Origin of the sequence: Clostridium neuense (genome assembly GCF_045310695.1) — a bacterium.
GTDB lineage: Bacteria > Bacillota > Clostridia > Clostridiales > Clostridiaceae > Clostridium_S > Clostridium_S neuense.
The window spans coordinates 57,672-115,342 of sequence record NZ_JBJIAA010000017.1; the positions used below are offsets into that span (position 1 = coordinate 57,672).

The window sequence follows — 57,671 nt, forward strand, 5'->3', positions numbered from 1 at the left end:
ACTTCATCTTTAGTTACATCAACTATTTCATTAACATCACTTACAATTTGATTTACTGAAGAAATTATGTTTACAAAAGATTTATCTGTATCTGATGCCACAGCAACACCATTCTCAACTGCTTTTTTATTAGAAGACATAGAATCAACAGCTTTTTTAGTTAAAGTAGTCATTTCAGTTATTAATTTAGATATTTCATTAGCACCGCTGCTTGTTTGTTCTGAAAGATTTCTTACTTCATCTGCAACTACAGAGAAACCTTTGCCATGTTCACCAGCTCTTGCGGCTTCTATTGCAGCATTTAAAGCAAGTAGATTTGTTTGCTCAGATATATCATTTATTGTTGTTATTATTCCACTTACTTTATTTGAAAGTTCATCTAAAGTATGCATTATAGTTTCGGCTTCATTAGAAGTTTTACTTATATTGTCTATTGCATCTAAAGTTTTTTCAATTTGAGCTCTTCCATTATTGGCAGCATCCATAGTAATATCTGAATTGCCCTTAGCAGTTGAAGCTTTGCTTTGAGCTATTTGAACTAAACTAGAAAGTTCCACAAGAACTTGAGAAGTTTGTACAATTAAATCATTTTGTTTTTCACAGCTTTGAGCAACATTTTCAATATGTGCAGCTACTTCTTCTGTGGCAGAACTAATTTCTTCGCTAGATGCTGATATTTCCTCAGATTCGGCAGTTAAGGTTTCAGAAAAATTTCTTATTTTTTTTATCATATTATCTTGATCGTCTAACATAGTGTTGAAGTATTCACTTAATGTTTGAAGTTCATCGCCAGTTTTTATGTTAGTTTTTGCAGTAAAATCTCCATTACCTGCTTTTGTCATTGAAGTTTCAAGCTGTTTTAAGGGATTAATAATTTTGTTTTTAACAAGCATATAGGAAAAAGTAAGAAATAATATTGCTATTATAATTATTATAATTAATATTCCGATATTATAACCTTTGTGTGAACTTGAAGTAAACATGAAAATGTAAATTTCCAAAAGTATTATAGGAAGTAAAAACGCAATAAAAATCAGTGGAATTAATTTTGATTCTAAACTTTTTTTCATATAGAGACCTCCTCAGTTGTATCATTTAAAATATTCTTTTGTATAAGCAATGAATTATCTTTAAATTCTACTTTATCAGATAAAGAATTTATTAGAAAAAGTCCTCTGCCATGATCTTTTAGTAGATCTTCATTGCTTACAGACTCAGGTATATTAATCTTTGGTAAGTTCTTTTCAGAGCTAGTTATTTTAAAATTTAAATATTTACCATCAAAATTATAAAACAAATTTATAGGTTTACTTTTATCGCTTTTGTTACCATGTTCAAAGGCATTTAATAGAGCTTCAGTTAAAATCAATTTTATATCAAAATAGTAATCATAGGCATTTAGTTTTTGTATTATATTTTCAATTACATTATTGTAACCATCTATGCCATATAAAGTTTGAGTATTTTTTATTAAATTCAACATAAATTATCACCCTAAGTTTATTTTATTTCTATAGCGAGCATTGAGGAATCATCAGTTAATTTTCCTTTTTCAATTAACATATCATTTAAATAATCGTCTATGTATTTTTTAAATTGATGTATATTTGAAGATTTTATATAGTTTTGTACAACTTTATTTTCATCAAATACAAAATCTAATCCGTCAGTGAAAAAATAAAAAGTATCACCACTATCAAATTTAATTAGTTGCTTATCAAAAACACTGTTTTCAAACATACCTAGAAAAGAGCCTTTTACGGTTCGTTCCTCTACTAGTCCGCTTTTTCTTTTTACAATAAATTCGTTTATTCCAGCTCCAATCACAAGAGCCTCTTTTTTGGCAAAATTAAAGCTAAAACAACAGGCAGCAATAAAGCCCTTTTCATATCGATTATATTTTATGTTTAGACTATCTAAAATTGTTAAAGGATCTTGAGTTTTTAAAATTTCTTCAAGAAATAAAACATCGAAAGCTGAAACATTAAGGGCAGCAGTAACACCATTACCACTAACATCCATTAACATACCTATAACAAGATCCTCATTTATTTTAAACATTTTGAAATAATCTCCACTAACAGTATGAGCAGGATAATAAATATATTCAAAATCTGCCTTTTTATCTAAAGGGAAGTTTTTTTGAAGGCTATTGCTTTGAATTTTTGTGGCCATATCTAAGCTTTTTTTAAATTCAGTTGTATCCCTAATTATTGCAAGAATTGCATCATTATCTTTGTAGGATATATAGCTTAATAAAATTTGTAAGCTAACTTTATTTTTTTTTGAATTTGTATAAGTATAATGTCTAATAGTTTTTGAATCTTTGTTTTTTAAAATATTTCTTATAAGTTTAGTTACATTTTTTCTATCTTTTTGAGGAATATAATATAGTATACTTTTTTTACTTGACTCAGACCAACCAAGGGAATTGTTAATTTCGTTATTTGCTAAGACTATTTTATAGTCCTGAAGAATAATTATACCATCTGGATAGAAATCTACTATTTGGCGGTACATTTTTTCATCTCTTTTAATAAGATTTGAAAGTGTTTTTTTTTCGGTTACATCTGTTAGTCTTTCTACAATAAAAAGTATTTTGCCTGAGTTGTCCAAAATTGGTGTACAGCATAAGTCCATATATTTATTCGCCTTTGGATAGTATTTTTCAATTGATACCATATTTTTCGTTTGTAAAACTTTATCAAAAGGACAGTTATCACACTGCATTCCATTATCAAGTATTTCTTGACATTTTTTATTATAAACTTCTTCTGGTGACCTACCGTAAAAGTGACTAGCTGCTTCATTAAAGAATATTATACTTTTATCTTTTTTATATACCTTTATAACATCAGGAAGAGCATTGAGCACTTTAAATAAAACATCAGGGTTGTTGAATAAATTATTGGTAATATAAGCTGCATCGTTTGAATTGAATGAGTTTGAAGTTAATATTTGTTCCAAAAAAAGTCACTCCCACATATATTTAAGTTAGATCATGCGTATTCGTGACTATTATAGTACAATGCGCATAAAAAAACAATAAATAGATTTATTACCAGGTGCATGGATTAATTGAAAGTATAAGTTTTGCAAGATATATTTACAACATTATAATTATGTAGTAATATATATTTATAGATAGTTTTTACTAACTAATAATAAATATTATAAAGCGAGGTGAAATGTTTACTTTATTAAATATAGATTTATAGAGTAAACTGAATAGAATGAAAGTTAAATTTCAAGGAAAAGAAGTAACATTAATAGGAAATGAACTTAAAGTAGGAGGTAAATTTCCAGATTTTACAGCTACAAATAATTCTCTTGAACAAGTTTCATTAAAAGATACAAAAGGAATTAGAATATTTCTTTCAGTACCATCAATTGATACACCTGTTTGTGATCTTGAGGTGAAGACATTTAATAAGAGAGCATCGGAATTAGAAGGAGTTACAGTTTATACAATATCAATGGATTTGCCATTTGCGCAAGGTAGATGGTGCGGAGCAGAAGGTATTGAAAACGTGGTTACACTCTCTGATTATAAGGATAGAGATTTTGGAAACAGCACTGGTACTTATGTAAAAGAGCTTGGACTTCTTACAAGAGCAGCATTTGTAGTAGATAGTGATAATAAAATTACCTACGCAAAGTATCTTGAGGAAATAGCAGATTATCCTAACTATGATGAAATATTAGAAGCGGCCAAAAAAGCAAAGTAAAATATGCTTAAAAAGTGCACAGAATTTTTAGAGATATCTTTTTATATTGACTATAAATGGAAAATATACTAATATATAACTTATAATGCATATAGATAAACTGCTTCAAATTTTGGAATTCATTTGTACCTAAATGCTGTGTTCTAAGCATTTTGGTACAAATAAATTTCAAGTTTTAAGGTGGTTAATCTTTAGTCAAATAAAGGGATAGGGTGATTTGAATATGTGTAACATAAGAGTTGCAAACTTACAAGATGAGAGCCAATTAATAAATTTAGTTAAGGTAGGATTAAATTCTGAAAAAATTAAAAAGACGGCAAAAGAAGTTGTAGAAGATTTTTTTAATGATACAAAGTATGAGATTTTTGTTATTGAAGATTCAAATTCTCTTAAGGGTTTTGGAAGTCTTGAATTTAAAAGAGCACCTGGGGAAGATGAAATTGCAGAATTAGTAATGATGAATGTTAATGATGATTTAAAAGAAAAAGGATATCAAAATAAGCTGATTAATTATATTGAAAAGTATGCCAGGGAAACTGGTGTTAAGGAAATATACTTAAGACCTTGGAAATTTAGATAGCAAATTAAAAGTTAAAGAATAGGATTTTTATAGGAAATCTTGTTCTTTAATTTTTTTATATTTAAAATTATTTATATGAATTAGAATTTAAATTTAATATCTAAAGATTAAGTAAAATAGGAATTGAAGAATAAAAACACGAACAAAAAAATAAAAAAAATAAAAAATGTATGTTGTTTTTGAAATTTATCTGCTATAATATAAACTGACATTGAAAGTTGTGTAAATATTTAAAGAAACAATTGCATATTTTTAATAGAAATGGTAAAATATAAAACATATATTTTTGAAATTGTGAACATTGTGTGAATAATTAATTCTATTTTTGAGGAGGAAAATTAGTGGAGGAACCAATTTTCGTAGATTATAATATTGGGTTCGATAATACTATTTTTATATTAAGTTCTATCCTTGCTAAAAATATCACTTTAGATATGATTAATATAAATATATCTAGTGATGTGAAATTAAAGGATGTTAATAATATTATTAAGTTCTTAAAATCATCTAAGAAAAATACTAAGATTATATTTGGAAAAAGTAATCCTATAATGGACTTAAATAACAATGAAAAAAATTTTGATAAAAAAGCATTAGATTTAATAAAAGAATTTAATTATGAAATTGAAAATTCACCTAAAATTATGCTTGATGAGCTAAAAAAGGTTAATAGAAAGGTAAGTTTTATTTCGACTGGAAGTTTAAGTAATATAGCTAGAATGTTATTAGCATGTCCGGAAATTAAAAAGAATATAAGCAAAATAATAGTTGTAGGAGGTGCAATTTATGGTGGAAATTGTACTCCTTGTGCTGAAAAGAATATTTTCTCAGATGCTTATGCAGCAGATATTGTTTTTAATTCAGGTGTTCCTATAGTTATGTGCGGATTAGATGTAACTGAAAAAGCACTTTTAAATAATAAAGAAATTGACGAAATATTACAAGGTATAAGAGCATCTAAAAATGAATATTTTACAGATTATGTTAAGGATGAATTGACTTCGTTATTTGAAAGTTTAAAATTATCTAGTAAACCTCTTACAAATTTATGCGGCATAATGTATGCTTGCAGTCCGGACATTTTTAAATCTGACAAATGCGTGGTTTCGGTTGAAACTGGTGGAGAGTTTACATATGGATGTACCGTAGTTGATATCAATCATGTATTGCAAGAAACTAGAAATGTAGATGTTTTATATTCTTTGGATATAAAAAAATTTAGTTATATATTAAAAAACTTTTTAATCAATATGTAATTTGAATTTATGGAGAGATGAATAGTGAGAATACCTATTGTTATAGATACAGATCCAGGAATTGATGATGCAGTAGCAATACTTATGGCGTTTGCGGCAGAAAATCTTGATATTAAAGCGATAACCACTGTGGTTGGAAATGTAGAACTTGAAAAAACTACTGTTAATGCTTTAAAGCTTGTTGAGTTTTCAGGACTTAATATAAAAGTTGCTAGTGGTGCTGAAAAACATATAAGAAGAGAACATTTTTCTGCAGAATGGTATCATGGGGCTTCGGGACTTGGAAATTTGAAATTTCCAGATCCACATATAAAGGTTTGTGATAAGAATGCTTACGACACTATATATGAAGAAGCATGTAAGTATTCCGGAGAGTTGAGGCTTGTATGCCTTGGACCACTTACTAATATTGCTTCAACTATATTAATTTACCCTGATATAGTTGATAAAATACATAGTATTACCATTATGGGAGGGGCAATAAACGGTGGAAATGATACACCAGCGGCAGAATTTAATATGTATGCTGATCCAGAGGCTGCAAGAATTGTTTTTGAATCCAAGGTGCCAGTTACTATGATTGGCTTAGATGTTACTAATAGAGCTTTATTATATAAAGATGATATTGATGAAATAGGTAGAGGAAACAATAAAATGGCAAAATTAGTAGCAAAATTAGCTACTAAAATATATGAAAATTGCAAAGCACTGAAGGTGGAAGGTGCTGCAATGCATGATCCATTTGCTATGGGGTATGTAATTGACAACAGCATTATGAAATATAAAAGTTTTCATGTAGATGTTGAAACAAGTAGCGACCTAACTAGAGGAAAGACTATCGTAGACGTAAATAACCTACTTAATAAGCCCGCAAATGTTAATGTAGGCATAGACCTAGATAGAGATAAATTTGTTTCAATGTTAAAAAAACTTTTTATATAAATTAAATTTAATTTTATCGGAGGTAATAAAATGTTTAAAAAAGCAGCAGCTATAGTTTTGTCATTAGCTTTAGTGTCAAGTTTAATGGTTGGATGTGGAGCTAGCAGTGCTTCTAAAGATGGTGCTACTACTTCAAAGAAGGTTAAAGTTGGATTAACTACTAGTGAAGGTGGATTAAATGATAAATCCTTTAACCAATCAGCTAACACAGGAATAGAAAGAGCTAAAAACGAATTAGGCTTAGACTATAAGGCAGTAGAATCAATGAAAAAAGATGATTTTCAGCCAAATCTTCAGGCATTAATTAGTAATAATTCAGATCTTATTTTTGGTATTGGATTCCAAATGGGAGATGATTTAGATGCTATAGCTAAAAAGAATCCTAACAAGAAATTTGCAATAGTTGATACAGTTGTAAACGAAAAAAATGTAGTTTCACTTGTATTTAAAGAGCAAGAAGGTTCATTTTTAATGGGAGTTATTGCTGGAAAAATGACAAAATCAAATAAGATAGGTTTTGTTGGTGGAATGAATATTGATTCAATAAATAAATTTGCTGCTGGATATATCGCAGGAGCAAGAACTGTAAATCCTAAAATACAAGTAGAAGAGAAGTATGTAAATAGTTATACAGATACTAATATGGCTGAAGAAATAGCTAAGACTTTGTACAATGATGGTTGTGATATTGTTTATCATGCAGCTGGAGGTAGTGGTGTTGGAGTTTTCAAGGCAGCAAAGGAAATGACTTCACAAAGTAAACAACTATGGGCAATTGGAGTTGACATGGATCAGGCCGAAACAGTTCCTCAGTATGCAGATGTAATACTTACAAGCATGGTAAAGAGAGTTGATAATGCTACATACCAAGTTGTAAAAGATCTTACTAAAGGAAAATTCCAAGGTGGAAAAGCAGAATATTTTGGTCTTAAAGAAAATGGAGTTGATATAGCACCTTCTTCAAAGAAACATGTACCTAGTGATATATTAACTTTAGTTGACAAATACAAAGATGCAATAAAAAATGGAAAGATAAAAGTTCCAGATACAATCAAAGATGCTAATGCATTTAAGGGCGAAGAATTAAAATAAATTGAATTTACTTTGTTTATTATAAATATCATTGATTCTTTTAAATTTTAAAAGAATCAATGATTTTATAATATATTAAAAAGTTCTTTTAGGAGGACAAGTAATGAAAAAAATTATAGAAATGAAAGAAATAACAAAAATATTTCCTGGAATCATTGCCAATAATAAAGTTAATTTTGATTTACTTCAAGGAGAAACCCATGTACTTTTGGGAGAAAATGGTGCTGGAAAAACTACACTTATGAATGTACTATACGGTTTATATCAGCCAGAAAGTGGAGAAATATGCATAAGTGGTGTAAGTACGAAAATTAATACTCCTCATGCTGCAATTAAACTTGGAATAGGAATGGTTCATCAGCATTTTATGCTAATAAATAATTTTACTGTCGCTGAAAATATTATTTTAGGTATGGAGCCTAAAAAAGGATTAAAAATAGACATGAAATCAGCTATTCTTGAAGTTGAAAAACTATCCAAAACATATGGGTTTAATGTAAGTGCGAATGACAAAATAGAAGATTTATCTGTGGGACAACAGCAGAAAGTTGAAATTTTAAAGGCGCTTTATAGAAAAGCGAAAGTACTGATATTAGATGAGCCTACAGCTGTTTTGACACCTCAAGAAATAGAAGAACTTGCAAATATAATTAGTATGCTTAAAAAAGAGGGCAAATCTTTCATTCTTATAACCCATAAGCTTAAAGAAGTTATGAGTATGAGTGATAGAATAACAATAATTAGGCGTGGAGAGGTTGTTAAAACTTTAAATACTAAAGATACTAATATAGATGAACTTGCAGAAATGATGGTCGGTAGAAAAGTTAATCTTAAAGTAAATAAAAGCAGTAAAGAGCCTGGACAGGCTATACTTGAAATAAATAAGCTTAATGCCGAAGATGAAAGAGGAGTAAAGGTTGTTAAAGATGTGGATTTAACGGTTAAAAGTGGTGAAATATTTGGCATAGCTGGTGTAGATGGCAACGGGCAAAGTGAACTGATTGATATTTTAACTGGACTTAGAAAGGCGCAAAGCGGAAGCATAAAGCTAAATGGTAAGGAAATGGTTGGAAGAAGCACAAAAGAAATAATGAATGAAGGTGTAGGCCATATTCCGGAAGACAGACATAAGAGAGGTTTAGTTTTAAAGTTTTCTCTATTTGAAAATAGTATCTTAGGACTACAAAACAAAAAAGTTTTTAAAAATAAATTCTTTCTAAACTATAAAAAAATAAAAGAACATTGCAGAAGTTTAATAAAACAATTTGATGTAAGAACTCCTAGTGAGGAGGTAACAGCAGCATCTCTATCTGGTGGAAATCAGCAAAAATTAATTATTGCCAGGGAAATTTTTAAACAGCCATCCCTTTTAATAGCAGCTCAACCTACGCGCGGACTGGATGTTGGAGCTATAGAATATATCCATAAACAGTTAGTTTCTGAGAGAGAAAATGGAAAAGCAGTACTACTTGTTTCACTTGAACTGGATGAAATTTTGAGTTTATCTGATAGAATAGGTGTTATGTATGATGGTAAAATTGTAGCAGTACTAGAAAACAAGGGCGTAGATGAAAAGACATTGGGAATTTTAATGGCTGGCGGAAGTATTAATAATTAAATAGGAGTTGAATACATTTGAGTGAGATTGATGTTAAAAGTAAAATAAAAAATTCAAAAATAAAAGATAGTTTAAATGCATTATTATTTCCACTTATTTCAGTATTTCTTTCATTATTTATAGCTGTTTTTTTTGTAATGTGGGCAAAAAAGTATTCAATAACAGATTATTTTACTGCACTATCTGATTTAATGTCTATTATTGTATCATCAAGTTTTGGAAGTATGCAGCAGATACTTGATACCTCTGTTTATGTTGTACCACTAATTTTCACAGGACTTGCTAATGCTATAGCAAATAGATGTGGATTATTTAATATTGGAGCAGAAGGTCAGTTTACAATGGGGTTTCTTGCTGCTTCTCTCATTGGACTAATACCTGGCTTAAGTGTATGGGTGCATATACCACTTATTATAATAGGCGGACTACTAATTGGAGGATTATGGGCTTCTCTTCCAGGATACTTAAAGGCTAAGTTTGGAATAAACGAAGTTATCAATACTATAATGATGAATTACATAGCAATGTATGTTGTAAATATGGTTATAATGGAAACACATTTTGGAGTAAAAAATAAAGCATGTACTCCTATAATACAGGAAAGTGCTCAACTATTTAGATTTATTTCTGACAGTAGAGCTAATATTGGAATTATATTTGCTTTAATAGCTGTAGTGTTAGTATATCTTTTGATGTCTAAAACTACTTTAGGTTATGAAATACGAGCAGTTGGAATTAATCCTTTTGCAGCAGAGTATGGTGGAATAAATATAAAAAGCAAGATGATTTTAGCTATGTTTATTTCAGGTGCAGTTTCTGGAATTGGTGGAGCACTGCATTTAGCAGGAACAATGTATCAAAGTAATACTATGACAAGTTTTATAGGATATGGATTTGATGGTATTGCGGTTGCTCTTCTTGCAAAGAATAATCCTATAGGATGTATACCAGCAGCTATTTTGTTTGGGGTACTTGAAAATAGTTCAAGAATACTTCAACTTAATAATATACCTAAAGAAGTTGTATCTTTAATTGAAGCTATAATAATAATATTTGTTTCAACTGACTATATTTTAAAGTACATAAAAAGGAAAAAGGAAATAAAAGGGGTGTAGAAGGTGAAGGATATAAATTTTATAATTTCAATAATAGATTCTACTTTAAGAATGGCAGCTCCTTTGATATTTGCTGCAATAGGCGGTGTTTTTTCTGAGAGATCTGGTGTGGCAAATATAGGAATTGAAGGTATGATGATTATGGGAGCTTTCTTTTCTGTATTAGGCACGTATTATACAGGAAGTACTATAGCTGGAATATTATTTGCAATTTTAGCAGGAGCAGCTACATCTGCATTGCTTGCATTTTTAAGTATACATTTAAAATCGGATCAAATAATTGTTGGTACTGCAATTAATATATTTGCAGCAGCATTTACAAGTTTTATGATTTTTAAAGTGTTTAAGATTGGTGGACAAACTGAAATAGTTAAAGGTATTTCATTTAATGTACCAAAAGTTATAGCTAATATTCCTATACTTGGTAAGTTTGTAGGTGGACTTAATTGGTTTATTATAGCAGCTTTTATACTTGTAGTAGTTGCAAACTTTATAATTTTTAAAACTCCGCTTGGACTTAGAATAAGAGCAGTTGGCGAAAAGCCTATAGCAGCCGATACTATGGGAATAAGCGTTTATAAAATAAGATATCTGTGTGTAATAATATCTGGGGCGCTTGCAGGAATAGGAGGGTCTTGTTTAACCTTAGGAATGACTCCTATATTTAAAGAAGGTATGGTATCTGGGCGTGGTTTTATAGCTCTTGCAGCACTTATATTTGGAAACTGGAAGCCATATCCTACAATGATTGCGTGTATTATATTTGCACTAGGAAATGCACTTCAGATAAATGCACAGGGACTTGCATGGCACATTCCAAATGAGTTATATGCTATGTTCCCTTATATATTAACAATGCTTGCACTTGCAGGATTTGTTGGCAAAACTGTGGCACCAGCGGCTGACGGTGTGCCTTATGAAAAAGGACAGAGATAAAATTTATTCATGTATATTCCCTTTTATATCTAAATATAATGTATGGAAGTTATTTAGAGAGGAGAATATACATGATTTTTTTTAGAAATCCATATAAAAATAATAGAATGAGAGCTTTAGAAAGTGTAACGATTATAAAACAAAAACTTACTCCGGAAAAATTCGATATAGAATATCCATTTATTCAGAACGATAATAGTGACAAAGTTATATCAAAAATAAATAATAATATTATAGATGAAGTGAGTAAACTCTTCAGAAGTCAAGTTTTACTTCCAGAAGAAGTGGACTTTAATGAAATATTTGGTACCTATGAAATTATGCTAAATAATGATGATATTTTAAGTATTTTATTTAGCATGTACACTTATGTTAATAAAGCAGCTCATGGAGTTACAGCCTATTCATCTTTAACAGTAAACACAAAAACTGGACAGCTATATTCCTTTAATGATTTGTTTAATCCTAAAATGAATTATATACCTATAATCAATGAGATATCTAAGCAGTATATTAAGGATAATAATATTCCGCTTATAAATGAATATAATGGAATTACAAAAGATCAGCAGTTTTATTTAACTGAAGATAAGCTTGTGATTTACTATCAGCCTTATGAATATACTCCGGGCTATTATGGTATTTTTAAAATAGAAATTCCTTATGATAAAATTAAAAATCTTATAACTCCATTAAGTCCCATTAGTAAACTTATGGTATAATTAATAAATATTGCGGAGTAATAATGCTTCGTCGCGTTAAAAAAATCCTATAAATCTAAGGTTCCAAAACTGTAAAATCCTAAGATATTTCAATAACTCGCTGAAAAAATGCTCAAACAGATTGAAATATCTAAGCATTTTACAGTTTTGGAACCAAGATTTATTAGAATTTTTTTAAATCGTTCCTTCAGCATTGTTACTTCGCTCCTACGGTAGTGCAAGGAAAAAATTCCTCCGTACCTACGGAATTTTAGATGTAAACTGTGCATTGATTTATTTCACAATATTTAAAAATTACGGCTTAATATCTTTAGTGTGACAAATTTGTTTACTACGATTTAAGCAAAAGAGGGGTTCCTGTGGACAAAAACATAAAAATACTTATAGCAGAAGATGATGTTTATATAAATGACATGCTTAAAAAACTTCTTTCTAAAGATGGATATAATGTGGTACAAGCCTATTCTGGAACTGAAGCTATAATGCAAATTGATGCAAGTGAATTTCACCTTGTAATCCTTGATCTTATGCTTCCTGGTATCACAGGAGAAGAAGTGCTTAAAAAAATAAGAGAATCAAAGCAAATGCCCATAATTGTAATTTCGGCTAAAATAGAAAATAAAAATAAAATTGAGCTTCTTAGGATGGGGGCAGATGATTATATAACAAAACCATTTGATATAGAAGAGGTATCTGCAAGAATTTATTCTAATCTTAGAAGGTATGTAAAATTTCAAAATAACAGTGTTGGAAATGAAAAGATTATGTATAAAGATATTATTTTAAATACGGAAACTAAAGAGGTTTATGTAAATAATAAAGAAGTAACTCTTACAGCAAGAGAATTTAAAATACTAGAACTTTTTTTAACTCATCCTAAAAAAGTGTTTAGCAAAGCAAACTTGTTTGAAAGTATATGGGAAGATGAGTATATGGGTGATGATAATACGGTTAATGTTCATATGAGTAATATTAGAAATAAACTTCATAAAGCTAATCCTTATGAAGAGTACATAGAAACTATATGGGGAATGGGATATAAGCTTAAAGGAACAACTTAAGATTTTCTTAAGGATTTCTTTAAGTTTTTTTATTTGTTACTTTTTAAGATGGATATATAAAATATTTACTGAGGGGAGAAGAATATGGAAGAGGTTATTTTAAGAACAGTTAATTTAACTAAAAAATATAAAAATATAAGTGCCTTTGAGAATATAAATATGACAATAAAAAAGGGACAAATTTATGGTTTTATTGGTCAAAATGGAGCTGGAAAGAGTTCCTTTATGCGTACAATAGTTGGACTTGCACTAAAAACTAGTGGAGATATTGAACTCTTTGGTGAAAGTGATGAGGACAAAATTCAAGAAGCAAAAAAGAGAATAGGCTGCCTTATAGAGTCACCTGCATTTTATGAAGATGAAAGTGTGTATATAAACTTAAATATAAACAGAATTCAAAAGGGCATACCTGGGAAAGGCTGTATAGATGAAGTGTTAACTATGGTTGGACTTTTAAATCAAAAATACAAAAAAGCTGGAAAGTTGTCTACAGGAATGAAGCAAAAGCTTGGTATAGCTATGGCTATGCTTGGAAAACCAGAATTTCTAATTTTGGATGAGCCCATAAATGGAATCGATCCAATGGGGATAGTAGAAATTCGTGAGTTATTAAAAAAGCTTAATTTAGAACAGGGTGTTACAATTTTAATATCAAGCCATATATTAGGAGAATTATATCAACTAGCTAATTGCTATGGGATAATTAATAAAGGAAAATTAATAGAAGAATTAACTTTAGAAGAGTTAAATGAAAAGTGTAAAAGATTCCTTTATATTGAGGTGGATGATGTTTCTAAATCATCATGTGTAATTGAAAAGGAGCTTCATACTAAAAACTTTGAAGTGCTTCCTCAAAATAATATAAAGCTTTATGATTTCTTAGATAGTCCTGGCGAAGTATCGAATGCTCTTTTTAGAGCAGGAATTATGGTTAAAGAAATTAGAGTTGCTGGAGAAGATTTAGAAACGTATTTTACTAAGGCTATAAGAGGTGAAAAAAATGCTTAATTTACTGAAATGTGAATTTTATAAGCTTAAAAGATCTAAAAGCTTTTATGTTTTAATTGTACTAGGAATAATCGATGGAATAGTAGGAATTATTTTAGCACCATCTTTAAGGAATGACTGTGGTAAAAAAGGAATGATTGGCATGTTCGGTGGTGAGGAATTTCTTGGACAGATAATCTTTTTAGGTATATTTACAATTTATATTACAAATGAATTTAAATCAGGTTATACAAAGAATATTATTTCTTATGGACATAAGAGAAGGGATGTTGTATTATCAAAAAGTATAGTGTTTAGTACTGCAGCAATAATAATTAGTTTAATACTTCCTATAACAGTTACGGTAATAGAAACTGTTATGAATGGATATGGAGAAATCTTTAATTTTAAAGCTTTTGCTTTTATACTTAGGGTTACATTAATTATGATGATTTCATATGTTGTAATGGCAAGTATTGCAGTATTAATTTCTTTTATATTTAGAAACATTATTGCTCCAATGGCTATATTTTATTTGCTAGATATGGCTAATAGATTTGCATCTGCATTTTCACTAAGAAGTAATGATGTGAAATACTTATATGAAAAAACAATATTTTATATTCCTAATATTGCAATTTCTAATGTGATTAGTATATCACAAATGGTACAAGTGGTATTTCATGGGTTAGTAGTGATAGCATTTTCAATATTACTTAGCATTTATATATTCAATAAGGCAGATATAAAGTGATTAATATAAGAAGGGGTGGGCAGGTTTATGATAATTGTAGTTATAGTTTTAATTATTGTGGTAATAGTGTTATTTGCTCACTTATTTTTTATAAAAAATGAGCTTAAAAAATTAACAAGGAATCTTAAGAGTATAAATAATGGGAAGTCTATAAATAATTTAACAATTTCTTTTTTCAATAAAGAAATAGAAAGTTTAACTGAAGAAATAAATAAGAACCTAGAGGAAAAAAAGCAATTTGAAGTTGATAAGATAAGATTTCAAAATAATTTTAGAAAGGCAACTTCTGATATATCCCATGACTTAAGAACTCCACTTACCTCAATTAAAGGATATATTCAATTTTTAAAGCTGGGTAACTTAAATGAAAGTGAAAAAAGCGAATATATAAACATAATTGAGGAAAGAGTAAAAACCCTTGAAATTTTATTGAATGATTTTTATGAACTATCTTTAATTGATTCGGTAGAATATGAACTTAAATTTGATAAAGTAAACCTATCTAGAGTTGTTCAAGAGGCTTTGCTTTCCAAATATGCTGAATTTAGCGTGAAGAAAGTTGAACCTAAAATTTGCATAGAGGATAAAAATATATTTATTATAGGAGACAATTGTGCTCTTGGAAGGATTGTAGATAATTTATTGTCCAATGCAATTAAATATTTTAAAAGTTATATAAAAATATCTTTAACTAGAGAAAATGACTGTGTAATATTTAAGGTTATAAATGATACAGAAAACCTTGAAACAGCAGATGAAGAGAGGATTTTTGATAGATTTTATATGGCAGATAAAACACGTAGTGGTAAGGGTACAGGTCTTGGATTATCTATAGCAAAAGAATTGGCACTTAAAATGAAGGGGAGTATAAATGCAGAATTAAAAGATAATGCTCTAATTATTTGTTGCAAGTTTAAGATATTTGACATTTGAAGCTTTTGTTGTTAATATATACCTGTAGATTAAAATATAAGAAAATTAAAATATTAATATAAATTTTGAGGTGTGAAATGAGTATAAGTGTTTTTTAACTATTAATTTAATAAAGATATAAGAAGTAAAATTGACTGCTGATGTATATTTTTCGTAATTAAATATACAATTTAGGCGGTTTATGTTTATGCGCTTGTATCTGTAAAAATGTTAAAAAGCACTATTCACATTTAAGTAAGATTTAATTTGATATATAGGAACTGTAAGGTTGTATAAATTTGTTACTTTCATATAGCTTTATGGATATATAGTTATTAAATTGTGAAGCAGCGGTTTAGCTGTTTTTTTTTATACCCAAAATTAAGGAGATGGTATTTTGAGAATATATTTTAAAGAATTAAGTAAAAGTTATTTGGAGCAAAAAGTATTTGAAAATTTGCAGGGAAGTATAAATGAAGAAGACAAAATAGGAATTGTAGGTATAAATGGTGTGGGGAAATCAACGCTTATGAAGATTATAGCTAATAAAGAAAAATGTGATTCGGGAGTAGTTAGAAGAGAACCTTCAAATATAAAGATAAAGTATGCCATGCAGGATATTTACGCATCGGAAAATAAATTAGTAAGTGAAATTTTATCAGATAATAAATTAGGATTAGAAACTAGGAAGCTGCTAAATGAACTTGGTTTAGAGGAGGAAGTTTTAAATGAGAAGTTTGAAAGCTTAAGTGGAGGGGAAAAGACAAAAATAAAGTTAATAAATGCACTATGCGGCGATTTTGATTTCTTATTTTTAGATGAACCAACAAATCATCTTGATATGAAAACTTGTGAGTGGCTTGAAGGTTATTTAAGAAAATTAAATAAAACAATTGTTGTTATATCACATGATAGATATTTTTTAGATGATGTAGTTAATAAAATATGGGAACTTACAGATAAAGGTCTGCAGGTGTATGAAGGAAATTATACGGATTATGTTAAGCAAAAGGATATAAAAATTAAAACACAAACTAGAAAATATGAAAATCAGCAAGATAAAATGGAAAGTTTAGAAAAGACTATTGAAGAAAGAACAGCCTGGTTTAATAGTGCACATAATGCTGCAGGGCAAAATGATTTTTATAGAGCAAAATCAAAAAAACAAATGAATACTGTAAAGTCAAAGAAAAGAGAACTAGAAAAGCTTAAAAAAAATGCAATAGATAAGCCTAAGGAGGATGTGTCAGCTGCTTTTAATATAATAAACAAAAATACAATTAATATGAAGACAGCAAAATATCTTATAAAGGTAAATAATCTTAGTAAGAAATTTGAAGAAAAATTAATATTAAAAAATGAAACCTTTGAAGTTGAAAGAGGAGATAAAATAGCTTTAATAGGAGAAAATGGAACTGGAAAAAGTACTCTTGTAAAAATGATAATGGGATTAGACAAGGTTTATGATGGTGAAATAAGCGTAAATCCATCTGTAAAAATAGGATATTTATCGCAGGAATTTGAAGATATGATACGTAATAATACAATTCTTGATGAAGTATTAAAAATAGGTGTAACTAAAAATGATGCAAGGCTCCTACTCGCGTGTTTAATGTTTAAGGGAGAAGAGGTTTTTAAAAAAATTAATGATTTGAGCCTTGGTGAGCGAAGCAGAGTTGCCTTTGCAAAATTAATTTTATCTGGAGCACAGCTTCTAATTCTTGATGAACCTACAAATTACATGGATATAGTGTCTTGTGAAAAAATCGAAGAGGTGATGATGGAATATCAAGGGACAATTTTAGTTGTATCACATGATAGATACTTTATAAAAAGGGTAGCAAATAAAATATTTGAGCTTAAGGAAAAAAGAATATTTAAATTTGACGGGGATTATGATTATTATTTATCAAAAGTAAAACAAAAAGATCTAAATAAAGATGATAGAGAAATAAAAGATAAAATAAGAATGCTTGAATATGAGGTGACTTCCATAAATTTAAAAATTGATAGGGTATTAGATCCAGATGAAAAACAAAGGTTAACTGGTGAATTTATTGAAAAATCTCGTGAATTAAATAAATTAAGAAATAGAAAGTAGTGAGTTTATGAAATTAAAATTTGAAATAGCCTCAATTGAATATACTTGTAAATCAATTTCAGAATTTTTTGGTGATGGTGCAATGGAAGAATTTCAAGAATATATTTGCGAAGTTTATCCATCTATTATTTTAGGTGAAATTAAAAATTTGAATAGTACTGAAAAAGAAAACTATATAAGAAATAAAATTAAAGAAATATATGATAAAGAAGAAGGTATATTGAGTGAAAAGGTTAGTGAATATCAGAATGGATGGGATGAATGTGGTAGTGAAATTATAAATTGTTTTAGTGAAATTTTTCTCTATAACACCAATAATATTATGGATGAAGTTAAAGTAAGAGTTGGAATTAATCCTATATGTCCAAGACATTTGGATGAAGGTGAATTTGATACTTACTATATATTAAATTCAAAACAAAATATTGCAAATTGTATACATGAGATTACGCATTTTATTTGGTTTGATTGTTGGAAAAAGGTTTTTCAGGATTATAAAAGTGAAACTTTTGAACATCCTAATGTAGTTTGGATTTTTAGTGAAATTGCAATAGATCCAATTTTAAGGGATGATAAAATTAAAAAGTTTTGCTCATTAGAAAAGCCAGCCTATGAATGTTTTTATGGCATAGTAATAGAAAATAAAAACATGATAGAAGAAATGAGAAAACTTTACAAGAATAATTCTATAGAAAATTTTATGAAAAAGGGAATTGAATATTGTAATTTACACCAAGATATTTTAAAAAGATATATTTAAAAAATTCATATTTACTTGGTGATTTTAATATAATTCAAGAGCAATGCAAAATTATATACAAATACAAACGCTAACGTGTCGATTATAGAAAATAATATATTAATAATGTCGAATAACTGGTATAATTAATATATATAGAGTAAATAAGGGGGCGTTACAATTGGTTAACAAAAAGATAAGAATGTATATATGCATGGTAGGAATAGCAGCAACAATATTTATTGGAAAAGCTGCATATGCAGTAGGAATTACAGATGGGCAAGTTGTTTCTGCTAATAAGGCATGGAAAATAACTTTTAGTCACAGCATTGCTTTGGACGATTTAACTAAGCAAGGAATTGTAGTGCAAGATAGCAAGGGGGACAATGTAAGTATAAGTATTGCCATAGGCAGTGATGACAAGAGTATATTAATAAATCCACCAGAAGGTGGCTATAAATCAGGTGAAAATTATACTTTGATCTTAAATAATAAAGTACATAATAATAAAGGAGAAAAATTAAAGGACACAAAATCAATGCATTTTAGTATACAAAAATCAGTAGAAGCGAGTACAGCATTACATCGTATATATTCTAGTAATTATAAAGCTGGACTTATAGATTCAAGTGGTAAGTTAGTGGTACAACCTAAATATAATTATATAAAACTAAGTAATAATAACGATTATTCAATTAATGCAGATGATAATAATCCTATAATTGTATCATTAGGTTCTAAGTATGGACTAATAGATAAAGCAGGAAATATTATTTTAGAGCCTAAATATGATTATATCTATGGCTTTAGTGATGGACTATCAAGGGCTAAAATAAACAATAAAATTGTATTTATAGATGTTAATGGAAAGGTTGTAATTGAGCCACAATTTAAGGAAGCAGGAGACTTTAATAATGGTCTTGCAGCAGTGAAGGGTGATAATGATAAGTATGGTTTTATTGATAAAACTGGAAAAGTAGTTATACAGCCACAATTTGATGCTTACACTGAAGGTGGCGGGGGTGAAGGCTTCCAGTTTCAATACAACTTTAACGGAGATTATGCTGCAGTTGTAAAAGATGGAAAGTTTGGAGTTATTGATAAATTAGGTAACTATAAAATTAAACTAGATAGTAATTTTAAGATGTTTGTAAGTGATAGCCTAATTTTAGTTGGCCAAGGTGAAAATGGCTACAAATATATAGACGTAGATGGAAATACTGTATTTAGTAATTCTGATATGCCTGTTAGCAGCGCTATGGAAGCTCAGGATTTGTTTTTTGAAAATGGCTTTGCCTCATATTTTAAGAAAAAATCAGGTGCCTCATATTCAATGGGTATTGTAGATGAAAAGGGGAAAGTAATATCAGATGCCAAATATGATTATTTTGCGCCAAGGATTTCAGAAGGAATGGCAATACTCAGAGCTAATAATGAGTATGTATGCTTAGATACTGCTACAGGAAATGAATTTAGTGTTGATGCAGAATATGTAGGAGAATTTAAGGAAGGATTGGCAAGAGTATATGTCAAGGGTGAAGGAAATAGTTATTATATAGATAAAACTGGTAAAAAGGTTCTTCAGCCAGATTCCTCCTTCGATAGTATTGGCGATTTTGAAAATGGTTTAGCAATGGTAACCTATAAAGGTAAAGATGCTTACATTGATAAAACAGGAAAGATAGTTTGGCAAGAGTGAGGTAACAGTATTTTGGAATATTAAATAAAATTAATAAATCTAAGAGTCTAAATTTTAAAATTCTAAGACCTTTTAATAACTTGCCTTTGGCTCAGACAGATTGAAAGGTCTGAAAATTTTATGATTTAGACTCTAATATTTATAAAATTTTATTTAAATCATTCCTTTAATACTGTTACTTCACTTGAACATGAAAGGAAATGAAAATTTTTCTCCGCTTCTCTACGAAAAATACGCTAGAAGTATAGTTAATCAATTAAATTAAAACTATTTTTATAATGAAAGATATCAAGAAAATATGCTATAAAAATTAATAGATGCATAAGTTTAAGTTCAAAATTCCGTAGGTACGGAGGAATTTTTTCCTTGCACTACCGTGGGAGCGAAGCATTGTTACTTTGCATTTGATGTATGTTATAATATCATTATATTATTGCTGGAGGAATTATAATTAAATGGATAATAATAAGCACTTTGTTATCATAAGATATATTACTATTTTCTTTATTATAGTTGGAATGGTAATGTCGCAGAAAAACTTGACTAGTTCGATGTTCATTTTCATACTTGTATTTATTATTAATAGTCAGCTTCGATTTTTCTCATTAGAAAAACATTTTTATAAAATTTTGTCTTTTATATTAGAAATTATTCTTACTATTGCTGCAAACTTTTGGATAGGAGGTTTTCTTTTCGCCTATCTTATTTTGCTTGCTATTGATAGTAATGTAATATTTAATAAAAAGGAAGCTATAATATTTGATACTATAATAATTATTGAAGGAATAGTATTTTCTTTAAATTACAGCATAGAGAATAGAGGAATTAATTTAGGAGTAACAATATTAGTTGTAGCTGTTCTTTATTTTGCTAAAGACGAAAAAGAAAGAAAGCTTAAAGCACAGGATCTTTATGATAGACTTAAAATATCAGAAGAAAAGCTAAAAAAAGCAAATAAGGAACTTGAACTATATGCAGCTTCAATTGAAGAAATAACAACGCTTAGAGAAAGAAATAGAATATCTAGAGAAATACATGACAGTGTTGGACATGCCCTTTCTACAATGGTAATACAGCTTGGTGCAGTGGAAAAAATGATAAGTAAGGATCCAGCTGCAGCAGAGAATATAACTAAAAATTTAAGAAAGTTCACTCAGAAGAGCCTGGATGAGGTTAGAATGGCAGTTAGAGAAATTAAACCTAAGGAATTTGAGGAATTTGAAGGTATTTTAAATATACAAGAACTTATAAATAATTTTAAAAAGATGACTGGAGTAGATGTTAGGTTATCCTTTACAAAGGAAAAATGGTCCCTTAATTCAGATCAATCCTTTGTTATATACAGAATAATTCAAGAATTCTTATCTAACAGCGTCAGACATGGAAAAGCTACTATTATACATATTATGATGGCATATACTAAAAAAAGTATTGTTGTAACTTTAAAGGATAATGGAATTGGATGTGACAAGCTTTTAGAAGGAGTTGGAATGAAAAGTATGAAGGAGAGAATAAAAGCTTTAGGAGGAAACTTTGAATATAACAGCAAAAGGGGACATGGCTTTTTAGTAAGAATTGAGTTGGAGAAACAAGAGAAGCTTAAGATATACAATGAGGGGGATTTAAATGAAGGCAATTAAGGTTTTATTGGTGGACGATGAAAAATTAGTTGTGGATGGTCTTAAAATTATACTTGAGACTTATGAAGACATAACGGTTGTTGGTACGGCACATAATGGTGAAGAAGCTCTTAAGGAGTGTAGAAAAAGTAGCCCTGATGTGGTTTTAATGGATATAAGAATGCCTAAAAGTGATGGTGTTATGGGAACTAAGCTTATAAAAAAAGAATTTAAAGATATAAAAATACTTATATTAACTACATTTAATGATGTTCAATATATTCATGAGGCATTAAAATATGGTGCATCAGGCTATATATTAAAGGATAGTGATTATGACCTTATTTATGAGGGAATAAAGGCATGTATGAAAGGAAATGTAGTTATTAATCCAGAGGTTGCTTCAAAAATTATAAGTGAAAATGTAGAGTATAGCCAAAAAAGCTCAATAGATAAAATAAAAAAATCCTATGATTTGAGTGAAAAGGAAATTAGTATAATAAAGGAAGTTGCAAATGGTTTTTCTAATAAAGAAATAGGAGAAAAGCTTTATTTAACGGAGGGAACTATAAAAAATAACATAAGTGCAATACTTTCGAAACTTGAGCTTAGAGATAGAACTCAACTTACAATTTTTGCATTTAAAAACAATATAGTTACTTAAGTAATTTTTTTAGTTACCATGTGCACTATAAAAATATGCTGATATTTTGTAAGATATATATGAGGTGGATACTATGAACAACGAGGTTAAGGTTGATAATATTACTAAACGTTTTAATGATAAGCTTATTTTAGATAATATTTCTTTTCATGTTAAATCAGGTGATATATTTGGTCTTATAGGACCTAATGGCGCAGGAAAATCAACCTTGATTAATATAATGTCTGGAATTATAAAACCTAATAGTGGAGATGTAAAACTTGGTGGATATTCGATTTTGAATGATATTGTAGAAGCAAAAAATATGATAGGCCTTGTTCCTCAAGAGCTTGCTATTATGGATGCGTTTTCAGCATATGATAATTTAATGTATTTTGGAGCATATTATGGACTTTCTGGAAAACTTTTAAAGGATAGAATCAATATGGCACTTTCTGTAACTGGACTTACAGAGAGAAAAAGGGATAAGGTAAAAAAGTTTTCTGGAGGAATGAAAAGAAGACTCAATCTTGCAGTAGCAATTATGCATAAGCCTAAAATTTTAATAATGGATGAGCCTACAGTAGGGGTAGATCCACAGTCAAGAAATTGTATATTTGAATTTATAAGAAGAATAAATAAAGAGGATGGAACCACGATAATTTATACTTCGCATTATATGGAGGAGGTTGAAACTCTATGTAATAATATATTTATCCTTGATTTAGGAAATGAAGTTGCTTATGGTTCAAAATCAGAAATTAAAGCTATGGCAAGTGTACATGGGACTATAAGACTAAAGGTAAGTGATTTTAATGACCAGTTATTGTTAAGATTAAAGGAGTTAAGTGGTATAAAAGATGTTTTTTTTGAAAACGAAGAAATTAAGATATTTATGGATGAAAGTAAATTTAAAATAGAGGAGCTGCTTTTGCTTTTTTCAAAAGAAAATAAAAAAATAAAAAGTTTTAATCTCGAAGAGGCTTCTTTGGAAGAGGTTTTTTTGGCCATTACAGGTAAAAATTTAAGAGATTAGATGTACGAGGATGAAATATATGTCAATTAAGAGTAATATTATTATAGCCCTTAAGGGAGTAGTTGCAAGTTGGAAACAGATACTATTAGCATATGCTGTTTTTCCTGTTCTGATTGTTAGTTGTCTTGGGTATTTTTATAAAGATATATATAGTCCTAAAACCCAAATTGATAAAATTAATATAACTATAATTGATGAAGATCATAGCAGAGGGTCTGCAGAGTTCAAAGAAATTTTTCAAAATTCGGATATAAATAAGATAGTTAAGATAGTTAAAAATGGAGAAATCACTATTAAAATACCAAAGGGGTATGAAGAAAAAATAACTAAGCTCGGCAGTGTTACGATAACAGTTAGTGGAAAATTTAATGTACTACAAGATGATAAAGATACCATTAACAGTATCATAAGTAGTTATGGAAAAATTATTACTGAAAATAAGATTATTTCAAATAACATGGACTTATTAAGCGCAGAAAATAAGAAGAAAATAAACGCTGCTTTAAATAATATATATTCTCAAAAAATACTTAAAAGCAAATTTGTAAAATCTAAAAAGACTTTAAATTCCTATGAAACCTTAAGTGCTACTCTAATTAGTTATATTATTGTAGCAATAGCTGTAAACATAGCCGCTTCTTATAAGAAAGAGAAAAAAGATGGTATATTTAAAAGGCTTATGGCTATGCCTATGAGGAAAGAAAAATTATTTAATACAACATTAATATGTTATTTTGAGTACAGCATAATTTTTGGAGCTGTATATATATTGACACTTATTGTAACTGGTTTTGCTTTTAGAGGGTGTAATTTTATAAATTTAGCAGTTGTACTTATTTGTCAAAGTTTACTAATAACAAGCTTTTCAGGATTTATTATAGCCTTTTTTAACGATGAATTTTCAATACCTATTCTTACAGCTTTGCTTTTTTTTCAAACATTTTTTGGAGAAACCTTTGTTCCAATTCAGGAGGTTTCTAATGGGCTTTATATAAAAGTATCTAAACTTGCTTTTTTAAATATAGTACCGGATACGTATAAAAAATGCATGCTTTTTAATTCTTTTAGCAGTATAGAAAAAAATTTAGCTTACATGATTATTTTTTCTATAGTTATTTATATTATAGCTCTTTTTAAGATAAAAATTAGATGGGAGACTGCTTAGTATATGAGTTTTATTATGGTTTTACTAGCTAATTGTAAAAGATACTTTAAGAATAATAAAAATATTGTGTTCATGTTTTTTGTGCCAATACTTCTTACAGGCTTTGTGTATTTTACTGGAGATAATAAAAGCGAAACTTCTAATGGTAAAATTGCAGTAATCAATTTAGATAGAGGTGCATATGGCAATAAGCTTATTAAAGAATTAAAAATAGGTAAGACTTATAAAAATAAGATTGAAGCTTTAGAAGACTTAAAAAATAATAAATATACAGCTGTATACGAGCTGCCAGCTGATTTTTCTAAAAGCGCTAATGAAAAATTAAAACCTGTAGTTAATGTTTATAAGCTTCAAGCTGGAAATATTAACAATGAATTTGAAAATAGATTAAAAAATAGTATAAAAGAAATTATGAAGGTTAATGTTTTAGAGGAAAGCAATATTATTAAAGATGAAAGTGAAATAGAAAAGAATATTATACATATTGATTACAAAAAAACCGATAAATCAATAGGAGAGGATAAACTTTTTCCTGTATTAAACATTATGTATCTTATGATTATTAACTCAACCTTGTTTGGTAAAGATTTAATAAGTCTTAAGAAGGAGAAAATATTAGAGAGAGTTTCTTCTACAGCAAATAATGAGTATAGTATATTAGGCAGTATATATCTATCAATGGTAATAGTTCAATCTGCAGCCTCTATAGGCTCCCTTTTTGTAATAAATTTAGTTTTTAAATATGGTTTTCAAAGCTTTGCATTTGAAGTTTTAAATATAATTTTAATAAGTATGATATCTATAGCTACAGCAATAATGGCGTCACGAATGTCTGAACAATTTCAAATGGGAGCACTTATAGTAGTGTTAATAAACCTATTAATGCTTACTATCTATTTTATAGGGATAAGTGAGAAAGGCAAATTCCCTTTAGGTGAAATCCTTATGAAAATTACACCTTTTTATTGGGCTATGGATAGCATTAAAAATTTTAGAATCTTTCCTAATACCATTATTTTAATACTTATTGCACTAGCGTTTTTTACTGCGGGAAGCGTTAAATATTCAGCAATTGCCAAGAGCGAATAAGGATAGATTTGACATAAGTTAAAAAAATGATATACTTAATGAGTATTAAATAAATCTTATCGAGAGTGGCGGAGGGACTGGCCCTGTGAAACCCGACAACCAGCATGTTTAGTGTATGGTGTTAATTCCTGCAAAATAATTTGCAAGATAAGAAAATGTAAATTTGTTAAAAAAACTGCTTTTCTTATTGAATTGCAGTTTTTATTTTTTTATAATGGAGGGATAAATATGGAAAAAAGTAAATTACCAATTAGAACGGTTGTTGCTATAGGTATTGGAGCAGCAGTGTTTATAATATTAGGACGTTTTGGTTCTATCCCATCTGGTATTCCGAATACTAATATAGAAACAACCTATGCATTTTTATCAATTATGTCTGTTATATTTGGACCAATTGCAGGCTTATTTATAGGACTAATAGGACATGTATTAAAAGATTCTATTTTTTATGGACAGATTTGGTTTAGTTGGGAGCTATCTTCAGGAATATTTGGAGCAATAGTAGGAATTGCAGCTAGAAAAATAAATATTGAAGAAGGTTTATTTGGGTTTAAACAAGCAATTATATTTAATGTTATACAAGTTATTGGAAATGCAATTGCATGGTTTTTAGTAGCACCAACTTTAGATATAGTGATGTATGGCGAGCCAGTAAATAAAGTTTTCATTCAAGGAATTGCAGCAGGTGTCGCAAATATGATTACAGTAGGAATAATAGGTACAATACTACTATTTACTTATGCTAAAACTAGGACAAAGACTGGAAGTTTGAATAAAGAAGAGTAAATAAAATTAGTGAAACAGTTAAATAAGTGTCTTTAAATGTGATATTATAATAAAGGCACTTGTTTTTTTTGCACATAACTAGGTAGGTGATATAAGTGAGAAAAAAGGTAATTGAATTCGAGAATTTTGGATTTCAGTATAAAGTTCAGGCGAAGCCAACATTAAAAAATATAAATCTTACTATATATGAAGGAGAAAAAGTTTTAATAGTCGGACCATCTGGATCAGGGAAAAGTACAATAACTAATTGCATTAATGGTCTTTCACCCTTTCATTATAAAGGAAAAATAACTGGAAGCTTAAAAGTAATGGGGCATGAGACGAAAGAGATGAGTATACCAGAAATATCAAAATATTGTGGTACTGTACTTCAAGATCCTGATAGCCAATTTATAGGACTTACTGCTGCAGAGGATATAGCTTTTAAACTTGAAAATGACTGCGTTCCTCAAAAAGAGATGATAGAAAGAGTTTCTAAAGTTTCTAGTATAGTTGATATGAAGGAATTTATAGATTCGTCGCCACAAAAGCTTTCAGGTGGACAAAAGCAGCGAGTTACCCTTGCAGGCGTAATGGTAAATGAAGTTAATATACTTTTATTTGATGAACCACTTGCAAATTTAGATCCGCTGTCAGGTAAAAATGCAGTTAAATTAATAGATGATCTGCAAAAAAAAGAGAATAAAACTATAATTATAATAGAACATAGACTTGAGGATGTTTTAAGTTCAGATGTAGATAGAATAATTGTTATAAATGATGGAGAAGTTGCTGCGGATATGACTCCAGGTGAGCTTTTGTGCTCAAATATTTTACAGGCTTGTGGAATAAGAGAGCCTTTATACATAACAGCTTTAAAGTATGCGGGGTGTGATATTACTGGTGACATGCAGCCTGAGCATATTAATACTATAAAACTTAAAAATTGCAGGGATAAGGTAATCAATTGGTATGAAGGATTACCATATAATAATGAAGAGGAAAATGGCAACACGATTTTGGAACTTAAAAATATTTCTTTTGGATATACTTCTGAAAAGGCAACGCTTAGAGATGTATCATTTAAAATAAAAAAAGGTGAAATGGTGAGTATAGTTGGAAAAAACGGAGCGGGAAAATCAACTATATCTAAAATAATATGTGGACTTCATAAACCTCAGTCGGGAAGTATACTGTTTAATGGAAGAGATATAGCCAAAGATACAATTAAAGAACGTTCTTCGTACATAGGCATGGTTATGCAAAATCCTAATCAAATGATTTCAAAGGTAATGGTGTTTGATGAGGTTGCATTTGCTTTAGCAATAAAGATGGTTCCAAAAGAAGAAATAACAAAAAAAGTCAATGAAGTTTTAAAAATCTGTGGTCTATATGAATTTAGAAAATGGCCCATATCAGCGCTTAGTTTTGGTCAGAAAAAAAGAGTTACAATAGCATCTATATTGGTCATGAATCCTGAACTTATAATTTTGGATGAGCCAACAGCGGGACAAGATTTTAAGCATTATACAGAGATAATGGATTTTTTGGTTGAACTTAATAAAAAGGGTGTTACTATTGTTATGATTACTCATGATATGCATTTAATGCTTGAATATACACAGCATGCTATAGTTTTTTCTAAAGGAAGTAAAATTGCTGATGATACAGCTATAAATGTTTTGACTAATAGTGAAGTAATAGAAGCTGCAAATCTTAAGACAACCTCTATATTTGAGTTAGCAATTAAGTTAAATATGGATAAGCCTAAAAGTTTTGTGAAAGCATTTATAGATTATGATAGGGGGAATAGAAAAATATGAGCATGAATAACGCTATGTTATCTTATATAAAAAAAGATACTCCAATACATAGATTTACTGGTGCTGCAAAGTTAATATTTTTTATATTCTGGGTAGCAGCATCTATGATTACATATGATACAAGGCTTTTAGTAGCTCTTGTTATAGTAGGCGGAATTGCATTTAGATTTTCGAAAATAAGATTTAAGGATGTGTCTTTTGTAATATATTTTATACTTTTCTTTTTAGTTATAAATACCATACTTATTTTTGCATTTGCGCCTTATCAAGGTGTGAAAATATATGGAACCAGACATAATCTGCTTCATATAGCAGGAAGTTATTATTTTACAAAGGAACAGTTATTTTATCAATTTAATATTGCAATTAAGTATTTTGTAACCTTACCTATGGCACTTTTATTTATTGTAACTACAGATCCAAGTGAGTTTGCTGCCTCGTTAAATAAAATAGGAGTTGGTTATTCAATTGCATATGCAGTTTCACTTACTTTGAGATATATACCAGAAATTCAAGGAGAATATCATGATATATCATTTGCACAGCAAGCTAGAGGAATAGATATGTCTTCTAAAGAAAAATTTACGAGAAGAATAAAAAATGCTATTTCTATACTTATGCCTTTAATATTTTCAAGTCTTGATAGGATAGAAACTATTAGCTGTGCCATGGAACTTAGAGCTTTTGGAAATAATAAAAAGCGTACTTGGTACAAGGAAAGAAAGTTTAAAAAGAATGATTTTTTAATAATTGCTGTTGGCGTTATTTTGTTTGCTATTTCGCTTGGTCTAAATTTACATAGAGGAACCAGATATTTTAATCCGTTTATATAGATGCATCATTTAGCATTGTTTTTTTCAAGTTCATTGTAAAGCTTAAGAACTCCTTCTCCCCATTTGGGGTCCTCAGCGTATTTTCTATTTATCCAGTGAAAAGGTTCTTCAGTTTTTGGCCTATCTTTGCATAAATTAATTACAGTTCTGCTGGCTATTTCGGCAGCATCTTTAAGGTTGGTATTATATTCTTGCCAGCTGTGGAAAACATTAAAGGGATTGTTTACTATTTTCTTTGCATATTGTTCATTAGCTGGTACGAAGTCTTGCTCTTGGCCTGTAATTGCGAATAAAACAAGCGGATTCAAATTAAATTCTTTTGCCACTCCAAGTATTGTTGAAAAATAAGGTTCCTGTTCTAATAAAGAGTTTTTATTGTGTAAATATTTTTTTAAAGAGTTTTCATTTATATTTTTATAGCTAAAATAATTAGGTAAATTAGAATTGGGTAATTTAGCTGAAGCAATAAAAGCTTCGGATTTTTTGGCTGTTTTTTTAAAAGTAATTTTTATATTTTTTGCTTTTGAAGTATTTATGATATTTTTAATAGCATAAGAATTGTAAAGAGCAATGGTAATCACAAATAAAGCACAAATAGAACCTTTAAATATTTTTGAATTAAGGATTGTTTTTAGCTTCTTTTGGTTTATAACTAAAGGTATGGTTTCAGGTACTAAAGTTTCTACAGGGACATTTTGAGTATCTAAATTAATTTCCGAATTATCCTCTTTAATAGGAGATAGCTCTATATCAAATTTTTTAAATTCTGATATAGAAATTTTGTTTTCTACCTTAGAATTTACCCAATTTAAAACACTTTCATAGAAATTAAATTCAGCATCTTTTTTGGAAATGCATGTGTTGAATATATCTATGAGAAAAATTGTCTTTCCGTTTTTTAATAAGGTACTTTTTAGAAGATCTTGCTTAAGCTTAGCGGTATATTCTTTTTCTATTCCATCAATATTCTTATCTAGAATTTGATGTATAGATGAAGTTAAAACGTTTAGCTTTTGAACTTGAGTATAATTACTATATTTTTTGTTTATATATTGTTTTAGAATTAAAACGTCATTCTTAGAAATAACCTTTTGGTCTTGAAGCTCGTCCATAAAACTTTCCATAAATATTCCAACCCCACTATAAAAAAGAAAAATACTATAATAATTAAATATTCTTTATTTTATTGCAAAATCCTTTTTTATTATCGATATTTAATAGTTAAAATGTAGGGTAAATAGTTTTATTTTGTAGTTAAAAGGGTGTTTAATCAATACAATTAATTTTACACTTTAATTGCAAATAGAATATTCACCTTACACATTTATAGCATATAATGATTGTAAAACTAATGATATGGAGGTCTAAAGTTGGAATTAAGTTTAATTTTAGCCGTGCTGTTATTTTTTATATTAATTTCATCTTGTAATAACTACGAATATAATAAATTAGTTTTTATGGATAAAGATTCTACAATTCAATTAAAGGGAGTAGCTATCATTTTTGTTATATTAGCGCACATGAAATTAATGTATTATTTTGATGCAAAGGCTATTGGAAATTTTGGAGCAATTGGTGTAGATATTTTTTTAATGTTGTCTGGTTATGGTGTTTATAAATCATATAAAAAAAGAGGGGTTGGTATTGATTTTATATTAAGAAGACTTAAGAAAATATATACACCACTTATAATTGTTGTTTTACTTGAATTAGTGTGGAGAATATACGGAGAAAAATCTAATTACTCTATACATAGAATAATAACTTTTTTTACTGGGTTTGATACGAAAAGAACACTAGATGGAACATATTGGTATATATCTTTTATTTTGTTATGGTATGCTATTTTCTTTATTATTTATAGATATAGCAAACACAAAAAAATAAGCATTATCTTATTATTTTGTTTTTCATATTTATTTAAAGTATCAAAATTCATAAGCCCAATAGGTGATTTATCTTGGCAGTATTCTCTTCACTTTATTTCGTTTCCTTTTGGAATTTTAGTTGCAACTTATGAAAGAAATATAATAGAGTTATTAAATAAAGACATGTACAAACTTATTATTATAGTGTTAGTTATTGGCAGCATTAGTAGTCATTATGTATTTTCAGGCAATAGTGAATATTATTGGTTATATGATATTAATGTATCCATGATTTTTATATTTTTAGGAGTTTTATTACAATCATTAGGTTTTATGAGTAAGTTTTTAAAATCTATAGGAAATATTTCATATGAGGTTTATTTAGTAGAGATGCAGATATTGACGTATTTAAATCTTACTAAGTTGATTGGTAATAAATTTGTAGGTGATATTGCTGAAATAATGTTTTGTTTTATTGCAGGATATGCTTTAAATAAATTTATTGACAAATTCCAAATACTGACCAGTAACGTATTAAAAATTATAAAAAAAGATTATGCAGTTAATGATTGAAATATTGTAATAATATTAATTTATAGCTATAAAATCTGTATGAATTCCACTATATTTTCTCTGTATGAAATTTATACAGATTTTTTTATGTAAAAATGTTACATGTTTTGCTATTAATCAACTAAATATTACAACTTATATACAAATTATATATGTTTTGCAGAGAGTTAAGGTGTATAATAAATCTGGTATATTTTATGCAAAAAATATTTTTGAATTTCATATTTATGGAGCGTAAGATAATTTTATTTAATAAAGTATTAAAAGGGTGAGCTAACAGTGATAAAGATATTAATTGTTGAAGATGATACTGCAATTTCAAATTTAATAAAGCTTAATTTAAATATATCAAACTATAAAAGTATACAAGCTTATGATGGTGAGGAAGCTTTAAAACTTATTAAAAATGGAAAATTTGATTTACTTCTACTTGATGTTATGCTTCCCAAGATTGATGGTTTTACTATTTTTCAAAAGGTTAAAAAATTAAATATCCCAACTATTTTTTTGACAGCTAAAGCTTCGGTTGTTGACAAGGTTTATGGTCTAAAATTAGGAGCTGATGATTATATTACTAAACCTTTTGAAGGAATTGAGCTTTTGGCTAGAATTGAAAATACGTTAAGGCATTACAGTAAAAAAGGTAATATATTTTTATATAAAAATATAGAGATAAATGTAGATGAGAGAAAAGTTAAGGTAGATGGCAGAGATGTTAATCTTACTTTAAAGGAGTTTGAACTACTTTTGTTTTTAATTCAAAATAAAAATAGTGTTTTAACTAGAGAAAAAATACTTGAGAATGTATGGAATTATGATTATTATGGCGAAACAAGAACTGTAGATAATCATATACAAAGGATAAGAAAAAAGTTAGATTTGAAAAATGAAATAAAGACTATATTTGGATTAGGATATAGACTGGAGGAATAAATGAAACTTTGGGAAAAAATTTTTATATGCACACTAGTTGTCTTTGAAGTTTTCTTTGTTCCGTCAACTATATATTTAATAAATAGAAGTTTTAAAATAGATTTGCAAAGTGAAATTGATTCTGGAATAAATGAGCAAAATAGATTTTGTGATTCCGTTGACATTGTCGGTAGAATGCAGCTTATTTATATGAAGAATAATGATGATAAGAATAATATAGATTCTGCTATTATTTCTTATATAAGATATGTATCAAATGAGAAAAGCTATTTTCAGATATTTGATGCTAATAATAAGGTTATATATGATAGTTTTGGAAAAGGAATAATAAAACATAAAAATGATTGGCATATACCTAATAACAAGGTGACTTATGAGATAAAAGAGATAAGCGATAAGAATTATTTATATGTAAATAAAGTAGTAAATGTAGATGGTATGCGTTATATGATTTCATACATAAAGGAAATATCAGTAGTATATAGGAATTACAGGTATTTGTATAATGTTTTAATAAAACTAAATATTTTTGTATGTATAACTTTAGTGATTGTTATGATGATACTTAGTAAAATTATTATAAGTCCAGTTAATAAACTAATAAAATCAACTAAGGAGATATCAGATGGCAATTTTAATGTGAGGGTTAATATTAGTACCAGAGATGAAATTGGAACTTTAGCGAATAACTTTAATTATATGGCAGGTGTGATTCAAAATAACATAAATACATTAAAGGAAAGCTCTGAGGATAAGCAAAAATTTATAGATGATTTATCTCATGAACTTAGAAGTCCGCTTACATCAATTATAGGTTATACAGACTATCTTATAACAAATAAAGATTTTGATGAGGAAACCTTAAATTCTTTAAATTATGTTTATAAAGAAGGAAAGCGTCTTCAAAAGATGTCTTCAAAGTTAATGGATTTAATTGTACTTAGAAAAGAAAGACCTAATATGAGAAAATACAATATTAAAGGGATTTTAAAAGAAATAGAAGCCTCTATGCTTCCAAGATTAAAGGAAAAAAATATAGAACTTATAATTTCTTCAGAAGAAATAGATATATTATTGGATAGAGAACTTATTTTTATATTTATGAGAAACTTTATTGATAATGCTATTAAAGCCTCCAAACCTAATAGTCAGATATGTGTAAGAGCATATCTGAACGGCAATCCATTTATCGAAATTGAGGATCATGGAATCGGAATACCTAAAGAGGATGTGAAAAGAATATTTTCACCATTTTATATGGTTGATAAAGCCAGGGATAGAAGAAACAATGGAGTGGGACTTGGTCTTTCAATATGTGATAAAATTGCTAGAATACATAATGCTGAAGTTAAAGTGCAAAGTGAACTTGGAGTTGGAACTATTGTGATGGTTAAGTTTAAAGAAACAAAAAAACTGTAACTATGTATTTACAATTTAATTGCAAATAGGAGAAAATTTAAATACACGTATGGTTTATTATAGTATTGTAGTCGAATTCGGCAAGAAAAAGTTTTTGGAGGTAATTTATATTATGAATAAGAAAAGCTTAATGGGAGTTTTACTAGCTGCAGTAGTTACATTGACAAGCACATCAGTTATGGCAGCTGCAAGGCAAAATACAGAAAATGCTACTAGAAATATTGTTAAATTAGCAACTGCTAAAGTAAGTCAGGGAGAAAGTAATAAAGCTTTGCTAGATGTTAATGGATTAAAAACTAGCGATGAAAAAGCTATTGAGATTGCTAAAAGCTATATTAATCAATATATGGGCGTAAATATGGATGAGAAAATACAAAAGGATGCATTGCAAATACATGTATTTAGAAATAATTATAAAAACGTACCTGAAACTGTAGAAGTTAGCTTTGATGTTGATGTGACTAAGTTACCTAAGGGACAAGATATTACATTTGATGGCAAGGACATTAATGGATATGTTAAAAAATTGACCGATAGCTTATATTCAAGGCCAATGTCTGAACGTTATGATGTTGCTATGTATGTAAGCGATGGGAAAGTTGCATGGATGAATGCCATTGATGGAGTAACTCCAATGAGAAACTTGGAATTTAATGAAACTAAAGCTAAAGCAGCAGCTGAAAGCTTTTTAAAGAAAAATGGGCTTTTTGATAAAGTTGCTACAATGGAATTAGATGATGAAAAAAATAAAGTTGGTATAGGGGCAGTAACTTGCAAGGATGCAAATGGAAATAAAATATGTGGAGTTGAATTATATCTGAAAGATTATTCTGTAACTAACTACAGTGATTTTACTCGCAAGTAAATATTAAAAATAATTATTTAAAGCAATTTTTTAGTATGAAAGAGTTCATAGGATTATGTATCCTGTGAATTCTTTTTTTATAAGTTGTTAGTAAACATAACCTAAGATGTATTTTGCATATATATCTACACAATGGAGAGTTAGTAGATGTATATGACAGCTTTAAATTAAATTTAGGTATTACATTACTAAATTACTTGGAGCTTTAAATTTATTGTAATAACAGCGATTTATTAAAGACTTTTAGAATTTTAATAATGTAATACCTTAAATTTATCAACTTTTTAATATTAAAAAATACTATTCTTCAACTTCTTCAAATTGATCTTTGCCAACGCCACAAAGCGGACAAGTCCAATCATCAGGTATATTTTCAAAAGCTGTTCCTGGTTGCACTCCATTATCTGGATCTCCTTGAGCTGGATCATAAATATAACCACATACTATGCATACATATTTCTTCATATAAATACCTCCATCTATTTATTAAAAAGTAAATTGTCTATAGCAGGCTTATCGAAACCAACAATTATATTTCCATCTATATTTATAACTGGAACACCTGACTGTTTTGATAAATTAAGCATTTCTTCTCTTGCGTTTAAATCCTCTTGAACATTTAAATCTTCAAAATCTATATTTTTTGATTTTAAGTATGATTTTGCTTTTGAGCACCAAGGACAAGTTGGTGTAGAATATACTTTTACCATAATTAATTCCTCCTTTAAAATCCTTTTATATATTTTTCAGCCATTAATGCAGCAATAGAACCATCATTAACAGCAGTTGTAAGCTGTCTTACTTCTTTTTCTCTAACATCTCCAGCGGCAAAAACACCTTTTATGTTAGTTTCAAGTTTTTCATTTGTTTTAATGTGACCAGACTCTGATAAAGTTAAACTTTCTTTAAAAAGTTCTATTTGAGGCTTGTTGCCTATATATACAAAGATTCCATCTGCCTTTAAAGTGCCAGACTCACCAGTTTTTCTATTTTCGGTTGTAATATTTTCAATTGTATTATCTCCAAGTACATGAGTTATTTCAGTGTTTAGTAGTAAAGTTACATTTTTATGTTTAAATAGTTCATCTTGATTGATTTTTTGAGCTTTTAGCTTTTCAGAATGATGAACTACTGTGATATTTTTTGCATATTTTAATAAAAATAGTGCCGCATCAATTGCAGAATTACCACCGCCAACAACTATTAAGTCTTTTCCTTCATACATTGCTCCATCACATAGTTCGCAGTAATGTATGCACTTTCCATGAAGCTTTTCTTCCTCGGGTACTGGAAGTTTTCTACTTTTTGATCCGGTAGCAATAATTACTGATTTAGGTTTATATATTGCGCTATCTGTTTCTATTATTTTTTCTTCATCAGTTAGTTTAACCTTTTCTATGCTTTCAAATTCATTTATATTAGCGCCTGATTTTACAGTTTGCTCTTGCATTTTATCGGCTAGTTCTGAGCCTGAAATAGCATTAAAACCAGGAAAATTTTCTACGGAAAAGGTTTCTCTAATTTGTCCTCCAATAAGACCATTTTCAAATATTAAAGTGTTAAGCTTTGATCTTGATGCATATAAACCAGCTGTAAGACCAGCAGCACCAGCACCAATTATGGCTAAATCTAGTTCCTTTTCTTCTTTCATAATGATCAACTCCGATATCTATAAATATTAATAACATACATAGTATAAACAAAATGGTTGAAAATAATAATTACTTATTAATAATTATTATCTATTAATAATATAACACATTTAGATTATTTTGACAACAGTTTTTATATATATTATTTATTTTATTTACAATACATATATAAGTGTATAAAATTAAATATATAAACATAAAAGGCGTGATTATTATGAGTAATAAAAATAAGTATTCATATAAAAGTATATTTGCACAGATAGTTTTGTGTGTCACATCAATTTTTATAATATTTTTCTTTACATATAAATATGGATATTTTAGAAAGAATATTATGAATATCGATAATCTAAGTATCAATAATACTCAAAATGGAAATTCTACAGCACCAAAAACTGGTGAGGCAAAAAAAAATCCAAATACGAGCGTGCTATTGAGTTTTGTTGGAGATTGTACCATAGGAACGGATCCTAAATTTGATCAGTCTACATCACTTGTGACAGTAGTTAAAAATAAAAACAATGATTATTCATATTTGTTTAAAAATGCAGTTGGCATTTTTAAAGCAGATGATATAACAATTGCAAATCTTGAGACTGTTTTTACAAATTCTGATGTTAGTAGTAAAAAAACATATACATTTAAAGCACCGCCAGAATTTGCGCAGTCTCTAAAAAAGGGTTCAATTGATGGAGTTGATATAGACAATAATCATACTGGAGATTATCTTCAAAAAGGTTTTGAAGATACAATTACTGCACTAAAAAAGTACAATATAAGCTATTTTGGAGACGATAAAAAATGGATTAAAGAAGTTAAAGGAAATAAAATAGGGTTTTTAGGTTATCAGGCATGGAGCTATGATGATGATAAGATGGATAAGGTTAAAAATGATATAAAGGAATTAAAAAGCAAAGGGGCTAGTATTGTAGTTGTGAGCTTCCACTGGGGAACTGAAGGTAGCTACCATGCGAATTCTGAGCAAAAGCAAATAGCACATTTTGCAATAGACAATGGTGCAGATTTGGTAATAGGTCATCATCCACATGTAATACAAGGAATTGAAAGGTATAAAGGTAAGATAATAAGTTATAGCCTTGGAAATTTTTGCTTTGGAGGAAATTCAAATCCAAAGGATAAGGATACTTTTGTACTTCAAGCAAAATTTGATTTCCATAATAATACCATTTCACAATCAAGTGTTAGGGTAATACCTTTCAGCGTATCTTCTGTAGATAAATTAAATGATTATTGCCCAACTCCTTTAAGTGGAGATAATAAAAGCAGAGTTCTTGAAAAGGTTAATGGTTTATCTCCTAATTTAGGCTTTAAGATTAACAGCGAATTCACCAGATATTAACACAAAATGGACTTGAAAATTTCAAGTCCATTTTGTGTTCAAAATAAGTGAAATAAAACATCAATCCCTAGTATGTTTCTTTTATAACAACGCCTAAAACGCTGGCAAAGCACATTAGTTGGTCAGGACGAATTATGCAGCCCTTTAAACTATCAAGTGTTATATTGATACCATCTATTTCACAAGTGCTTAAATCAATTCCGTTAAGCTTTGTTTCACACATTTCAGAATCCATCAAATTACAATTTTCAAAGACTATTTTTGAAAAGGTTGATTTGTAGAAATCTGAGCCTATAAGCATGGAATCTTTAAAAAGTAATTGAGTGCATTTTGAAAAACGAAATAGTGAATACTTTCCAATGCAGTTTTGGAATAATACATTTCTTAGACCTGATTCAGTTAAATTAATACCTGTTATTTTGCAGTTTACAAATTCGACTCTGCACATGATTGCATTTGTAAAATCAGCATTTGATAGGTCGCATTTTTCAAACCTAACATCAGTTAAATCAGCACTATTAAAATCATTGTTTTTAAACACAACATTTTTGAAGATAATTTCCTTCATGCAAATTTTTTTCGCATTTTGGCCTTCTATTGTTATATTTTCAATAAATTTTAATTCAATAAGTGAATCTTCTCTCAATGAAATATCATGAGATATGTTATCAAGATTTTCTGTGATGTTTGGTGTGATAATTTTAAAGTTATTTTTTTTATTCATATTAAGACCTCTTTAAACATATATAAATTAAGCGTTACACGGATATCGTTTTATCTTTAAGCTATAAACATATGATAGCATTAAAGATTTTATTTTGGAAGAGAAAAGAAAGGAGAAAGATGTATATTTTATCTTTGCAACTAGAAATTTTATGGATTGCATTATTATATTTTATTAATATAGACAAGGAGTAAAACTTATTAAAAATACTTTATAAAATATATTTAAAAAGACTAAAAGATATGATAAAATATAAACATAAGTTAGCACAACATATGAATAAGTTGCAAAAAATTTAATTAGAAGTATATTTTAAAATTAGTGATTGTCTATAAACAATTTTTAGATTATAATCTGTCATGAGGTGTTATAAATAATGTTTAATGTAGAAAAAAATCGCAATAAGGGTAGAATATTAAATTTGCTTTACAAGAAAAAAAAGCTTACTAAGCAGATTATAGCAAAGGAATTGGATGTAAGTATACCTACGGTAATATCAAATGTAAATGAATTAATAAAGGATGAACTTGTAGAAGAATGTGGAGTGGCAGATTCAACAGGTGGTAGAAAGCCTGTTATTGTAAGATTTCTTAAGAATAGTAGATATGCTTTTGGAGTTGATATTAATCCAGAAAAGGCAAGAGTTGTGCTTACGAATCTAGATCTTGAAATAAAATATGATGAGGAATTTTTGATTGATAGCCTTAAAGATTTTAAAGCTATTATGGAAGAAATTTCGGAATGTGTAAAAAGAGCGCTAAAAGCAGAGAATATTAAAGAGGATAAGATACTTGGTATAGGTTTTTCTCTTCCTGGCACTGTAAATGAGGAAAAGTTCCTCTTGGAAATTGCACCTAATATAGGGATAAGAAATGTAAATTTTAAAGAGTTTCAAAATTATTTTAACATGCCAATGTTTATAGAAAATGAGGCAAATGCAGCAGCTTTAGCAGAGCTTAGTGTTGGAATAGTTAAAGATGATAGAAATCTTGTTTATATTTCTGTTACTAGTGGAGTAGGTACAGGAATTGTAGTGAATGGTTGTTTGTATAAAGGGAAAAATAAGAGAGCAGGAGAGTTTGGTCATATGTCAATAATGCCAAACGGAAAAAGATGTAAGTGTGGTAAAACTGGGTGTTGGGAAATGTATGTTTCTGAAAAAGCACTTTTGAAGGGGTTTAATGAAATAAGCGATAAAAAGGTTAAAAATTTATCGGAATTTTTTAAAGCATTAAGTTCTGATAATGAAAAATATAAACAATATTTTGATGACTATCTTAACATGCTTGCAGTTGGAATTCAAAATATTGAGCTTACTCTAGATCCGCATTATATAGTTTTGGGTGGGGAAATAAGTAAGTATGAAAAATATTATATGAAAGAGCTTAAAGAAAAAATATTTATAGAGAATAGCTTTTACTCTAAGGGGGATATGAAGCTTCTAACGTCGAAGCTTAAAAAGGATTCTTCTGTAATAGGAGCGGCATTACTCCCAATAACATCGGCGTTTTCTATAGAAGAAAAAATTATATAAGGAGGAGTCTTTATGGCTTATGTTTTAGGAATAGATATAGGAACTTCAGGAACTAAGACAGTATTGTTTGATGAAAGGGGAGAAAGCATCGCAAGTGCACTTGAAGAGTATCCACTTTCACAGCCAGAGTTAGGTTGGGCAGAACAGAATCCAAAGGATTGGTGGAATGCTGTAGTACTTAGCATAAGAAAAGTGATTTCAAAGAGTAATGTGAAGGCTGAAGATATTAAGGGAATAGGATTGTCTGGTCAGATGCATGGGCTTGTTATGCTGGATAAAAATGGAGAGGTTCTTAGACCATCTATTATATGGTGTGACCAGAGGACAAGCGAAGAATGTGATGAAATAACACGAAAAGTTGGAAGAGAAAGATTAATAGAAATAACTGCAAATCCAGCTCTTACTGGTTTTACTGCATCAAAAATAATGTGGGTAAAGAAACATCAGCCAGAAATATACGCCAAAACTGCAAAAATACTTTTGCCAAAGGATTATATAAGGTATATGCTTACCGGAGAATTTGCCAGTGAGGTATCTGACGCTAGTGGTATGCAGCTTTTAGATGTGCCAAATAGAAAATGGAGTGACGAAGTTTTAGATAAACTTGAAATTGATAAAAGTTTACTTGGAAAATTATATGAATCACAGGACGTTACAGGAAAGGTAAATAAAGAGGCATCAAGATTAACAGGACTTACACAAGATACTATTGTAGTTGGAGGAGCTGGAGATCAAGCAGCTGGCGCCATAGGAAATGGAATTGTTAGACCTGGAATAGTATCATCTACGATAGGTACTTCAGGAGTTGTGTTTGCATATACTGATAAGGTTACCATAGATAAAAAAGGAAGAGTTCACACATTTTGTCATGCAGTCCCTAATACTTGGCATATAATGGGCGTTACTCAAGGAGCAGGTTTGTCTTTAAAGTGGTTTAGAGATAATTTCTGTGCAGAAGAAAAAAATTCTGCTGAACTTGCTGGTATTGATGCATATGATATCTTAAATAAGGAAGCTGCAATGGTTAAAGCAGGCTGCGAAGGATTAATATACTTGCCATATCTTATGGGAGAAAGAACTCCACATCTTGATCCGTTTGCAAGAGGTGTATTCTTTGGGCTTACTTCTAGACATGATAAAAGAGCTATGTTAAGGTCAGTAATGGAAGGTGTAGGATACAGTTTAAATGATTGCATGGAAATTATAAAAGGCATGGGAGCCGATGTAAACGAAGTCAGAGCATCTGGTGGTGGCGGAAAGAGTCCTCTTTGGAGACAAATTCAAGCTGATATATTTAATTCTGAAATTACAACTATTAATTCTAGTGAAGGACCAGCTTTGGGAGTTGCAATATTAGCTTTAAAAGGTGCTGGACTATACTCATCAATACCTGAAGCTTGCGATAACATTATAAAGAGAGTAAGTACTCAAAAGCCAAATGAAGAAAATAGTAAACTTTATAAAAAGTATTATGAAGTTTATAAAGATTTGTATGTTTCGCTTAAGGATCAATTTAATGTTTTAAGTAAAATAAAATAAATTTAATTTGCTGTATATAAAACAAGAGCTGCTAAAATAAAAGAAATCCTTTATTTTAGAGGCTCTTGTTTTAATATGTTCTATTTCAACTATTTAAATTCATATATACCAAAATGCCCAGAAGGTGGCATTTTGGTACAAATAATATATAAGTTAAATATTTTATTTTTTTAGGAGTGACTATATATATTTCTGTATTAGCTATGAAAAAATAACTAATTGAGATAGAAGAAAATCTAAAAAGCAGAGGTGAAAAAAATGAAACACAAAAAATTAGATGATTTTCCAGAAAACTTTTTATGGGGTTCAGCTTCCGCAGCTTATCAAATTGAAGGTGCATGGAATGAAGATGGAAAAGGAAAGTCCATATGGGATGACTTTGCTAAAATTCCTGGAAAAACTTTTGAAAATACAAATGGAGATGTAGCTGTAGACCATTATCATAAATATAAAGAAGATGTCAAACTAATGGCAGAAATGGGGCTTAAAGCATATAGATTTTCAGTCTCATGGTCAAGGATATTTAAAGATGGCAGTGGAGAATTAAATAAAGATGGACTTAAGTTCTATGAAAATCTTGTAGATGAACTTTTGAAATATAATATAGAACCTATTTTAACTTTATATCATTGGGATTTACCAGCAGCCCTTCAAGATACTTATGGTGGATGGGAATCAAGAAAAGTAATTAATGACTTTAAAAATTATTGTATAGCTTTATACAAAGATTTTAATGGAAAAGTAAAATATTGGGTTACGTTTAATGAACAAAATGTATTTACATCGCTCGGATATAGATTTGCGGCACATCCACCAAATGTAACAGATATTAAAAGATATTTTAATGCTAATCACATTGTAAATCTTGCAAATGCAGCTGCTATAAAAGAATTTAGAAAATATGTTCCAAATGGAAAAATCGGACCAAGCTTTGGAATGGGACCTGTATATCCATATGATTGTAAGCCAGATAATATACTTGCACAGCAGAATGCAGAAGAATTTTTTAATCATTGGTGGCTTGATGTATATTGTTTTGGAAGATATCCTAAGTCGATCTTGAAATATTTAGGAGAATTTCAAATTGCACCTGATATACAAGATGGAGATATGGAGCTTTTGCAATCTGTAAAACCAGACTTTATAGGACTTAATTATTATCATGGCGGAACTGTAAAAGCGTGTACAGAAAATAAAAATGATAGGAAAAGTGAAGATGGGCGTTTTATTGATCCTTATCTTGTTAATAATTTAGATTGTGAAGCTCCTGAATCTGGTTTGTTTTCTTCTATTAAGAATCCGTATCTTAAGACTACCGCTTGGAATTGGGAGATTGATCCAGATGGTCTTAGAATTGCAATGAGAAGACTTACAGATAGATATAACCTTCCTATACTTATAACAGAAAATGGACTTGGAGCTATAGACAAGCTTGAAGAAAATGATGTCGTAAATGATGATTACAGAATAGAATATTTAAGAGCTCATATTAGAGCATGTAGAGAAGCTATAACGGATGGAGTTGAACTTTTAGGATATTGTACATGGTCTTTTACTGATTTATTAAGCTGGCTTAACGGATACAAAAAAAGATATGGCTTTGTATATGTAAATAGAGATGAATATTCAGAAAAGGATTTAAGAAGAATAAAAAAGAATAGTTTTTACTGGTATAAAAAGGTTATAGAAACAAACGGGAAAGAAATTTAATAGAGGTAGGTTGAAAATAAAATGAAAAGATATATTACATTCGATATTGGAGGTCCGAATTCAACAATGAGCTAAGGATTATAATGCGTTTAAACCTGGTTGACACACATCCGCCTTTTTAGATAGGATGATAAAGAATTTTCTTTAAGATATACAGAAGGAGATTCAATTTTGGAGTTTAAAATTGAAAAATAAAAAGTATACGATATTTTGTTTTTTAATATAAAATCATTATGAATTAATTATAATAGTGAGGGATTTTAACTTGCTTTATGCGTTAGAAGTTGATGTTTTCAATTTGTTAGGATTGAAAGCTTTAACTATGGAAGCAAGTTAAAATCTTTTAATTTTTAATTGATTTGTAATGATTTTTTATGTACAAGATTGATTAGTTGTATATAGTAAAACTAGCTTCATTACAAACTATTTATGTACCATAATCCATTGAATATTGGTATTTTGGAATACATTGGACTAAAATACATAATAATGGTTTTTATAAAATTATTGACTATTTTACCGCGCGGTATTAAAATGTAATAAAAGAACAGAAAATATTATTAATATACCAAAGAATAATCTACTTTTTAAAAAATATATTAATGATTAAATGAAGTTTTAATACAAAAATCAAATTAGGGGGGAGACATCCTTGGAAATATTCAGAAAAAAAACAATATATAATTTTAGGAATGATGCTAGTAAAAGTGGGCTTAAAAAAAAGCTAACAAGTTTTGATCTTGCGGCTGTAGGAATAGGCTGTGTTGTTGGTACGGGGATTTTTGTTGCAACAGGTCAGGGAGCTAAATTTGCTGGACCAGCAGTTATAATTTCTTTTTTAATAGCTGCAATAACTAGTGGACTATGTTCTCTTACGTATTCAGAGTTAACTTCTATGTTCCCGGTTTCTGGAAGTACGTATTCTTATTCGTATATTGCATTTGGGGAAATTATAGCGTGGATAATAGGATGGGATTTAATGCTCGAATACTTGGTAGCAGGAGCTGCTGTAGCATCTGCTTGGTCAGGAACCTTTACTGGTATATTTGCAAATTTCGGTATGAAGATTCCTGGTATTATTACTAAAACTCCAATGGCTGGTGGAATTATAGATTTACCAGCAGTTTTAATCACATTGGCAGTAACTTTGCTTTTGTATAAAGGTGTTTCTGAAAGTGCAAAAATAAATAATTTAATAGTAGGATTAAAAATAACTATGATACTTTTATTTGTATTTTTGGGAGTAACACATATAAAGATAACAAATTATCATCCATTTTCACCTTACGGAATAACTGGTGTTATGTCAGCAGCATCGATAATATTCTTCTCATTCATAGGTTTTGATGCTATAGCAACTGCAGTTGAGGAAACCAAAAATCCAGAAAGAGATGTTCCAAAGGGCATTATGATATGTTTTGGTGTCGTAGTAGTTTTGTATATGTCTGTTGCTTTAGTGCTTACAGGTATAATACCATTTAGCAAAATAGATATAAATAATGCACTTCCAGGTGCACTTTCATATATTGGGATAAACTGGGGTTCTGCGCTTGTTGGAGTTGGTGCGGTAATAGGAATGATTTCTACGCTCTTATGTGTTTTATATGCTCAGGTTAGAATTTTTATGGTTATGTCAAGAGATGGACTTTTACCTAAAGTTTTTTCGAATGTAAATGAAAAACATGGTACTCCTGGGTTATGTACCATAATTACTGGAGTATTAATTTGTATTCTTGCTGGAGTCGTTCCACTTAACATAATAATGGAACTATGTAATATAGGCACCTTGTTCGCATTTATACTAGTATCTTTAGGAATTATGGTTTTAAGAAAAACAATGCCAAATGTAGAAAGAAAGTTTAAATGTCCAGGTGTTCCGTTTACACCAATTCTTACAATAATCTTTTGTATTTATTTGATACTTGGTTTAAAACCTGCTACATGGATAAGATTCGTAGTTTGGCTTGTATTAGGACTAATTATATACTTTGTATATGGAAGGAAACACAGCATTATTGGGAATAATCAAGTCATTAATGAAAGTATATCAAATGATCTTTGAAAATGTGTCAACAGTTGAATTTTAATTGATTTTTTTTAATACATTATAAGTGGAGTTGTTGCACTAAAACTGTTAAATTGTGATTTATAAAGATTGTGGTTTAACATTTTTGGTATAACAGCTCTTTTTTTCAAATTAGATGTTTTATAAAAATGCACCATATTTGTTTATTGAAAGTTAAAGAAAATTTAATAAATCTATTCTATATGAGCCGCTGTTTTACTGCATTTCAAAACAATAACAAAGTAGACAACCATCTTAAATGAATTTATAATTAAAATCATAGTGTATTGATTTGAGGTGAAATTATTGGAGTATGAAAATAAGGAGAAGGTAATTGAAGAATTAAAGGATGAAATAGATGTAGTTTTGTCTATTAAGGATGAAATTACGGAGGATGAGATAAATAATTTTAAAGAAGAATTTCCTATGCTTACAGAAACGGAAATAAGAAAAGAAATTTCAAAGCTTACACAGAATGAAAAGTACATAGAGCAGAATTCGGAAGAAATAGATGATGTTAAAGAATATAAAATTGGGAAAAAAAGAAATAGTGAAGATCAAGAAAACGCTGATTTGGATGATACAATAAGAATTGACAGCATAAAAATAAAGGATGCTATTTCAAATATTAAAAGTGAAGAAAATTTAAATGAAGATATTAAGCCTAAAGAAATAAAAGAGCCAGAAGTGGAATATATTGAACCTGGAAGGTTGCCTGAAAATATAAAGGTAATAAGAGGAGAAGTTAAATATAATCAGCTTTCAATAGATTGGGATTGGCCTTACGGGGTTAATAGAATGTTGGTTTTATATAGAAATGATAAGTTTCCTACTAAAGCTGATGACAGCAGTGCTGTAAAAATAATAGTTGATAAAAGTTATGGAGAGGCTGTAGGGCAATTTATAATTCATAAGGTAAAAGAAGAAAATTATTATTTTTGTGTTTTTCCTGTTCTTGAAGTTAATGGTGAAGTGACTTATCTTGAAGGCAAAAAAAGGTTAGTTGTAAGTAAGGCTCCAAGTGAGGTATTCTATAGGTTGAAGGTTAAAAAAAGTCTATTTGGTAGTGTTAAAGCTGTAAGTGTGCTATTTTCTACTTCAGCTGAAGAAATTAATATGCCGCCAACAGTGCTTGTTTCTAAAAAGGCAAGTATACCAGTTTTAAAGTCAGATGGAGAAGAAATCTATAAATTTGATTATATTAAGCTTAGTAAAGATGAAACTGCAGAGGTTGAGGTTCCAGTTGATTTAATAAGAAAAAATACATATATTAAATTGTTTTTTGATGATGAAAGAAATGGCTCTATGTTTAGAATAATACCACCAGAAAAAAGAGAGCTGTACTTTAAATAGGAGGTGGATTTATGAATTTTTATAAAAAAGACTATTATATATGTCCATTTTGTTTTACAAAACATGCCTTAAATGAAGTAGGGTTTGTATGTAAAAATGATAAGTATAACAAGGATGGACAAATATGTGAAAATGCTAAAAGCAATAAGATAATGTTTGACGAAAATGGTGAAGGTAATGAAATTCCAAAATCCATGTACTGTAATGAATGTGGAGAACTGTCAACTACAAAGGTATGTCCAAGTTGCGGTTCTGAACTTCCATATACCATAGGAGAGTATGAGGACTTAGTTTTTGCTGTAATAGGCGCCAAAGAAGCGGGAAAGAGCCATTATATAGCAGTATTGATAGATAAAATAATGAATGAAATAGGAGCGGCTTTTGACTGCAGCCTTCAGGCAATAGATGATGCAACCATAAAAAGATATAGAAATGATTTTTACTATCCTGTATTTAGAAAAAATGAACTTATAAAAATAACACGTTCGGCTAAAGCAGATGAAAGTGTAAGTAAACCTTTATTGTACACTCTTTCTTTTAGGGAAAAAAATAAGTTTGCAAGATTGGTTAAAAGGAATAATGTAAAAAAAGTTATTACTATAGCGTTTTTTGATACAGCAGGTGAAGATCTAAATGAAGAAGATACTATGAAAACTGTTAATAAGTATATATACAATTCCTCTGGAATAATCTTTCTCTTAGATCCTCTTCAGCTTCCTTATGTGAGGGAAAAAATGCCCAAAGAAATTAAGTTGCCAGAGCAAAATACAGAAATAGATGATTTGCTTTCAAGAACGGCAAATTTGATAAGAAAGGCAAATGGTATAAGTCTAGAAAAGCCTATAGATATACCGGTGGCAGTGGCATTTTCTAAAATTGATGCCTTGGAAGAAATAATAGGAAAATCATGTTCTATCAATTATCCTAGCAAGCATGTTGAAGAGGGGAAATTTGATATAGCGGATTTTGAAGATGTAAATGACACTATGGAGGCTCTTGTAAAGGAATGGGGAGGAACTAACTTTACAAATCAATTAAGCGCTAATTTTAAAGATTACGCATATTTCGGACTTACAGCACTTGGGTGCAGTCCAGAGAGTAATAAAATATTAAAATTAAGGCCTCATAGGGTAGAGGATCCTTTCTTATGGCTGCTTTGGAAATATAAACTCATAAAGGCTGAAAAAAGGAAGTGATGTTTTTAGCATGAATATATATCAGCTGTATTATACCTCCTGTAAAAAAGGCTTGACTTCCGGAATGGGATTTCAAACCTATTCTATGTCTAGAGGAATTACTGAAGAAGAAAGACAAGAAATAGAAAAGCACTGCAATTATGTTCAGCCAGTTAGGCTTTCTAGTAGTCCTACGGAAGAAGAGATAGAAGAACTTTTTCCAATAGATTTTTCTTTTTTTAAATTAAAAAATGGGAAATTGTGTATTTGTAAAACAAGGTATAAAGGAAAAGACTATTCTGGAAGGTTTGGAAACTATTTTTGTCACGTGCTCATATGGGAGAGTGAAGAACTGCCTTTTTATCCAATTCAGCTTTATAATTCAAGGATTTTTAAAAGCGGGCTTACGAAGGAAGAAGAAAATGCAGCTTGTATAAAACCACTTTTAGTGTTAAATAACATTCCAGAAGAAGATTTTATAACTACTGCTGATATTGAAAGGTTTTTAAAGGGAGCCTCAGCGAAAAAGAGAACTAAGAGTTTAAATTATCTAATTGATAGCATTATTGAGGCTAAGGAGAAGGATAAGAAGGTTATTTTTTCAGATGATGCTAAAAATCTTTATATGTGGATTGCAGCAGCAACCATGACGCTTCCGGTTTCTATGGCAAATAGTATAACCTTTAGTACCTATAATTTTGATGCCTTTAATTCTGGTGAATTTTTATGTGGAACTTTAGATGAAGGTTTACAAGCTCAATTAAATGCTTCAAATAGAAATTACAAATTTAGTGTTTTTAATTTTAATTCAGGAAATAACAACGAAATAGAATTAAAAACCAAATTTGCAAAGCAAGCATCACTAGAATATACAATAATAAAAGATTATAGGTTAGCTATTATAGAATTTATGGAACTTTTTGATTATAAAAAGATAGATTCTAATATAGATAATTGTGTTAATTTGTTCAATATAATAAACAATGGACTTCAAAAAATAAATGATGAGGATGCAGTAAATGCCATAGCTTTCGCTAACGAATATGGATCAGCAAATGCACTTGAGAAAATAATGAGTACAATTGATGCTGAAGCTTTAAACAAGATAACCACAAATTTAAATCTAAAAATGGCAGAAGTTATGTTCAAATTCTTGTTTAGAATATCTGGAATTACTAAAAAACAAGAGTATATTGACAAGGCGTATGAATTCTTTTTCAATTCCATTCATTTTATGGTGGTGGATGGTGAAAATATAGATATAGCAGATATAATAAAGCTTTATGAGGATATAAGAGAGTATAACAAGGCTAATATTAAAGAATTTGTTTTTAAATCAGCTTGTGGTGAAAGAATAAAAAGTATTTCCGTTTATCTTGAAGGTGGAGCAGCAAGACATGCTCAGTTTTATCTTTGCAGTATAATTGGGGATTTTATTACACTTGCAAAATTGAGCAAAGCACCAATACCATGGAATTATTTTGGAGAAAATATAAAATTTAAAAAATTTATAGCTCTGTGTCTTAGAATAGTTATAAAGGACAAGAATAGGTTTGATTATGTACTTATGTATATTCATGAGGAGGCAGATTACTTTTCAAATATAATAAGTGCAGCTTACGAAGTTTCTTCATCGGGAGAAAATTATGTTACGTTAATTTCAAGCTTCAGTGAAACTTTATCTCAAATTTCTTTTTATAAAGCAGATGAGATAATCAAAAAGCTTCTGGAAAAAAAGCACGGTGCTGATATATTAATACTTTCGTTTAAATATAAACTTAGATCCGCAGATGATAAGATTAATTACTTTAACAGTTATTGTACTAATATATTTGATGAAAATATAGATTATAGAGAGAAGTATTTTAATGAAGCATTAGAGGCTCTTATTTGTGCTTTAGAAAAAAATGATATTACTATGAGTTTTTATGAAGCACTTACTGATTACATTAAAAATAGAAAGCTTGAAAAAAACTTAGGCAAAAAACTTTCAGAAAAGCTTGTATATGAGTTTCAAGAGCTGGTTCCTGTTAAAATTCCAGATAGGGATGAAAGAACTGCTATAGAGGAAATCAATGATATAAAATATTTATATAGCATAACTATTGGTCCCAATATTTCAGAAATTATTCAATGTGCAGCTTTACTTCATAGTGAAAAAATCGCTGTAGAAGAATTTTTATGCAATGACTCTCTTTTTAATTTTGAGGGCATCAGTAAAGAAAAATACGAGAATATTTTAAATTTAATGCTTGAGATGATTTGTCCTAAATTGAATGATATTTTATCACATATGAAATTGAAAAAAATGTTTATGTATGACAAATATATGGTCACATATTTTAATAGTTATATAAAAGCTGTAGAAAATACCTTTGATTTGAAGGGAAGTAACAAAATTTATTTGGATTTTATTTGCTTTATAATAAAAAGTCAAAGCTTATTCTCTAAAAATCAATTTAAGGATATAGAAAAAAGTATAATTAGCAATATGCGCAGAGTAGATATATCGCGCATTGAAAATTATGATAATTATATTGAAAAAACTATTGAAAATACTACAAGAGGAGAAGAAACAAGAAAATCACGAAGGCAGTGGCAGGAAATATATAAGTTATCGAAGAAGGAGATAGAAAATAAGTCTATTTTTAATAAAATACAGAAAATATATAAACATTGATTAGGAGCTGATAAAGTGACTACCATAATTAAGGAATTTTTTATTGTGGCACTGTTATTTGGAGTTATTAAAATCATTATGGTTGTATGCAGACCAGCAGATGAGCTTATATCCTCTATAACTTTGAAGCTAGGCAGGAGCATAATTTATGCGGCGACAGCAGTAGTTATTTTACCGAAAAAAGCAGCAGGTAAATTTGATGGAAATGCAATTAAAAATAATGATATGCCTTTCAGTAAAAAAATAACTAAGTTTTTAAAAGGTATAGCTGCTGAGTTTGTAAAATTATCTGGAATAGTATATATGCATAATAAAGTTGATTATAATATATGTCCAAATTGCTTTACAAAATACAATGAACCTAGATATGTATGTCCTAATTGTGGAACAGCATATTATAGTCTTGAACCTAGTAGTAATGGCGTGTTAAGCATAGAATGTAGCTGCGGACATAAAATACCTGTAACTGCTTTTGGAAAAAGAAAATTAAAAACTCTTTGTCCTACCTGTGGAAATGAAAATCCGCTGCCTGAAATTCCATCCTTTGTTATTGTTGTAATAGGGGGAGAGGGAAGTGGAAAGAGTACCTTTATGGAAAACAGCAGTTTAAGAAAGATAAGTACAGAAAAAGAAACTTTTTATGAAACAATAACAGAAAATGAAAAGGGCAGAGAAAAGCATGTTATGGTAGTTGAAACAGAGGGGAAAGATTTTACAAGCAGTGAGAGCTTAAAGAAGCATAGATATTATGAATATAATAGTGGCTTTATATTTATTATAGATTCATTTGCTGTTACAGACACCATGAATTTTATAAAACCCAATTATGTATTAAGTGATGTATTAGATACAACTATTTTAAACCTTCAAAAGAATTACAATTTAAAGCCAGGAGAAATGATAAAAAAGCCAACTGCATTTGTTCTAGTAAAAAATGATATGCTAGATGATGTGAATAAAGGCAAGGAACCAGAAAAGCTTCTTGTGGAAAATGGAGAAGAAGTATTTTTAAATAAAATATACAATAGCTTTACAAAATATAAGTTTTTTAAGACAGGTTTGGGCAGAAATGATAATTTAGAAATAATTAAGTGGATAACAAGAAATATGTAATAAATTATTAAGAATTTCGACACAAAAAGTATGATATAGTTTAGATATAATACAGAGTAGAGAGTATGGAGAAGAGAGTAGAGTGAAGGATGACTTATTCTCCTTTCGTCGGATAAATCTTAAAAATTATTAATTTCAGTGGTACATATGTATTTTTATTTTTAATAATGATTACCTTCGAAGGTAAAGTAAATTATAAGTTAGTAAAAGTAATGGTTTGATGGTTTAGGCGTTAGTCCATTAAGTTTTAAAGTATTCTGTGTAGACGGAAAACTAATCATCACTCTACTCTCTACTCTTTACTCTCTACTCTATTCTGGAGGGTTTTTATGAAAATATCATTCAAAAAGTGTTATCAAGTATTTTTAATTATGCTGATAATAATGATGCAAATTTTATACATACCAAAATTTTATGCAGAAAGCACCTCACATTCAAATTTAGATACGGTTTTTTTGCTTGATTCTAGTGGCTCTATGAAGGAAAGTGATCCTGAGGAAATTAGGATAGAAGCTATTAAGATGTTTCTGGATATGAGTGAGAATTCTGGTAATAAGTTTGGACTTGTAGCTTATTCTGATAATATTGTAAGAGAACACAATTTAGATGCTGTAAATTCAAAGGATGATAAAGAAAATATTAAGAATATGACAAATGGAATACAGCTTGGACAAAAAACAGATACAGGTATGGGGCTTAAAGAAGCTGTAAATTTGATGAATAGTGGACATGAAAGTGGACATAGACCGGTTATAATACTTTTATCTGATGGAAAAAATGATCCTGCGAGGAGTTCAGAGGAATCAAAAAAAGATTTAAATAATGCTATAGAAACAGCTAAAAATAAAGGCTATAAGATATATACTATAGGACTTAATTATGATGGCACTGTAGACAAGAATCAGCTTTCAAATATATCAGAGAGCACTGGTGGCAAAAGCTACATAACTAATACAGCAGCAGACTTACCTAAGATACTAACGGATATATATGCAGATAACTCAAAGGTAAAGGTTCAAGATGGTGGAACAATAGCTGCAAATGGTGCCTTTCAAGAGGTTAAAATAAATATTCCAAATTCAGATGTTGAAGAGGCAAATGTATCGATGCTTTCAACTAAACCTTTGGACATTAAGCTTATAGATAACAAGGGTAAGGAAGTAGACCTCCCTTCGCAGAATGCTTATGTGTCTACTTCTAAAAAGTACACCCTTCTTAAAATTTTGAAGCCAGAAAAAGGTGTTTGGACACTTAAGGTAAAAGGTGTAAGTGGTGACAATATAAAAGTTAATTTTGTGTACAACTATAATTTAACAGTTGGAACAAGTATAAGTCCAACTTCCATAAAAAAAGGTGACAGTATAAATGTTTCAGCTTATTTAATGAGCAATGGTCAAAGGGTATCAGATAAGAGTGTGTACACTGGTGTACATGCTAAGCTTGTAATTAAAAATTTGAAAGATAATTCTACAAAGGAGAGCAGCTTAACTAAAAATGCCGGTGATTTTACAGGAAAATATAAATTTGATGCTTTAGGAAGCTATGAAGTAAGTGTTAAACTTGATGGTAATAGTTTTTTTAGAGAAAGCAGTCCAGTAACGATAAAGGTACAAGATGCAGCTTTAGCAGGTTCTAAGAAATCAAATGCAGTGCAAATAATTATAATAATTTTAGTTGTTTTAGCTATTTTACTTCTAGCCTTGTTTACAATAATGAAAATTAAAAGGGGCATAAAAAAAGGCTTTGGACGTGTTATGCTGGAGGTAAAGGATGAAAGTACAGGAGAGATATCATCTCCTAAGTACAAGCTACTTGAGGGTTACACAGGTAAATTTAGTTTGTATGAAGTTTTAGGATTAAAAGAAGAATTTTCAGAAACAGAAAAATTGAATTTTAGGTTTGGAAATGAATGTCTAATTCTAGATAATAAATCGGAATGTATAGTAAAAAGATCAGGAAGAAATGTTGAAAATGGAGAAAATATAGAAATACTAAATGGAGACAGGATTGTTATAGTTTTAAGTAAAGTTGAAAAGACTGTTTCAATGGAATTTTACACAGACTAATTACAGAGCAGAGATTAGAGAGTAAAGAGTAGAGTGAAGGAGGATTTGCCTTCGGCGAGAAGAAGGTTTGGGCGGCAGCACATTAAGTTATAAATTTTTAGCGATAGCAGAAAATTGTCCATCACTCTACTCTCTACTCTGAAATAATGGAGGTTTTATAGTGAATGGTAAAGTTAGAGAACAAATAAGAGAATTTGATGTTATGACTGGCGGCGGCATTATAAGTGACAAAATTCGTATAGATAAAATAGATAATCCTGTGCTTATAATTGGTATAGGGGGAACAGGAATTGACGCTCTTTTAAGAGTAAAATATCAAATAAATAGAAGGTTCAATCTTCCCGAAGATGAAATAACAAAGGTAAGAAAAGAAAAACCAAATGGAGTTGAATTCCTAGCTTTTGAAACCAATGCCTATGAGAAAAATAAGAATTTTAGAGGAATAGGACTCGACCCTCAAAGTGAACTAGTACTTTTATCAAATGCACAAATAGGCTCTATATTAAATGATAGAGAAATACTAGATGATTGCATAAAGGAATGGCTTTCACCTGAACTTAGTATATCTGATGGTATGCAGGGAGCAAATGGAAATAGACAGGCTGGTAGGCTGCTTTTATTCACAAAAATAAATGAAGTTGTTGAAAGTATAAGAAAAAAGATATGGAATGTAATGCAAAACACCAATGAAAAGCTTGAAGTTTTTATACTTACGGGTATATCAGGTGGAACAGGAAGTGGAAGTTTTATTGATATAGCTTATTTAGTAAGAGGCTTAATTCAAGAGAAGTTTGGTGCTCAGGGAATAGATAGGGTAAATATACTTGGATATTTATTTACTCCGGATGTAAACTTATCTAAAAATCCAGAGATAAATGCTAGAAGCTACATAATAAAAAATGGGTATGCAGCACTCAAAGAAGTGGATTATTTAATGAACATACCAGAAAGAGGAGATAGGTTTGTTCAAAATTATAAGAATTTTAAGGTGGATTCTCCTTCAGCACCTTTTGATGTTTGCCATTTGATATCTGCAACAAACAAACAAGGAAAGATACTTGAAAATGGATACGAGTATTCTATGAATGTTACAGCAGAAATAATAACAAATTTTATATCAAATGAGCAGAGGGAATCTGGACAAGAATTTGCTATACATGATTGGTTAAGCAATGTGCCAACACTTATAAATCAAATGCCAAAGCCATATAAGGCAAACTATAAATACGTTATAATAGGTGCTTCGGCAGCAGTTCTTCCTATTGAGGAAATAACAACTTATCTTGGCTGCAGGCTTTTTGAAAAGATGAACAAGATGTTTGAAAAAGCGCCTACAGAGCAGGAAGTTGACCAATTTATAAAAAATGTGAAGCTTGATGTGGATGCTGTAGAAGCTAGATTTGAAAAAGAGTTGTTTGGAAGAAAACCATTATCAGGTTATGCAAATAGAGAAAAGTTTAATTTTGATAATGTGATAAAAAAGCAGTCAATTGACATAGATGATGAGCTTTCGGCTTATTTAAGAGAAGCAGCTGATGAGTATGCTAAAGTAAATTATCAGTATCCAGGCGAAATAGCTAAGGTCATTAGAGAAAACGTGGATAGAATGTTTAAGGATGCAGGCAAAGGTCCTTTTTATGCATCAAGAATGCTTTTTACAGATAAGGGCTTTAACGCTATAAAAACTATAGAGGTTATAATTGAATCTCTTGAAGATAAAAGAAGAAATATTCCGCAGTTGATTTCAGAACTTAAGGATAGAGCAGAGGACAAGTTTGGAGAAGCAAGAAAGGCTCTTTTATCAAAGGAAACCAAGAAAAATGATTATATAAAGGCAAAAATAGAGGAATATAATGCTAGAGCAGATGAAGAAAAGCTTTCTAGGATGATAGATTTTTACCACAGAGTTATAGAAATAATAAGCCATGAAAATAATGCAATATATCATGTTTATAGCGAAATATTAAATGAACTAAATAAGATATTTAAAGAAGATGCAGATATACTTGTAAGATCAAGGGAAGAAGATAATTTAGCTGGTGGAAAAACTTACTACTGGAATGTTATAGAGGTACCGGATGTAGTTAAGTCAATAGATGAAATAGTTGATAGACAAGATGCCGATGAGGTAATAAGAAAGTTTACTTCAACGCTTTTAGAAGAATCGCAAAAATGGATTGATGAACAGCAAATTGACATAACGGGATCAATTTCAAAATTTGTTTCTGATCAATTTGAAAGTATAATTACAAAATCTATGGAGGAATTCATAATAATGAAGTATGGTGAAGATAAGTCCATAGAGGATTTTGTAAGAAAGACAATAGCACCTAAGCTCGATGATGATGCTGTACCTGTATTTCAGCTTAATGATTCAGGTTCAAGCTTTACGTTCCCATCTTGGGATATGGTTTCTGTACCTATGAGAACTCCGAGGATTAAAAAAGGTATAGAACAGTATAAAATGACATCAACTCACGGAAATCAAGTAAACATTAGACAAAGCAAGGTTACCAATAGAATATTTTGGCTTAACACAGAGGTTGGCGTGCCGCTTTATTCTTACGCTCCAATAAAACAGTATGAAGAGGAATATGAAAAGACCATACTTAAACAAGATGGAATAGGGAGACATTTAGTTCAAAACAGGAACAATAATTGGGCGTATTTGCCATCACCTATACCAGAAGCGTCTTGGGGAGTAACTTATGAAAATGAAAGAGTTAGAAAATATAATGACGAAGTGAAAGAGCTTTTTGATAAAGCAATAAAATATGAATGCATAGTTATGACAGACTCACAATTGAGTTCAAAGTATAAATGCATAATTACAAAAGATTTTGATATAAATAGTATAACTAAAAACTATAAGCTTGGAATAGCAGAAGGTGAAACACCTAATATCAGCGAAATAAATAAGTGTTTGATAGAGCTTAGAAAAATAATGAAGGAAAAGGACCTTGAAAAGGTAGAATTTGCAGATAACCAAAAGTATTTTATATTTGACAGCAGAGATGAAGCATCAGCAAAGGAAAGCTTCTTAAGGTCTCCAAGGCTCATAAAGTTAGTTAAAGAAGAAGTGCGCAAATACTCTTCCATAGAAGATAAAATAAATGAACTGCAGACTTATGTAGTGGAAATGAATAAGAAGACAAAAATAATAAATGATTTCTTGCAGGTAATGTATACAGATACAATATGCAAAAAAGGAATGGTTTATATTTATGATAAGGATGAAAGTGAAAAGACAGAGGTGCCGCCTTTCTTAAATATAATGAAGCAGAAGGAATATATTGAGTTTTATATCTTCAGTAAGTATAAGAAGCTTGAAGATAAAGAGCTTAGTGTAATAAATGCAAAAGCAGAAAAGAGATTTAATGATCTTTCTATGAGAGAAGAAGGTGCGGATATAATTTACAAGAAGATAAGCGAAATGGTATTGAGTTACAGCAAATATGTAGAAGAGCTCGATTACAGAAAATTTGAATTTGAAAATGGAGATGAAATTTATAATTTTTACTCTGCCATGCTTGATAAGGTTAAAGAATTGAAAAGGACATTAGAATAATAAAATAGAGGAGAAGATACAGGGGGCAAAGAAAATTAATTATAATTGTCCTCTGTGAACTATCTTCTAAGAAGAGGGGTTGATTTTATGGAGGAATTATTTGAAAAGTTTACGCATAAGTATTCTAATGACATGGATAAAGCGATACATAAAAGTGATGAGCAGAGGAGTTTTAGAAACCCTGTTCTTTTTGTATTCTTAGGAGATAAATCCATAGAGGCCTCTAAAAAGGTATACTCATATATAAATAAGACGTTAG

48 protein-coding genes and 1 riboswitch (2 of these 49 cut by a window edge) are annotated in these 57,671 nt (G+C 29.4%); of the genes, 40 read left to right on the top strand and 8 right to left on the bottom strand.

The genetic code is table 11. The features are described 5' to 3' along the window. The 3 genes in view from ACJDT4_RS18645 to ACJDT4_RS18655 are tightly spaced (at most 17 nt apart) and all read right to left on the bottom strand, a layout consistent with a single transcriptional unit that may run on beyond the window. On the bottom strand, positions 1–1,070 hold the 5' portion of the coding sequence (locus ACJDT4_RS18645) for a methyl-accepting chemotaxis protein (RefSeq protein WP_406789100.1). The gene continues 196 nt to the left of window position 1, outside the view; only the first 1,070 of its 1,266 coding nucleotides appear in the window; it begins with the start codon at positions 1,068–1,070; its stop codon lies off the left edge, out of view. After that, complete coding sequence (locus tag ACJDT4_RS18650; RefSeq protein ID WP_406789101.1) at positions 1,067–1,483, bottom strand: ATP-binding protein; 417 nt, start codon at positions 1,481–1,483, stop codon at positions 1,067–1,069. Before ACJDT4_RS18650 ends, ACJDT4_RS18645 begins: the two co-directional genes overlap by 4 nt. Positions 1,484–1,500: 17 nt before the next feature. Continuing rightward, positions 1,501–2,967, bottom strand: a complete 1,467-nt coding sequence (locus ACJDT4_RS18655; RefSeq protein WP_406789102.1) for a SpoIIE family protein phosphatase — start codon at positions 2,965–2,967, stop codon at positions 1,501–1,503. A gap of 266 nt (positions 2,968–3,233) precedes the next feature. On the opposite strand from ACJDT4_RS18655, the gene tpx reads away from it, so the two are divergent. The 24 genes from tpx (at position 3,234) to ACJDT4_RS18775 (ending at position 29,215) form a co-directional block, all read left to right on the top strand. Beyond that, positions 3,234–3,728 carry a thiol peroxidase gene (tpx, locus tag ACJDT4_RS18660; protein WP_406789103.1) on the top strand — a complete coding sequence of 165 codons (495 nt, stop codon included), beginning with the start codon at positions 3,234–3,236 and terminating at the stop codon, positions 3,726–3,728. A 223-nt stretch (positions 3,729–3,951) separates the two neighbouring features. Continuing rightward, the gene (locus ACJDT4_RS18665) at positions 3,952–4,308 is read left to right on the top strand and encodes a GNAT family N-acetyltransferase (RefSeq protein ID WP_406789104.1); all 357 of its coding nucleotides are present in this window, start codon (positions 3,952–3,954) and stop codon (positions 4,306–4,308) included. A 341-nt stretch (positions 4,309–4,649) separates the two neighbouring features. Then, complete coding sequence (locus ACJDT4_RS18670) at positions 4,650–5,564, top strand: nucleoside hydrolase (RefSeq protein ID WP_406789105.1); 915 nt, start codon at positions 4,650–4,652, stop codon at positions 5,562–5,564. 24 nt (positions 5,565–5,588) lie between these two features. Further along, on the top strand, positions 5,589–6,506 hold the full coding sequence (locus tag ACJDT4_RS18675; protein ID WP_406789106.1) for a nucleoside hydrolase: 918 nt from the start codon (positions 5,589–5,591) through the stop codon (positions 6,504–6,506). 30 nt (positions 6,507–6,536) lie between these two features. Beyond that, complete coding sequence (locus ACJDT4_RS18680) at positions 6,537–7,598, top strand: BMP family lipoprotein (RefSeq protein WP_406789107.1); 1,062 nt, start codon at positions 6,537–6,539, stop codon at positions 7,596–7,598. Between the two features lie 103 nt (positions 7,599–7,701). Beyond that, positions 7,702–9,216, top strand: coding sequence for an ABC transporter ATP-binding protein (locus ACJDT4_RS18685; RefSeq protein ID WP_406789108.1), 1,515 nt, complete (start codon positions 7,702–7,704; stop codon positions 9,214–9,216). A gap of 17 nt (positions 9,217–9,233) precedes the next feature. Further along, positions 9,234–10,331, top strand: coding sequence for an ABC transporter permease (locus ACJDT4_RS18690; RefSeq protein ID WP_406789109.1), 1,098 nt, complete (start codon positions 9,234–9,236; stop codon positions 10,329–10,331). Between the two features lie 3 nt (positions 10,332–10,334). Next, positions 10,335–11,267 carry an ABC transporter permease gene (locus tag ACJDT4_RS18695; protein WP_406789110.1) on the top strand — a complete coding sequence of 311 codons (933 nt, stop codon included), beginning with the start codon at positions 10,335–10,337 and terminating at the stop codon, positions 11,265–11,267. Between the two features lie 71 nt (positions 11,268–11,338). Continuing rightward, positions 11,339–11,989: a DUF3298 and DUF4163 domain-containing protein gene (locus tag ACJDT4_RS18700; RefSeq protein WP_406789111.1), complete on the top strand. Its 651-nt coding sequence runs from the start codon at positions 11,339–11,341 to the stop codon at positions 11,987–11,989. Between the two features lie 359 nt (positions 11,990–12,348). Then, positions 12,349–13,050: a response regulator transcription factor gene (locus ACJDT4_RS18705; RefSeq protein WP_406789112.1), complete on the top strand. Its 702-nt coding sequence runs from the start codon at positions 12,349–12,351 to the stop codon at positions 13,048–13,050. A gap of 84 nt (positions 13,051–13,134) precedes the next feature. Next, complete coding sequence (locus tag ACJDT4_RS18710; RefSeq protein ID WP_406789113.1) at positions 13,135–14,058, top strand: ATP-binding cassette domain-containing protein; 924 nt, start codon at positions 13,135–13,137, stop codon at positions 14,056–14,058. Next, positions 14,051–14,791: an ABC transporter permease gene (locus tag ACJDT4_RS18715; RefSeq protein WP_406789114.1), complete on the top strand. Its 741-nt coding sequence runs from the start codon at positions 14,051–14,053 to the stop codon at positions 14,789–14,791. Before ACJDT4_RS18710 ends, ACJDT4_RS18715 begins: the two co-directional genes overlap by 8 nt. A gap of 27 nt (positions 14,792–14,818) precedes the next feature. Continuing rightward, positions 14,819–15,724, top strand: a complete 906-nt coding sequence (locus ACJDT4_RS18720; protein ID WP_406789115.1) for a sensor histidine kinase — start codon at positions 14,819–14,821, stop codon at positions 15,722–15,724. Between the two features lie 376 nt (positions 15,725–16,100). After that, positions 16,101–17,804 carry a ribosomal protection-like ABC-F family protein gene (abc-f, locus tag ACJDT4_RS18725; protein WP_406789116.1) on the top strand — a complete coding sequence of 568 codons (1,704 nt, stop codon included), beginning with the start codon at positions 16,101–16,103 and terminating at the stop codon, positions 17,802–17,804. 7 nt (positions 17,805–17,811) lie between these two features. After that, positions 17,812–18,564, top strand: coding sequence for a hypothetical protein (locus tag ACJDT4_RS18730; protein WP_406789117.1), 753 nt, complete (start codon positions 17,812–17,814; stop codon positions 18,562–18,564). A gap of 160 nt (positions 18,565–18,724) precedes the next feature. Then, positions 18,725–20,242 (top strand): WG repeat-containing protein, encoded by a 1,518-nt coding sequence (locus tag ACJDT4_RS18735; protein WP_406789118.1) that lies wholly within the window; start codon positions 18,725–18,727, stop codon positions 20,240–20,242. Between the two features lie 455 nt (positions 20,243–20,697). After that, the gene (locus ACJDT4_RS18740) at positions 20,698–21,882 is read left to right on the top strand and encodes a sensor histidine kinase (RefSeq protein ID WP_406789119.1); all 1,185 of its coding nucleotides are present in this window, start codon (positions 20,698–20,700) and stop codon (positions 21,880–21,882) included. After that, positions 21,869–22,525 (top strand): response regulator transcription factor, encoded by a 657-nt coding sequence (locus ACJDT4_RS18745; RefSeq protein WP_406789120.1) that lies wholly within the window; start codon positions 21,869–21,871, stop codon positions 22,523–22,525. Before ACJDT4_RS18740 ends, ACJDT4_RS18745 begins: the two co-directional genes overlap by 14 nt. A 73-nt stretch (positions 22,526–22,598) precedes the next feature. Then, the gene (locus ACJDT4_RS18750) at positions 22,599–23,540 is read left to right on the top strand and encodes an ABC transporter ATP-binding protein (RefSeq protein ID WP_406789121.1); all 942 of its coding nucleotides are present in this window, start codon (positions 22,599–22,601) and stop codon (positions 23,538–23,540) included. Between the two features lie 19 nt (positions 23,541–23,559). Continuing rightward, the gene (locus ACJDT4_RS18755) at positions 23,560–24,705 is read left to right on the top strand and encodes an ABC transporter permease (protein WP_406789122.1); all 1,146 of its coding nucleotides are present in this window, start codon (positions 23,560–23,562) and stop codon (positions 24,703–24,705) included. Positions 24,706–24,708: 3 nt separating this feature from the next. After that, positions 24,709–25,794 carry an ABC transporter permease gene (locus tag ACJDT4_RS18760; protein WP_406789123.1) on the top strand — a complete coding sequence of 362 codons (1,086 nt, stop codon included), beginning with the start codon at positions 24,709–24,711 and terminating at the stop codon, positions 25,792–25,794. A 53-nt stretch (positions 25,795–25,847) separates the two neighbouring features. Next, positions 25,848–25,948, top strand: a riboswitch (SAM riboswitch). Between the two features lie 74 nt (positions 25,949–26,022). Continuing rightward, positions 26,023–26,580 carry an ECF-type riboflavin transporter substrate-binding protein gene (locus ACJDT4_RS18765; RefSeq protein WP_406789124.1) on the top strand — a complete coding sequence of 186 codons (558 nt, stop codon included), beginning with the start codon at positions 26,023–26,025 and terminating at the stop codon, positions 26,578–26,580. Positions 26,581–26,675: 95 nt separating this feature from the next. Beyond that, a complete protein-coding gene (locus tag ACJDT4_RS18770) occupies positions 26,676–28,382 on the top strand; it encodes an ABC transporter ATP-binding protein (RefSeq protein ID WP_406789125.1) in 1,707 nt (568 codons plus the stop codon). A 2-nt stretch (positions 28,383–28,384) separates the two neighbouring features. Continuing rightward, on the top strand, positions 28,385–29,215 hold the full coding sequence (locus ACJDT4_RS18775; RefSeq protein ID WP_406789153.1) for an energy-coupling factor transporter transmembrane component T family protein: 831 nt from the start codon (positions 28,385–28,387) through the stop codon (positions 29,213–29,215). Positions 29,216–29,220: 5 nt separating this feature from the next. Here the strand turns inward: ACJDT4_RS18775 and ACJDT4_RS18780 are convergent, their stop codons facing one another. After that, the gene (locus tag ACJDT4_RS18780; RefSeq protein WP_406789126.1) at positions 29,221–30,339 is read right to left on the bottom strand and encodes a hypothetical protein; all 1,119 of its coding nucleotides are present in this window, start codon (positions 30,337–30,339) and stop codon (positions 29,221–29,223) included. A gap of 246 nt (positions 30,340–30,585) precedes the next feature. Between ACJDT4_RS18780 and ACJDT4_RS18785 the strand changes: the two genes are divergently transcribed. The 4 genes from ACJDT4_RS18785 to ACJDT4_RS18800 all read left to right on the top strand — a co-directional run bounded on the left by ACJDT4_RS18785 (position 30,586) and on the right by ACJDT4_RS18800 (position 34,873). After that, complete coding sequence (locus ACJDT4_RS18785; protein WP_406789127.1) at positions 30,586–31,656, top strand: acyltransferase family protein; 1,071 nt, start codon at positions 30,586–30,588, stop codon at positions 31,654–31,656. Between the two features lie 279 nt (positions 31,657–31,935). Beyond that, positions 31,936–32,589 carry a response regulator transcription factor gene (locus ACJDT4_RS18790; RefSeq protein ID WP_406789128.1) on the top strand — a complete coding sequence of 218 codons (654 nt, stop codon included), beginning with the start codon at positions 31,936–31,938 and terminating at the stop codon, positions 32,587–32,589. After that, complete coding sequence (locus tag ACJDT4_RS18795) at positions 32,590–34,008, top strand: sensor histidine kinase (protein ID WP_406789129.1); 1,419 nt, start codon at positions 32,590–32,592, stop codon at positions 34,006–34,008. 112 nt (positions 34,009–34,120) lie between these two features. Then, positions 34,121–34,873, top strand: coding sequence for a hypothetical protein (locus tag ACJDT4_RS18800; RefSeq protein WP_406789130.1), 753 nt, complete (start codon positions 34,121–34,123; stop codon positions 34,871–34,873). A gap of 300 nt (positions 34,874–35,173) precedes the next feature. Here ACJDT4_RS18800 and rd read toward each other — a convergent pair whose 3' ends face one another. From rd to ACJDT4_RS18815, 3 genes are read right to left on the bottom strand one after another with little or no spacing between them, the layout of a single operon-like run. Next, positions 35,174–35,338, bottom strand: a complete 165-nt coding sequence (rd, locus tag ACJDT4_RS18805) for a rubredoxin (RefSeq protein WP_406789131.1) — start codon at positions 35,336–35,338, stop codon at positions 35,174–35,176. A 14-nt stretch (positions 35,339–35,352) separates the two neighbouring features. Beyond that, on the bottom strand, positions 35,353–35,583 hold the full coding sequence (locus tag ACJDT4_RS18810) for a glutaredoxin family protein (protein WP_406789132.1): 231 nt from the start codon (positions 35,581–35,583) through the stop codon (positions 35,353–35,355). Between the two features lie 14 nt (positions 35,584–35,597). Continuing rightward, complete coding sequence (locus ACJDT4_RS18815) at positions 35,598–36,524, bottom strand: NAD(P)/FAD-dependent oxidoreductase (protein WP_406789133.1); 927 nt, start codon at positions 36,522–36,524, stop codon at positions 35,598–35,600. 215 nt (positions 36,525–36,739) lie between these two features. Here ACJDT4_RS18815 and ACJDT4_RS18820 point away from each other — a divergent pair, with 215 nt between their 5' ends. Then, positions 36,740–37,885 carry a CapA family protein gene (locus tag ACJDT4_RS18820; RefSeq protein ID WP_406789134.1) on the top strand — a complete coding sequence of 382 codons (1,146 nt, stop codon included), beginning with the start codon at positions 36,740–36,742 and terminating at the stop codon, positions 37,883–37,885. Positions 37,886–37,952: 67 nt separating this feature from the next. On the opposite strand, the gene ACJDT4_RS18825 is transcribed toward ACJDT4_RS18820, so the two are convergent. Beyond that, positions 37,953–38,609: a pentapeptide repeat-containing protein gene (locus ACJDT4_RS18825; protein WP_406789135.1), complete on the bottom strand. Its 657-nt coding sequence runs from the start codon at positions 38,607–38,609 to the stop codon at positions 37,953–37,955. A 376-nt stretch (positions 38,610–38,985) separates the two neighbouring features. Between ACJDT4_RS18825 and ACJDT4_RS18830 the strand changes: the two genes are divergently transcribed. From ACJDT4_RS18830 to ACJDT4_RS18880, 11 genes are all read left to right on the top strand, one after another. After that, positions 38,986–40,143 (top strand): ROK family protein, encoded by a 1,158-nt coding sequence (locus tag ACJDT4_RS18830; protein WP_406789136.1) that lies wholly within the window; start codon positions 38,986–38,988, stop codon positions 40,141–40,143. Between the two features lie 12 nt (positions 40,144–40,155). Continuing rightward, on the top strand, positions 40,156–41,682 hold the full coding sequence (xylB, locus tag ACJDT4_RS18835; protein ID WP_406789137.1) for a xylulokinase: 1,527 nt from the start codon (positions 40,156–40,158) through the stop codon (positions 41,680–41,682). Positions 41,683–41,940: 258 nt separating this feature from the next. Beyond that, positions 41,941–43,392, top strand: a complete 1,452-nt coding sequence (locus ACJDT4_RS18840; RefSeq protein ID WP_406789138.1) for a glycoside hydrolase family 1 protein — start codon at positions 41,941–41,943, stop codon at positions 43,390–43,392. Positions 43,393–44,044: 652 nt separating this feature from the next. Continuing rightward, positions 44,045–45,454, top strand: coding sequence for an amino acid permease (locus ACJDT4_RS18845; RefSeq protein ID WP_406789139.1), 1,410 nt, complete (start codon positions 44,045–44,047; stop codon positions 45,452–45,454). 309 nt (positions 45,455–45,763) lie between these two features. Beyond that, positions 45,764–46,810, top strand: a complete 1,047-nt coding sequence (locus tag ACJDT4_RS18850) for a hypothetical protein (protein WP_406789140.1) — start codon at positions 45,764–45,766, stop codon at positions 46,808–46,810. A gap of 11 nt (positions 46,811–46,821) precedes the next feature. Then, the gene (locus tag ACJDT4_RS18855; RefSeq protein WP_406789141.1) at positions 46,822–48,006 is read left to right on the top strand and encodes a hypothetical protein; all 1,185 of its coding nucleotides are present in this window, start codon (positions 46,822–46,824) and stop codon (positions 48,004–48,006) included. A gap of 10 nt (positions 48,007–48,016) precedes the next feature. Next, positions 48,017–50,665, top strand: coding sequence for a GAP1-N2 domain-containing protein (locus ACJDT4_RS18860; protein WP_406789142.1), 2,649 nt, complete (start codon positions 48,017–48,019; stop codon positions 50,663–50,665). Positions 50,666–50,680: 15 nt separating this feature from the next. Further along, a complete protein-coding gene (locus ACJDT4_RS18865) occupies positions 50,681–51,778 on the top strand; it encodes a hypothetical protein (RefSeq protein ID WP_406789143.1) in 1,098 nt (365 codons plus the stop codon). A 329-nt stretch (positions 51,779–52,107) separates the two neighbouring features. Beyond that, positions 52,108–53,844: a VWA domain-containing protein gene (locus ACJDT4_RS18870; protein WP_406789144.1), complete on the top strand. Its 1,737-nt coding sequence runs from the start codon at positions 52,108–52,110 to the stop codon at positions 53,842–53,844. 160 nt (positions 53,845–54,004) lie between these two features. Continuing rightward, positions 54,005–57,412 (top strand): tubulin-like doman-containing protein, encoded by a 3,408-nt coding sequence (locus ACJDT4_RS18875; RefSeq protein ID WP_406789145.1) that lies wholly within the window; start codon positions 54,005–54,007, stop codon positions 57,410–57,412. A gap of 87 nt (positions 57,413–57,499) precedes the next feature. Continuing rightward, on the top strand, positions 57,500–57,671 hold the 5' end (the start) of the coding sequence (locus tag ACJDT4_RS18880; RefSeq protein ID WP_406789146.1) for a hypothetical protein. It continues 2,135 nt past the right edge of the window; only the first 172 of its 2,307 coding nucleotides appear in the window; it begins with the start codon at positions 57,500–57,502; the stop codon falls past the right edge of the window.

Bases quoted from the DNA above. Each gene is read 5' to 3' on its own strand.
- ACJDT4_RS18650 (WP_406789101.1), bottom strand. From the start codon at position 1,483: ATGTTGAATTTAATAAAAAATACTCAAACTTTATATGGCATAGATGGT.
- tpx (WP_406789103.1), top strand. From the start codon at position 3,234: ATGAAAGTTAAATTTCAAGGAAAAGAAGTAACATTAATAGGAAATGAA.
- ACJDT4_RS18665 (WP_406789104.1), top strand. From the start codon at position 3,952: ATGTGTAACATAAGAGTTGCAAACTTACAAGATGAGAGCCAATTAATA.
- ACJDT4_RS18680 (WP_406789107.1), top strand. From the start codon at position 6,537: ATGTTTAAAAAAGCAGCAGCTATAGTTTTGTCATTAGCTTTAGTGTCA.
- ACJDT4_RS18685 (WP_406789108.1), top strand. From the start codon at position 7,702: ATGAAAAAAATTATAGAAATGAAAGAAATAACAAAAATATTTCCTGGA.
- ACJDT4_RS18700 (WP_406789111.1), top strand. From the start codon at position 11,339: ATGATTTTTTTTAGAAATCCATATAAAAATAATAGAATGAGAGCTTTA.
- ACJDT4_RS18710 (WP_406789113.1), top strand. From the start codon at position 13,135: ATGGAAGAGGTTATTTTAAGAACAGTTAATTTAACTAAAAAATATAAA.
- ACJDT4_RS18715 (WP_406789114.1), top strand. From the start codon at position 14,051: ATGCTTAATTTACTGAAATGTGAATTTTATAAGCTTAAAAGATCTAAA.
- ACJDT4_RS18720 (WP_406789115.1), top strand. From the start codon at position 14,819: ATGATAATTGTAGTTATAGTTTTAATTATTGTGGTAATAGTGTTATTT.
- ACJDT4_RS18730 (WP_406789117.1), top strand. From the start codon at position 17,812: ATGAAATTAAAATTTGAAATAGCCTCAATTGAATATACTTGTAAATCA.
- ACJDT4_RS18740 (WP_406789119.1), top strand. From the start codon at position 20,698: ATGGATAATAATAAGCACTTTGTTATCATAAGATATATTACTATTTTC.
- ACJDT4_RS18745 (WP_406789120.1), top strand. From the start codon at position 21,869: ATGAAGGCAATTAAGGTTTTATTGGTGGACGATGAAAAATTAGTTGTG.
- ACJDT4_RS18750 (WP_406789121.1), top strand. From the start codon at position 22,599: ATGAACAACGAGGTTAAGGTTGATAATATTACTAAACGTTTTAATGAT.
- ACJDT4_RS18755 (WP_406789122.1), top strand. From the start codon at position 23,560: ATGTCAATTAAGAGTAATATTATTATAGCCCTTAAGGGAGTAGTTGCA.
- ACJDT4_RS18760 (WP_406789123.1), top strand. From the start codon at position 24,709: ATGAGTTTTATTATGGTTTTACTAGCTAATTGTAAAAGATACTTTAAG.
- ACJDT4_RS18765 (WP_406789124.1), top strand. From the start codon at position 26,023: ATGGAAAAAAGTAAATTACCAATTAGAACGGTTGTTGCTATAGGTATT.
- ACJDT4_RS18775 (WP_406789153.1), top strand. From the start codon at position 28,385: ATGAATAACGCTATGTTATCTTATATAAAAAAAGATACTCCAATACAT.
- ACJDT4_RS18780 (WP_406789126.1), bottom strand. From the start codon at position 30,339: ATGGAAAGTTTTATGGACGAGCTTCAAGACCAAAAGGTTATTTCTAAG.
- ACJDT4_RS18795 (WP_406789129.1), top strand. From the start codon at position 32,590: ATGAAACTTTGGGAAAAAATTTTTATATGCACACTAGTTGTCTTTGAA.
- ACJDT4_RS18800 (WP_406789130.1), top strand. From the start codon at position 34,121: ATGAATAAGAAAAGCTTAATGGGAGTTTTACTAGCTGCAGTAGTTACA.
- rd (WP_406789131.1), bottom strand. From the start codon at position 35,338: ATGAAGAAATATGTATGCATAGTATGTGGTTATATTTATGATCCAGCT.
- ACJDT4_RS18810 (WP_406789132.1), bottom strand. From the start codon at position 35,583: ATGGTAAAAGTATATTCTACACCAACTTGTCCTTGGTGCTCAAAAGCA.
- ACJDT4_RS18815 (WP_406789133.1), bottom strand. From the start codon at position 36,524: ATGAAAGAAGAAAAGGAACTAGATTTAGCCATAATTGGTGCTGGTGCT.
- ACJDT4_RS18820 (WP_406789134.1), top strand. From the start codon at position 36,740: ATGAGTAATAAAAATAAGTATTCATATAAAAGTATATTTGCACAGATA.
- ACJDT4_RS18825 (WP_406789135.1), bottom strand. From the start codon at position 38,609: ATGAATAAAAAAAATAACTTTAAAATTATCACACCAAACATCACAGAA.
- ACJDT4_RS18830 (WP_406789136.1), top strand. From the start codon at position 38,986: ATGTTTAATGTAGAAAAAAATCGCAATAAGGGTAGAATATTAAATTTG.
- xylB (WP_406789137.1), top strand. From the start codon at position 40,156: ATGGCTTATGTTTTAGGAATAGATATAGGAACTTCAGGAACTAAGACA.
- ACJDT4_RS18840 (WP_406789138.1), top strand. From the start codon at position 41,941: ATGAAACACAAAAAATTAGATGATTTTCCAGAAAACTTTTTATGGGGT.
- ACJDT4_RS18855 (WP_406789141.1), top strand. From the start codon at position 46,822: ATGAATTTTTATAAAAAAGACTATTATATATGTCCATTTTGTTTTACA.
- ACJDT4_RS18860 (WP_406789142.1), top strand. From the start codon at position 48,017: ATGAATATATATCAGCTGTATTATACCTCCTGTAAAAAAGGCTTGACT.
- ACJDT4_RS18870 (WP_406789144.1), top strand. From the start codon at position 52,108: ATGAAAATATCATTCAAAAAGTGTTATCAAGTATTTTTAATTATGCTG.